This is a genomic window from Paenibacillus praedii, assembly GCF_049725345.1.
Lineage (GTDB): Bacteria > Bacillota > Bacilli > Paenibacillales > Paenibacillaceae > Pristimantibacillus.
The window spans coordinates 173,015-224,552 of record NZ_JBMWAM010000005.1; the positions used below are offsets into that span (position 1 = coordinate 173,015).

The 51,538-nt window shown below is 47.4% G+C and carries 57 protein-coding genes, 1 pseudogene and 1 riboswitch (1 of these 59 only partly in view); of the genes and pseudogenes, 8 read left to right on the forward strand and 50 right to left on the reverse strand.

What is annotated here, in order from left to right:
• The 11 genes from ACO9K6_RS07160 to ACO9K6_RS07210 all read right to left on the reverse strand — a co-directional run.
• Positions 1 to 274, reverse strand: the start of a protein-coding gene (locus ACO9K6_RS07160; protein WP_424766853.1) for an ABC transporter ATP-binding protein. The gene continues 374 nt to the left of window position 1, outside the view; only the first 274 of its 648 coding nucleotides appear in the window; the start codon lies at positions 272 to 274; its stop codon lies off the left edge, out of view.
• Positions 271 to 1,926: an ABC transporter permease gene (locus tag ACO9K6_RS07165; RefSeq protein ID WP_424766854.1), complete on the reverse strand. Its 1,656-nt coding sequence runs from the start codon at positions 1,924 to 1,926 to the stop codon at positions 271 to 273. Before ACO9K6_RS07165 ends, ACO9K6_RS07160 begins: the two co-directional genes overlap by 4 nt.
• 2 nt (positions 1,927 to 1,928) lie before the next feature.
• A complete protein-coding gene (locus ACO9K6_RS07170) occupies positions 1,929 to 3,047 on the reverse strand; it encodes a Fe(3+) ABC transporter substrate-binding protein (protein WP_424766855.1) in 1,119 nt (372 codons plus the stop codon).
• A 135-nt stretch (positions 3,048 to 3,182) separates the two neighbouring features.
• Positions 3,183 to 4,598, reverse strand: a complete 1,416-nt coding sequence (locus ACO9K6_RS07175; protein ID WP_424766856.1) for an ATP-binding protein — start codon at positions 4,596 to 4,598, stop codon at positions 3,183 to 3,185.
• A complete protein-coding gene (locus ACO9K6_RS07180) occupies positions 4,595 to 5,272 on the reverse strand; it encodes a response regulator transcription factor (protein ID WP_424766857.1) in 678 nt (225 codons plus the stop codon). The genes ACO9K6_RS07175 and ACO9K6_RS07180 overlap by 4 nt, the downstream gene beginning before the upstream one ends.
• A gap of 148 nt (positions 5,273 to 5,420) precedes the next feature.
• Positions 5,421 to 6,869 carry a DHA2 family efflux MFS transporter permease subunit gene (locus ACO9K6_RS07185; RefSeq protein WP_424766917.1) on the reverse strand — a complete coding sequence of 483 codons (1,449 nt, stop codon included), beginning with the start codon at positions 6,867 to 6,869 and terminating at the stop codon, positions 5,421 to 5,423.
• A 60-nt stretch (positions 6,870 to 6,929) separates the two neighbouring features.
• Positions 6,930 to 7,514 carry a TetR/AcrR family transcriptional regulator gene (locus ACO9K6_RS07190; RefSeq protein WP_424766858.1) on the reverse strand — a complete coding sequence of 195 codons (585 nt, stop codon included), beginning with the start codon at positions 7,512 to 7,514 and terminating at the stop codon, positions 6,930 to 6,932.
• 150 nt (positions 7,515 to 7,664) lie between these two features.
• Positions 7,665 to 8,291, reverse strand: coding sequence for an FMN-dependent NADH-azoreductase (locus tag ACO9K6_RS07195; RefSeq protein WP_424766859.1), 627 nt, complete (start codon positions 8,289 to 8,291; stop codon positions 7,665 to 7,667).
• Between the two features lie 151 nt (positions 8,292 to 8,442).
• The gene (locus tag ACO9K6_RS07200; RefSeq protein WP_424766860.1) at positions 8,443 to 9,096 is read right to left on the reverse strand and encodes a response regulator; all 654 of its coding nucleotides are present in this window, start codon (positions 9,094 to 9,096) and stop codon (positions 8,443 to 8,445) included.
• 3 nt (positions 9,097 to 9,099) lie between these two features.
• Positions 9,100 to 10,752, reverse strand: a complete 1,653-nt coding sequence (locus tag ACO9K6_RS07205; protein WP_424766861.1) for a GAF domain-containing protein — start codon at positions 10,750 to 10,752, stop codon at positions 9,100 to 9,102.
• Positions 10,753 to 10,756: 4 nt separating this feature from the next.
• Positions 10,757 to 11,977, reverse strand: a complete 1,221-nt coding sequence (locus ACO9K6_RS07210; protein ID WP_424766862.1) for a multidrug effflux MFS transporter — start codon at positions 11,975 to 11,977, stop codon at positions 10,757 to 10,759.
• Positions 11,978 to 12,134: 157 nt separating this feature from the next.
• Between ACO9K6_RS07210 and ACO9K6_RS07215 the strand changes: the two genes are divergently transcribed.
• Positions 12,135 to 13,100: a ribose-phosphate diphosphokinase gene (locus ACO9K6_RS07215; RefSeq protein ID WP_424766863.1), complete on the forward strand. Its 966-nt coding sequence runs from the start codon at positions 12,135 to 12,137 to the stop codon at positions 13,098 to 13,100.
• A gap of 70 nt (positions 13,101 to 13,170) precedes the next feature.
• Here ACO9K6_RS07215 and ACO9K6_RS07220 read toward each other — a convergent pair whose 3' ends face one another.
• The 13 genes from ACO9K6_RS07220 to ACO9K6_RS07280 all read right to left on the reverse strand — a co-directional run bounded on the left by ACO9K6_RS07220 (position 13,171) and on the right by ACO9K6_RS07280 (position 27,882).
• Positions 13,171 to 13,929 carry a DUF3891 family protein gene (locus ACO9K6_RS07220; protein ID WP_424766864.1) on the reverse strand — a complete coding sequence of 253 codons (759 nt, stop codon included), beginning with the start codon at positions 13,927 to 13,929 and terminating at the stop codon, positions 13,171 to 13,173.
• 34 nt (positions 13,930 to 13,963) lie between these two features.
• A complete protein-coding gene (locus ACO9K6_RS07225; protein ID WP_424766865.1) occupies positions 13,964 to 14,284 on the reverse strand; it encodes a chorismate mutase in 321 nt (106 codons plus the stop codon).
• A gap of 80 nt (positions 14,285 to 14,364) precedes the next feature.
• Positions 14,365 to 14,499 carry a LuxR C-terminal-related transcriptional regulator gene (locus ACO9K6_RS07230; protein WP_424766866.1) on the reverse strand — a complete coding sequence of 45 codons (135 nt, stop codon included), beginning with the start codon at positions 14,497 to 14,499 and terminating at the stop codon, positions 14,365 to 14,367.
• 164 nt (positions 14,500 to 14,663) lie between these two features.
• Entirely contained in the window at positions 14,664 to 15,758 is a 1,095-nt protein-coding gene (locus ACO9K6_RS07235) for an LLM class flavin-dependent oxidoreductase (RefSeq protein ID WP_424766867.1), read from the reverse strand.
• A 225-nt stretch (positions 15,759 to 15,983) separates the two neighbouring features.
• Positions 15,984 to 17,984, reverse strand: a complete 2,001-nt coding sequence (locus ACO9K6_RS07240; RefSeq protein WP_424766918.1) for a beta-galactosidase — start codon at positions 17,982 to 17,984, stop codon at positions 15,984 to 15,986.
• A 48-nt stretch (positions 17,985 to 18,032) separates the two neighbouring features.
• Positions 18,033 to 18,860, reverse strand: coding sequence for a carbohydrate ABC transporter permease (locus ACO9K6_RS07245; RefSeq protein ID WP_424766868.1), 828 nt, complete (start codon positions 18,858 to 18,860; stop codon positions 18,033 to 18,035).
• On the reverse strand, positions 18,857 to 19,741 hold the full coding sequence (locus ACO9K6_RS07250) for a carbohydrate ABC transporter permease (RefSeq protein ID WP_424766869.1): 885 nt from the start codon (positions 19,739 to 19,741) through the stop codon (positions 18,857 to 18,859). The genes ACO9K6_RS07245 and ACO9K6_RS07250 overlap by 4 nt, the downstream gene beginning before the upstream one ends.
• 81 nt (positions 19,742 to 19,822) lie before the next feature.
• On the reverse strand, positions 19,823 to 21,115 hold the full coding sequence (locus ACO9K6_RS07255; RefSeq protein ID WP_424766870.1) for an ABC transporter substrate-binding protein: 1,293 nt from the start codon (positions 21,113 to 21,115) through the stop codon (positions 19,823 to 19,825).
• A 102-nt stretch (positions 21,116 to 21,217) separates the two neighbouring features.
• Positions 21,218 to 22,279 carry a response regulator transcription factor gene (locus ACO9K6_RS07260; protein ID WP_424766871.1) on the reverse strand — a complete coding sequence of 354 codons (1,062 nt, stop codon included), beginning with the start codon at positions 22,277 to 22,279 and terminating at the stop codon, positions 21,218 to 21,220.
• Positions 22,272 to 24,053 (reverse strand): sensor histidine kinase, encoded by a 1,782-nt coding sequence (locus ACO9K6_RS07265; RefSeq protein ID WP_424766872.1) that lies wholly within the window; start codon positions 24,051 to 24,053, stop codon positions 22,272 to 22,274. The genes ACO9K6_RS07260 and ACO9K6_RS07265 overlap by 8 nt, the downstream gene beginning before the upstream one ends.
• Positions 24,054 to 24,172: 119 nt before the next feature.
• Positions 24,173 to 25,519, reverse strand: a complete 1,347-nt coding sequence (locus tag ACO9K6_RS07270; RefSeq protein ID WP_424766873.1) for a glycoside hydrolase family 30 protein — start codon at positions 25,517 to 25,519, stop codon at positions 24,173 to 24,175.
• A 400-nt stretch (positions 25,520 to 25,919) separates the two neighbouring features.
• Complete coding sequence (locus ACO9K6_RS07275) at positions 25,920 to 26,858, reverse strand: aldo/keto reductase (protein ID WP_424766874.1); 939 nt, start codon at positions 26,856 to 26,858, stop codon at positions 25,920 to 25,922.
• Positions 26,859 to 26,880: 22 nt separating this feature from the next.
• Complete coding sequence (locus tag ACO9K6_RS07280) at positions 26,881 to 27,882, reverse strand: Gfo/Idh/MocA family protein (protein WP_424766875.1); 1,002 nt, start codon at positions 27,880 to 27,882, stop codon at positions 26,881 to 26,883.
• A gap of 118 nt (positions 27,883 to 28,000) precedes the next feature.
• Here ACO9K6_RS07280 and ACO9K6_RS07285 point away from each other — a divergent pair, with 118 nt between their 5' ends.
• Positions 28,001 to 28,837: a helix-turn-helix transcriptional regulator gene (locus ACO9K6_RS07285; protein WP_424766876.1), complete on the forward strand. Its 837-nt coding sequence runs from the start codon at positions 28,001 to 28,003 to the stop codon at positions 28,835 to 28,837.
• Positions 28,838 to 28,900: 63 nt separating this feature from the next.
• On the opposite strand, the gene ACO9K6_RS07290 is transcribed toward ACO9K6_RS07285, so the two are convergent.
• The 3 genes from ACO9K6_RS07290 to ACO9K6_RS07300 form a co-directional block, all read right to left on the reverse strand.
• A complete protein-coding gene (locus tag ACO9K6_RS07290) occupies positions 28,901 to 29,080 on the reverse strand; it encodes a hypothetical protein (RefSeq protein WP_424766877.1) in 180 nt (59 codons plus the stop codon).
• A 60-nt stretch (positions 29,081 to 29,140) separates the two neighbouring features.
• The gene (locus ACO9K6_RS07295) at positions 29,141 to 29,629 is read right to left on the reverse strand and encodes a hypothetical protein (RefSeq protein WP_424766878.1); all 489 of its coding nucleotides are present in this window, start codon (positions 29,627 to 29,629) and stop codon (positions 29,141 to 29,143) included.
• Between the two features lie 174 nt (positions 29,630 to 29,803).
• Positions 29,804 to 30,220, reverse strand: coding sequence for a MarR family winged helix-turn-helix transcriptional regulator (locus ACO9K6_RS07300; protein WP_424766879.1), 417 nt, complete (start codon positions 30,218 to 30,220; stop codon positions 29,804 to 29,806).
• 108 nt (positions 30,221 to 30,328) lie between these two features.
• Here ACO9K6_RS07300 and ACO9K6_RS07305 point away from each other — a divergent pair, with 108 nt between their 5' ends.
• The gene (locus ACO9K6_RS07305; protein ID WP_424766880.1) at positions 30,329 to 30,790 is read left to right on the forward strand and encodes a MarR family winged helix-turn-helix transcriptional regulator; all 462 of its coding nucleotides are present in this window, start codon (positions 30,329 to 30,331) and stop codon (positions 30,788 to 30,790) included.
• Between the two features lie 76 nt (positions 30,791 to 30,866).
• On the opposite strand, the gene ACO9K6_RS07310 is transcribed toward ACO9K6_RS07305, so the two are convergent.
• Positions 30,867 to 32,492 carry an MDR family MFS transporter gene (locus ACO9K6_RS07310; RefSeq protein ID WP_424766881.1) on the reverse strand — a complete coding sequence of 542 codons (1,626 nt, stop codon included), beginning with the start codon at positions 32,490 to 32,492 and terminating at the stop codon, positions 30,867 to 30,869.
• Positions 32,493 to 32,721: 229 nt separating this feature from the next.
• Positions 32,722 to 33,846, reverse strand: a complete 1,125-nt coding sequence (locus ACO9K6_RS07315) for an NADH-dependent flavin oxidoreductase (RefSeq protein ID WP_424766919.1) — start codon at positions 33,844 to 33,846, stop codon at positions 32,722 to 32,724.
• A gap of 280 nt (positions 33,847 to 34,126) precedes the next feature.
• Here ACO9K6_RS07315 and ACO9K6_RS07320 point away from each other — a divergent pair, with 280 nt between their 5' ends.
• Positions 34,127 to 34,363: a hypothetical protein gene (locus tag ACO9K6_RS07320; protein WP_424766882.1), complete on the forward strand. Its 237-nt coding sequence runs from the start codon at positions 34,127 to 34,129 to the stop codon at positions 34,361 to 34,363.
• Positions 34,364 to 34,411: 48 nt separating this feature from the next.
• Here the strand turns inward: ACO9K6_RS07320 and ACO9K6_RS07325 are convergent, their stop codons facing one another.
• From ACO9K6_RS07325 to ACO9K6_RS07365, 9 genes are all read right to left on the reverse strand, one after another.
• Positions 34,412 to 35,314: a fumarylacetoacetate hydrolase family protein gene (locus ACO9K6_RS07325; RefSeq protein ID WP_424766883.1), complete on the reverse strand. Its 903-nt coding sequence runs from the start codon at positions 35,312 to 35,314 to the stop codon at positions 34,412 to 34,414.
• A 29-nt stretch (positions 35,315 to 35,343) separates the two neighbouring features.
• Entirely contained in the window at positions 35,344 to 36,006 is a 663-nt protein-coding gene (locus tag ACO9K6_RS07330; RefSeq protein WP_424766884.1) for an SGNH/GDSL hydrolase family protein, read from the reverse strand.
• Between the two features lie 184 nt (positions 36,007 to 36,190).
• On the reverse strand, positions 36,191 to 36,655 hold the full coding sequence (locus tag ACO9K6_RS07335; RefSeq protein ID WP_424766885.1) for a ferritin-like domain-containing protein: 465 nt from the start codon (positions 36,653 to 36,655) through the stop codon (positions 36,191 to 36,193).
• A 233-nt stretch (positions 36,656 to 36,888) separates the two neighbouring features.
• Positions 36,889 to 37,122: a hypothetical protein gene (locus ACO9K6_RS07340; protein WP_424766886.1), complete on the reverse strand. Its 234-nt coding sequence runs from the start codon at positions 37,120 to 37,122 to the stop codon at positions 36,889 to 36,891.
• Between the two features lie 121 nt (positions 37,123 to 37,243).
• Positions 37,244 to 37,549 (reverse strand): Dabb family protein, encoded by a 306-nt coding sequence (locus ACO9K6_RS07345; RefSeq protein WP_424766887.1) that lies wholly within the window; start codon positions 37,547 to 37,549, stop codon positions 37,244 to 37,246.
• 141 nt (positions 37,550 to 37,690) lie between these two features.
• Positions 37,691 to 38,449 (reverse strand): phosphate ABC transporter ATP-binding protein PstB, encoded by a 759-nt coding sequence (gene pstB, locus ACO9K6_RS07350; RefSeq protein WP_424766888.1) that lies wholly within the window; start codon positions 38,447 to 38,449, stop codon positions 37,691 to 37,693.
• A gap of 13 nt (positions 38,450 to 38,462) precedes the next feature.
• A complete protein-coding gene (gene pstA / locus ACO9K6_RS07355; protein WP_424766889.1) occupies positions 38,463 to 39,350 on the reverse strand; it encodes a phosphate ABC transporter permease PstA in 888 nt (295 codons plus the stop codon).
• Positions 39,347 to 40,252: a phosphate ABC transporter permease subunit PstC gene (pstC, locus tag ACO9K6_RS07360; protein WP_424766890.1), complete on the reverse strand. Its 906-nt coding sequence runs from the start codon at positions 40,250 to 40,252 to the stop codon at positions 39,347 to 39,349. The genes pstA and pstC overlap by 4 nt, the downstream gene beginning before the upstream one ends.
• Positions 40,253 to 40,325: 73 nt before the next feature.
• Positions 40,326 to 41,261, reverse strand: coding sequence for a phosphate ABC transporter substrate-binding protein (locus ACO9K6_RS07365; protein WP_424766891.1), 936 nt, complete (start codon positions 41,259 to 41,261; stop codon positions 40,326 to 40,328).
• A gap of 186 nt (positions 41,262 to 41,447) precedes the next feature.
• On the opposite strand from ACO9K6_RS07365, the gene ACO9K6_RS07370 reads away from it, so the two are divergent.
• Positions 41,448 to 42,326 carry a LysR family transcriptional regulator gene (locus tag ACO9K6_RS07370; RefSeq protein ID WP_424766892.1) on the forward strand — a complete coding sequence of 293 codons (879 nt, stop codon included), beginning with the start codon at positions 41,448 to 41,450 and terminating at the stop codon, positions 42,324 to 42,326.
• On the opposite strand, the gene ACO9K6_RS07375 is transcribed toward ACO9K6_RS07370, so the two are convergent.
• Positions 42,321 to 43,217: a DMT family transporter gene (locus tag ACO9K6_RS07375; RefSeq protein ID WP_424766893.1), complete on the reverse strand. Its 897-nt coding sequence runs from the start codon at positions 43,215 to 43,217 to the stop codon at positions 42,321 to 42,323. The genes ACO9K6_RS07370 and ACO9K6_RS07375 overlap by 6 nt on opposite strands.
• A 109-nt stretch (positions 43,218 to 43,326) precedes the next feature.
• Positions 43,327 to 43,405, forward strand: a riboswitch (ZMP/ZTP riboswitch).
• Positions 43,406 to 43,576: 171 nt separating this feature from the next.
• Here ACO9K6_RS07375 and ACO9K6_RS07380 point away from each other — a divergent pair.
• Positions 43,577 to 43,669, forward strand: a complete 93-nt coding sequence (locus tag ACO9K6_RS07380) for a hypothetical protein (RefSeq protein ID WP_424766920.1) — start codon at positions 43,577 to 43,579, stop codon at positions 43,667 to 43,669.
• Here the strand turns inward: ACO9K6_RS07380 and ACO9K6_RS07385 are convergent.
• Positions 43,666 to 44,154, reverse strand: a complete 489-nt coding sequence (locus ACO9K6_RS07385) for a hypothetical protein (RefSeq protein ID WP_424766894.1) — start codon at positions 44,152 to 44,154, stop codon at positions 43,666 to 43,668. The two genes, ACO9K6_RS07380 and ACO9K6_RS07385, sit on opposite strands and share 4 nt — an antisense overlap.
• Before the next feature lie 145 nt (positions 44,155 to 44,299).
• Here ACO9K6_RS07385 and ACO9K6_RS07390 point away from each other — a divergent pair.
• Both ACO9K6_RS07390 and ACO9K6_RS07395 read left to right on the forward strand, forming a co-directional pair.
• A pseudogene (locus ACO9K6_RS07390) lies at positions 44,300 to 44,893 on the forward strand (MsnO8 family LLM class oxidoreductase); the annotation flags it as partial.
• 532 nt (positions 44,894 to 45,425) lie between these two features.
• Positions 45,426 to 45,614 carry an opine metallophore biosynthesis dehydrogenase gene (locus ACO9K6_RS07395; RefSeq protein ID WP_424766921.1) on the forward strand — a complete coding sequence of 63 codons (189 nt, stop codon included), beginning with the start codon at positions 45,426 to 45,428 and terminating at the stop codon, positions 45,612 to 45,614.
• A 57-nt stretch (positions 45,615 to 45,671) separates the two neighbouring features.
• Here the strand turns inward: ACO9K6_RS07395 and rpmG are convergent, their stop codons facing one another.
• The 10 genes from rpmG to rpsN all read right to left on the reverse strand — a co-directional run bounded on the left by rpmG (position 45,672) and on the right by rpsN (position 51,167).
• The gene (rpmG, locus tag ACO9K6_RS07400; protein ID WP_424766895.1) at positions 45,672 to 45,821 is read right to left on the reverse strand and encodes a 50S ribosomal protein L33; all 150 of its coding nucleotides are present in this window, start codon (positions 45,819 to 45,821) and stop codon (positions 45,672 to 45,674) included.
• Positions 45,822 to 45,857: 36 nt separating this feature from the next.
• Positions 45,858 to 46,037, reverse strand: a complete 180-nt coding sequence (locus ACO9K6_RS07405) for a hypothetical protein (RefSeq protein WP_424766896.1) — start codon at positions 46,035 to 46,037, stop codon at positions 45,858 to 45,860.
• Between the two features lie 122 nt (positions 46,038 to 46,159).
• Positions 46,160 to 46,876 (reverse strand): class I SAM-dependent methyltransferase, encoded by a 717-nt coding sequence (locus ACO9K6_RS07410; RefSeq protein WP_424766897.1) that lies wholly within the window; start codon positions 46,874 to 46,876, stop codon positions 46,160 to 46,162.
• Between the two features lie 20 nt (positions 46,877 to 46,896).
• Positions 46,897 to 47,358 (reverse strand): hypothetical protein, encoded by a 462-nt coding sequence (locus ACO9K6_RS07415; protein WP_424766898.1) that lies wholly within the window; start codon positions 47,356 to 47,358, stop codon positions 46,897 to 46,899.
• Positions 47,359 to 47,375: 17 nt separating this feature from the next.
• Positions 47,376 to 48,572, reverse strand: a complete 1,197-nt coding sequence (locus tag ACO9K6_RS07420) for a GTP-binding protein (protein ID WP_424766899.1) — start codon at positions 48,570 to 48,572, stop codon at positions 47,376 to 47,378.
• Positions 48,573 to 48,614: 42 nt separating this feature from the next.
• Positions 48,615 to 49,046, reverse strand: a complete 432-nt coding sequence (locus ACO9K6_RS07425) for a Fur family transcriptional regulator (RefSeq protein WP_424766900.1) — start codon at positions 49,044 to 49,046, stop codon at positions 48,615 to 48,617.
• Between the two features lie 92 nt (positions 49,047 to 49,138).
• Positions 49,139 to 49,585 carry a hypothetical protein gene (locus tag ACO9K6_RS07430; protein WP_424766901.1) on the reverse strand — a complete coding sequence of 149 codons (447 nt, stop codon included), beginning with the start codon at positions 49,583 to 49,585 and terminating at the stop codon, positions 49,139 to 49,141.
• 85 nt (positions 49,586 to 49,670) lie between these two features.
• Entirely contained in the window at positions 49,671 to 50,480 is an 810-nt protein-coding gene (locus tag ACO9K6_RS07435) for an AAA family ATPase (protein ID WP_424766902.1), read from the reverse strand.
• 56 nt (positions 50,481 to 50,536) lie between these two features.
• On the reverse strand, positions 50,537 to 50,872 hold the full coding sequence (locus ACO9K6_RS07440) for a DUF3024 domain-containing protein (protein WP_424766903.1): 336 nt from the start codon (positions 50,870 to 50,872) through the stop codon (positions 50,537 to 50,539).
• Positions 50,873 to 50,897: 25 nt separating this feature from the next.
• Entirely contained in the window at positions 50,898 to 51,167 is a 270-nt protein-coding gene (gene rpsN / locus ACO9K6_RS07445; protein ID WP_424766904.1) for a 30S ribosomal protein S14, read from the reverse strand.
• Positions 51,168 to 51,538 lie beyond the last annotated feature (371 nt).

The window sequence follows — 51,538 nt, forward strand, 5'->3', positions numbered from 1 at the left end:
GCGCATAATCCTGAAAGATCATGCCAACGCCTCGCCGTTCAGGAAGCACGAGCTTATGTTGATCGACCAGCGTTCTGCCATTAATGACGATACTCCCGCTTCGCGGGGCTTCAAGACCGGCAATGATGCGCAATAACGTGCTTTTTCCACAGCCGCTTTGTCCTAGTATGCCGACAATCTCACCTTTATTCATTTGCAAGGAAAAGTCCTGCAGTACATTTCTTTTTGCCCTGCTATATCCGAAAGAGACGCTCGACAGCTCAAAAAAAGTCATGTTGATTTCTTCTCTCCTAACCAATGATAGAAAAAGACGGAAATGACGCCGACCGCAATAATAATCAAGGATGGAACGGACGCCTGATGAATTTGTTCATCGCTGGCATATTGATAGGCCTTGGTCGCGAGCGTCTCAAAATTGAACGGACGCAGAAGCAGCGTTAGCGGCAGCTCCTTCACGATTTCCATAAAAGCCAGAATGAATCCTGTCAGCACGGCCCCTTTGATAAGCGGCAGATCGACCTTGAAGAAGGTTCTCGTCATCCCCATTCCGAGCAGTCTGGAGGCCTCGGAGTACCGATTGCCGATCTTATCAAATCCAGCCTCTATCGCATTAAAGCCTACCGATAGAAAACGGATCACATAAGCAAATACGAGCATGACCAGCGACATGCTTAGGACAAGCTTGTTCGCTCCAAAACCAAGCCACACATAAAACCCGCTAAGCTGACCGTCGATTGAAATGAACAGGGCCAATACACCAATGGATAACACGGCGCCTGGGATTGAATAACCCATAGAGATTAGTCTCGTTAGCGCAAGCGCAAACAAGGAACGCTTGGCCGCCCGCGTGGCATTCGCCACAATAACAGCAAGCAGCATCAATAACATAATCGCAATGAAGGCGACCGTCAGCGTATTGCCGATTAACGCAATAAAGTGGGCATTTAATATATCCTCGTACGTCCATGTTGCCCAGACGATCAGCTGCAGGACAGGAATGCCGAATGACAATGCGAAAATAACAAGGCTGACAAATACTGCAATAAATGCTTTGACACCGCGTAATTTCCTTCTCGCCAGCGGTCTCATCTTGCTGGTCGAGGAGTGATACGCCCTGCGTCTGCGAACTAGACGTTCCAGAAGAAACAGTCCAATAACGAAGCTCATCATCAAACCGGACAAACGTATAGCTGAATCGACATCATACATGCCGAACCATGTTTTGAAAATTGCTGTCGTGAATGAAGAGATGCCATAGTGCTTGGTGACCCCATAGTCATTCAGCACCTCAAAGGCCACCAAACTTACGCCGCCCACAATGGCAGCCTGCGAAAGCGGCAGCACGATGCGAAAAAACACATGCAGCGAGCTCTTGCCCAGCAGCCTGGCATTTTCAATGAATACGGCGCTTTGCCTCTCCATAAACGTTTTCGTAATGAGATAGACATACGGAAATAAAAACAGCGTAAAAACAAAAATAGCGCCCTTCATGGACATGATGTCAAAAAAAGCTTGATTAGGCGTTATACCAAGCACATTACGCATAAAAGCCTGCACGCTACCGGTATAGCTTAACATATTACCGTACGTATAGGCAGCTATATATGGAGGTATGGCCAGCGGAAGCACAAAAACAAAATGAAAGAAGCGACGCAGCGGAAATTCATAAGCGGCAACGAGCCAAGCAAGTGACACGCCAATGATAACCGTAAAGCTGCCTGTTCCCAGCACCAGCCACATAGATTGCAAAGCAGCATCCACTACTACGTATTCTTTAATATGCTGCCAGTTTTCGTTCGGCGCTTGAAATAGTCCGAACAAAAGATAAAGAGACGGAACAAGGGCCGCTAGGGCCCCTATTACGCTTATGATCATCCAGCCGTTCAGCTTTCGCTTGAAGTTTCGCCATGCTGCAGAAGCATTCATTCTTATTTCCAGCCTACCTTATTTAAAATCTCAACCGCTTTTTTGTTATTCTCTCCAAGCTTGGCGAAATCAAGCTGCTGCGCTTTGAACTCTCCCCAGCCCTTCAGCAATTCCGGCATATCAGCCGCTGCATTCACTGGAAATTCATAGCTTCCTTGAGTCAGCAGAGTTTGTCCTTCCTTGCCGGTAATGTACTCGATGAGCTTAATGGCATTATCTTTGTTCTTAGCATGCTTGGTAAGACCTACACCGCTAATGTTCAGATGAGCGCCTGTCGTGTCCTGATTTGGGAAAAACACGCCGACTTGCTCTGCAACCTTTACTTCCTCCGCATCCTTGGAGTTCAGCATTTGACCTACATAATAAGTGTTCATAATCGCCACATCGCCTTGACCCGCGACAATCGCTTTCGCTTGATCGCGATCTCCGCCTTCCGGATCACGAGCAAAATTGTTGACAATTCCCTTAGCCCACTCTTCTGTTTGCTGCTCGCCATTCAGTTCAATAAAGGAAGCCAGCAGTGATTGATTGTACAAGTTGGAAGAGGAGCGCACAAGCACCTTTCCTTTCCATTTTTCACTCGCCAAGTCCTCATATGTGGACAATTGATCCGGTGTAACACGATCCATTGCGTAAACGATAACGCGGGCACGGGTTGCCATGCCTACCCATTGATTATCCGTATCACGCAGCTGTGCCGGCACATTGCTCTCCACCGCTTGGGATTCGATTGGCTGCAATACATCGTTTTGTTTGGCGTAGTTCAATACACCGCCATCTACTGTAATGAACAAATCTGCTTCTGAGCTTTCTCCTTCACGCTTCAAGCGCTCAACCAGCTCTTCTGCTGTTCCCTTGATTTCATTGACTTTAATGCCGGTTTCCTGCGTAAAAGCTGCAAATAGCTGGCTATCTACATCATAGTGACGAGCCGTAAATACATTAACAACCTGATCTTTACCGCTATTGTCAACTGCTTCTGTTGGTGCAGCGCTAGCTTCAGGGGATGGGGATGCCGCATTTGTTGGAGCATTTTCTGTGTTGTTGGCACCGCAGCCTGCTAATACGAGTACTGTCATCATCGTGAGCATCAAAATGCCGACTATGTATTTCTTTGTCATCTTCTTCGTTCCCCTTGTTTGTTTATTTGTCTCTCCTGATAATGAATATCATTACCAACGACTCAACAGTTCTTATTGTAACGAATTAAAATGAGAAAATGCTGTGAAAATATAAAAAAGATAGCTTTCCGAATATTATTTTCGAGATGCTATCTTGAAGGCCAGTGAAACTGACGTACCTTCATGCTCTTTACTCTCGATGATCATCTTTCCTCCATATCTATCCATGAGACGTTTTGCAATAGCTAGACCAAGACCATATCCTCCACTCTCGCCGCTTCTTGCCTTATCCGCCCGGTAAAGCCGATGCGTGACAAACGGCAAATGCTGCTCTGAAATACCAATCCCAAAATCAGTAACGCCGATGACAGCGTACTGCTCGTCAATTTCGGTTGTAACCAGGATCGATTTGCTCTGACCCGAGTATTTAATAGCATTGTCCAATATAATAAGCATAATCTGCTCTAAATGCTGCTCCGAAATGACAAGGTTGGTCCGGGATAAAGCATGAAGCTCCGCTTTAATGTTGAAGTCAGAATAGAGTAAGGCAAAATTTTTGACAACCTGATTAACAGTTCGTTCCGCTTGAGGCCATTCCGAATGCGGATTCTCGTACTCCTTCTCGGCTCTCGATAAAGTGAGCAGCTCCTCGACAAGTCCTTTCAGTCTAGCCAGCTCCTGTGCTGAAGCGTTCAAAGACTCTGTAAGGACAGCAGGATCATCCTTTCCCCACCTCTGGAGCATCGCCAAATGCCCTTCGATGATGGCAACAGGCGTTCTCAGCTCATGAGAAGCATCCTCTACGAATTGCTTCTGCTGCTCGAACGAACGCTCCACCTTCTCCATCATATCGTTAAACAACTTCATCAGCGTTGTTATTTCATCATGGTTATTCTCATTTAGCGACACACGCTGGTGAAAGCCTTTTTCCTTAATGTTCAGCATCGTTTCATTCATCGCTTGAAGCGGTCGAAGCAGCTGCCTGGCAAGCAGTCCTCCGCCAATGCCGCTAATCACAACAGCACCAAGACAGCATATCAGCATCACTTGAAAAAAAGCTGAGCTTAGCTTGTCGAATTCCTCAATACTTTTGACAATTTCAATGGTCCCGTTAAACTCAAACACGGTGAGAGGGCTGCGCATGAGCAATAGATGCTCGTCCAAATACCATGTACCGGCAGCAGTCAGGCTGGACGCAGGATAAGACTGCTGCCATTTCACCGGTATGTTCTCAGATACGATAATGAGCGGCTGTCCTTGCTCATCCAATACGCGTATCAGCTGATTATTCTCATTCACCTTCTCAAGAAAATGTCGAATCTGCCCCAGCTCCGAACCTTGGAAGGTAAGCTCCTTCTCCAATAAGTAGTTCAATATTTCCCTCAAATCCTGCCGCGTATTTGACTCTTCCTGATTCGCCATCCAACGCTCAACAAAAATGTATTGCACGGCATTATATGCAGCAAACAGTAGAAAGAGCAGAAGTGACGACCAAATCGTCAGCTTCCACTTCATAGGTATTTGTGAAAAAGCTAATGTTAGCTTGCTCATTTTTTCATCACATAACCGATGCCCCGCTGTGTTTGTATAAAGCTAGCCTCACCGGGACTATCAATTTTATTGCGCAAATAGCGTACATAAACATCCACTACATTCGTATCTACGGCAGCTTCAAAGCCCCACACTTTATCCAGCAGCGTCTCCCTGGAGAGAACACGATTCGTATTTTGCATAAAAGCGACCAGCAAGCCGAACTCGCGCTTCGTCAGCACAATCTGCTCATCCCCCTTGCATACCATCCTTTCATTCAAATCTACGGTCAGCTCGTGGAAGGTAAGCATCGAACGCTCCTCTTCAATCTGCTTTTCCTGCCGTCTAAAAACAACTCGGATGCGCGCCAGCAGCTCTTCAATCGCAAAGGGCTTCGGCAAATAATCATCCGCTCCGCTATCCAAACCTAAGACGCGGTCTGTTATACTGTCTCTGGCCGTAAGCATAATAATAGACGTTGCTTTGGCAGCTCGAATCCGCTTGCACACTTCAAGTCCATCCATGCCCGGCAGCATTAAATCCAGCAATATAATGTCCCACTCATCTCGTAAAGCAAGCTCGAGTCCGCTATTTCCGTCATACGCGACGACAACGCTATACGCTTCATGCCGCAGCTCCAGCTCAATAAACCGCGCTAAATTTCTCTCATCCTCAATGAGCAAAATTTTCTTCATCTAGTGATCCGCCTTTTCTTTAAGCTTGCTCATTTAAATCCTTATCTTATACATTTTATTTGATAATCGTTCTCAACGTCAATTGTAAATAAAAGGCTCCCCTCGAATAGGGAAAATGACGTCCCTATTCGAGGAGAGCAATGATTTGTTAATGACTGGAGTTCTTAGCGACCTGCACTCTTTTGATGAAGAATGCTAAAACTAAGCCGATCATGGCGACGATCATGGCGAATAGGAAGGAATTCTGAATACCAGCTGTTAGCGCGAGCGGCGCATTGGCCGGATCCGTCGGATCCGCAGCGCTCCTCATAAAGCCGTTCATTCCTGCGGTCATAACACTGACAGCAACCGCCGTACCAATGGCACCCGCAACCTGCTGCAGTGTATTCATGATTGCCGTTCCATCCGGATAAAGCTCGCGCGGAAGCTGATTCAAGCCATTCGTCTGCGCTGGCATCCACACCATTGATATCCCGATCATCAAGCTGGAATGCAATACGACGATTAGAGTAAGTGTCGATGCCGTCGTAATGCCGGAGAAAAACCACAGAGCAGCGACAACGATGGCGAGACCAGGGATAACGAGCCATTTCGGACCGAATCTATCGAACAAGCCGCCCATGACAGGAGACAAAATACCGTTAATGAGGCCCCCCGGCAATAACACTAGCCCCGCTGTCAATGCGGGCAAGCCCAAGCCACTAATCAAATACATAGGCAATACGAGCATTGCAGCCAGAATCATCATCATACAAATGAACACCATCGAAGTCCCGACGACAAACATCGGATATTTGAAAGCGCGAAGGTTCATCATCGGCTGCTTCATAGTCAATTGACGAAAGGCAAAAATGATAAGCGCTACCGCGCCAATGATCATAGCTGCAATAACCTTCAGGCTGCTCCACCCATGCTCACCCTCGCCTGCGCTGCTAAATGCGAACACAATGCCGCCGAAACCGACGGACGAGAAAATAATCGAGAAGAAATCAATTTTGGGCTTCGTAATCGTAGATACATTTTGCATAAAAAAAGCGCCGAATACTAATGCAATGACGAGAAACGGCAATGACAGCCAGAAAATCCAATGCCAGCTAAGCTTATCGATCAGCAGTCCTGCAATGGTAGGACCTATAGCTGGCGCGACCATAATAACTAAGCCGATGACACCCATTGCCGCTCCGCGCTTCTCCGCTGGGAAAATAATAAGGATCGTGTTAAACATCAGCGGCAGCAATAACGCTGTCCCTACAGCTTGGATGACACGTGCTGTCATAAGCACCTCAAAGCTTGGCGCGAGCGCAGCAACGAGCGTCCCTATTGCAGAAAAGGTTACAGCGGCAATAAACAGCTGCCTTGTCGTTAACCATTGCAGCAGTAAGCCGGATATGGGAACCAAAATTCCCAAGGTAAGCAGATAACCCGTCGTTAACCATTGAACGGTCGCCGGGGAAATTTCAAATATTTGAATCAAATCACTTAACGCCACATTGAGTGCCGTTTCGCTGAACATACCGATAAAACCGCTTAATAATAAAGAAATCATAATCGGGAGCACCTTATATTTCTGCTCCGTTCGCTCGGCGGCGGCTGACATTGTTGCTTGCAGTTTCTCCACTCTCCTACTGTCTAATTATCTTTTTCTAATCATGATTTCTCATAGAGAAGGACATGTGTGAATGAGATAAGGGATACATTTCGATGCAGTCAAAAGCGGCTGCTTATCCTTATTGGTCAGCGCCAGAATAAGCGCTCCCTCAAGCAAGGAAACGACAACGACCGCTACCTCCTTCGATCTCGCCTGCTCCATACCGGTCTTCTGCAAATATTCGCCAATGACCGACTGCCAAGCCGCAAATACATCCTGACAGACGTTTCTTAGCTTTTCATTGATTGAAGAGGTCTCCACAGCCATCCAGAAACTGAACGGCATATAACCTTCAAAATCATATTTCTCCGCATCATCCGCCATATCCAGAATGAAGGCCTGCACCGCATCCGCAGCATCGGAGTGCTTCGCAAAGACGGAAGCCCACTTCTCGATGACCATATGCTTCGTACAGACAATACATTCAAGCGCCAGCTCCTCTTTTCCGTTAGGAAAATAATAATACAGGGAGCCTTTTGGGCTGTTGCTCTCCTTAATAATTTGGCTTAAGCCTGTCGCGTGATACCCTTGCGTAAAAAAAAGTCTCGCTGCCGTTCCCAAAATCGCTTGTCTGGCGTTTGGTTTATCTGTCATGCTTCACCTCAAAATTATAACGATCGGTCTATATAATGAAACCATTTTACAGCTGTGAAAGTCAACTATTATTTTAGTTGTAAAATAATGCACAATAAAAAAGAAGACAACTGGACAGCAGCCCAATTGTCTCCTTATTACGTCTGTTAATTAGAAGCCTACAGCCGCTTTCTCCGCTTGCGCGATACCATTTGCGATAATTGTCTCGGCTTGATCAGGAAGCTGAGCGTGGCCTTCAACAATTACGTTCTCGAAGTTCGTTACTCCGAAGAAGCTCATAATGTTGCGAACATAGTTGAAGGACATTTCCGCAGCAGCGGCAGGACCCTCAGAGTAAATGCCGCCGCGAGCGTTAATCAAGGCAACCTTTTTGTCAGGGATAAGACCAACCGGACCTTCAGCGGTGTAAGAGAAGGTTTTGCCTGCCTGATAAATGTAGTCAATATACGTATGAAGCACGGCCGGAATCGTCAGGTTCCAAAGCGGGAAGCCGAAAACGACCTTATCCGCCGCCAGGAATTGATCGATGTATTTGCCTGAAACCTCAACAGCCGCCTGCTCTTCAGAGGTAAGCTCCATGCCGCGAGCCGCTTTGAAGTTACCATTGATCATGTCGGCGTTCATATAAGGAAGCTCTTCCTTGAACAGGTCAAGCTCGATAATTGTATCCTCAGGATGGCTTTTTTTATAGCTGTCCAAGAAAGCATGATACAGCTTTACACTGATTGCTTGCTCAATGGCGCGATCATTTGCTTTGACGAATAATACAGTACTCATTTTGTGTACCCTCCACATGATGTTTATTTACTTTTTGTAAGTATCTTTATTGTATATAGTTTTGGAGAGGACAACATCGGCAATAAGACTGAAAAATGAATAGAAAAAAAATTTTAAGGCGTAGGCCTAGTCTTACGACAATAGTCTTAGACTATAGGACATGTACGGCGAATAAGGCAGCCTGTGTCCGATCGGACAGGTTTAATTTGCCCAAAATACTGCTAACATGCGTCTTCACTGTCTTTTCTGCTACCATTAATGTACTGGCAATTTCCTTATTGCTCATCCCTTTGGTCAACAACTGCAGCACCTCAAGCTCTCTTGGCGTCAATGTTTCAATTAATTCACGTTCTGGAAGCTTGTCAGCAGAATCTGCTTGAGGCGCTATTTGGGATAAAAGAGAGTTTGAAATGTCCGGATGAAGCTGTATGTTTCCTTTGTAGGCGCTGCGTATTGCTTCCGCAAGCTGCTCCGGCTCTACGTCCTTAAGCATATAGCCGATCGCTCCCGTTTGCAGCGCAGGCACGATGTGGCTTCGGTCGGAGAAGCTCGTAAGAACAAGCACCTTAATCGCAGGGTTTTGCTGCGCAATGAGGCTGCTCGCCTCAATACCGTCCATAATCGGCATATTCAAGTCCATTAAAATAATGTCCGGCTTTAATTCTGCTGCTTTCTCTACTGCCTCTTTCCCATTACCCGCTTCCCCGACAAGCTCGAAATCGGGCTGCATGCTGAGAAAAAACGAAATCCCCTTTAACACAATCTGATGATCATCCACCAGCATAATTTTAATTTTGAAAGCCATTTATTAATCCTCATCCCACTTTCGCTCATCCAATGGATAAGGGATCGTCGCTTTTACGCTCGTTGACGCTCCCTTACCGCTCGTAATAGACAGCTCTCCACCGAGTGTCTCGGCCCTCTCCCTCATCGATAGCATACCCATCGTTAAGCGCCCGTTAAGCATCTCTGAGGAAAAGCCTTTTCCGCTATCGGTTATTTCCAAGCTTGCCTCATGTTCGGTCTTCATAAGCTTAATATGAACCTTATTCGTTCCCGCATGTTTCTTCACATTATTTAACGCCTCTTGTCCAATTCGCCATAAAGCCTCTTCCAGCTGCCGCGGCAGCTCACGCACACCATCCGCCTGCTCGGAGACGATCAAATCCATGCTTTGTCCATAATGCTTGAGCGCAGTAAGCAGCCCATGCTCCAGACCTGCGGGGCGCAGCTGCCAGATCAGCGTTCGCATTTCCTTTAACGCCTCTTGTGAAAGCTGTCTGATCTCCTGAAGCGATCGTTCGACGATCGGCTCCTTGCCTGCGATCATGGTTTCCGCCCCTTTCGCCAAAAAGGACAAGGAAAACACCTTTTGAATGACGGAGTCATGCAAATCCCGCGCCATACGATGCCGTTCTTCTATTCGCGCAATCTCTCGCTGCTGCTCGTAAACGCGCAAATTTTCAATGCATAGCGTAAAATGATCCCCCAGGGAATACATGAAATCGCTCTGGTAGTCATCGAACTCTCTGCTTAGCGGACTGCTCATGAACAGCACGCCAAACGGTCGATTTCTTACCCGAAGCGGTATTGCGGCTGCAGATAAGAAGGGAGGTATGCCAATGGTCGATAAAGATACGCATGGCTCCTTCTGACTATCAGAAATAACAAGAAGGCGGTTCTCACGAAAGGCCGTGCTTACCGGGCCAGCTTGATCGGTTGCAAGCGACTTCCATTCCTTCAACAGTTGATTGTCTGTATAGTGAGCGCGCAGAGACAGCTGCTGCTGATCATAAATGAACAAAGACACATGCTTCCAATTAAACATTTCACCGATTCGTTTCACAGCCAGCAAAGGAAGCTGATGGATATCCTGAATCGCGTTGATCTGTTGAATGACGTCGCCCAGCTTCGCATAATGAATAGCATTTTGCTCCTGAACCTGGTAGAGGCGAATCCTTTTGACCGCTGTTCCGATCTGATACGCGACAGCCTGAAGCAGCGCCAGCTCCTCTTCGGAAAAGCTCACCTTGCCCGCTTCCGCCACGTTCAGCAGGCCGAAGCGGTCTTTTCCTGCTTTTAGAGGAACGGTCGCATGATGGGTTACCCCCTCGATATCACCAAACTGATGAGTTACTGCATACGTAATTCTGGAGCATTCTATAATATTCACAGCACGATTCAGTTTACTTTGCTTAAAGCTTTTCACGCACCAGCATTCTTCGCCGCACATGACGGCCTGATTATTCGCATTTAAAGCTTGCGGTAATTGATTTGTTGCCACACACAGCTTATCGCTTCGCTCATCTGTCATGAAGATCCAGCCGGTCGTAAAGCCGGTGACCTGCAGCAGCTTCTCAAGTACAGCATTCAGCATTTGCTCCATATCATTCATGCTGTTGAGCATTTCGGCGATTTCCTTGAGCGCCAACAGCTCATTCGCGCGAATCTCCCGGGACATGCAATCACTTCCCTTTGATTAATAATAAATAACAAGCTACTGCGCCAAGCTCAGCAACAGCGATCGATATGCCCATAGGCAGCGCGTTGGCGTCTCCACTCAGACCAACAAGCGGGGCCATCATACCGCCTAATGTAAATGAAAGCAGACCAAGCAAAGCGGATGCGCTGCCCGCTGCATGAGCATTTTTCCTCATGGCCAGCGAGAAGCCTGTTGTACTAATGATACCTACGCTGGAAACGACAAAAAACAACGGGATTAGAATAGCTGTTAATGGCGCTTCTATAATAATCATCAGCAATAAAATAACGCCTGCTGCAGCTGCAATCCCCAAACCAACCGTAAACAATCTCTGCTCCCTAAGCTTAGCAGCAAGTCTTCCCGTAATTTGACCAAATATGATGATGCCTAGACCGTTCATCGCAAATAACAGACTGAACCCTTGAGGCGTAACGCCATATAGGTTTTGCAGCACAAATGGAGAGCCTGCGATATAGGCGAACATCGCAGCCATGACAAGACCCTGCGCGAGGGCATAGCCCATAAAGTAGCGATCCCCAAGCAGTATGCCGAAGGTAGACATCGTCTGTCGCAGCCCGCCGGCCAAACGCTTCTCAGGACCGAGCGTTTCCGGCATTCCGAAGAAAACAGCAGCCAGCATAAGTACACCCCAGACAGCAAGCACGATAAATACGCCTTCCCAGGATGTAATCTTAAGCAGCTGTCCCCCCGCAATCGGAGCGAAGATAGGCGCCGCCCCGTTCACTAGCATCAGCATGGCAAAAAACTTTGTCAGTTCAGGCCCTGAATACAAATCTCTCACAATAGCACGAGATATGACGATTCCCGCGGCACCGGCAAAGCCCTGAATAAAGCGTAAAGCTACCAGCACACCGATCGATGGAGCAAAAGCGCAAAGCACAGAGGAAATCCCATAAATGGCGAGGAAGATGAGCAACGGCCGCCTTCTTCCCTGTATGTCACTCAAAGCTCCGGCCAGCAATTGTCCGACTGACAAGCCGATCATACAGGCTGTCAGACTTAGCTGAACAAGCGAGGTGCTTGTATGTAATTCCCTGCTGATGGTCGGAAATGCGGGCAAATACATGTCTAGCGAAAGCGGTCCGAACGCGGAAAGCGACCCAAGTAATATAATGAGCCACAATCGGTTGGCACTCGTTGAAGAGTCGGCATTTCTCGAATGGATTTTACTCTGATCACGCAAGCAGCACATCTCCTTCATCTCTCTGTTTCTATCGTCCTACTTTATCACCTTTCCTTTTTTTGTTCCAATACCTCTTGCATACTATAGTTTTCATTTGTCCTCCCATGCTTTGTTTGTTATGATTGTGTAAAGATTATCCGGCTACGAGGTGAATGACATGCAGAAGATTAAAGTTTTTTCGGGCACATCCAATATCCAACTCGCAAAGCAGATTTGCAAACAGCTAGAAGTACCGCTCGGGGACGTTGCGATATCCAGACAACAAAGTGGAGAAATCCATGTATCCTACCAGGAACCGATCCGAACCTGCGATGTGTTTATCGTGCAGTCGCTTTCACATCCCGTCAATGAGCATCTCATTGAGCTGCTTGTCATGATCGACGCTGCCAAACGCGCATCAGCCAAGACGATTAATATCGTCATGCCCTATTACGGCTACGCGCGACAAGAGCGGAAATCTTCGCCGCGGGAGCCAATCTCGGCGAAGATGGTAGCAGATGTCCTGACGACCGTCGGTGCCAGCCGGATCATTACCGTTGATTTGCATGCCGATCCTATCCAAGGGTTCTTCGATATTCCGGTCGATCATTTGACGGCGTTAAATTTGATTATCAAATATTTAAGAAGCAAAAACATTAAAAATCCGGTTGTCGTGTCTCCAGATGCCGGAAGAGCCTCAACAGCCGAGAAGTTAGCCGGCTTGCTCGATTGTCCGTTTGCCATCATGATCAAAAACCGTCCCGCTCACAATCAATCGGAAATTACACATATCATTGGCGAAGTTGAAGACATGACGCCGATTATTATTGAGGATTTAATCGATACGGGCAGTACAATCGTGAATGTCGTGGAGGCTCTTAAGAAAAAAGGAGCTATGGATGCCTATATTTGCGCTACACATGGGTTGTTCTCGGCCAATGCGCTGGACAAGCTGAATCATCCGAATATTCGCGAGGTCGTCATTACAGACACGATCACGATCGACGAAGCGCCTTCGGATAAGTTTGTCGTTCTCCCCATGGCACCGCTGCTTGGCACAGCGATAAAGATCATTAGCGAGGGCGGCTCACTTGACATGCTGTTTGTGCCGGAACGCAGAATGCCAGTGAAGGCGCTCGACTAGCACATATCAAAATACAAAACACCGCTTTTGCTGCTCATGCAGCTTTGGCGGTGTTTCTGTTTTTGTCAGCTTATCGCTTGGCTCGAAATAGAAGCTTATGCTCTTGAAGTGACTCCCGCTGATAGGCAACCGAAATCCCATACCTCGTAATGTCATCCTTCTTCACGCGTTTAAAGGCAAGCAAGGTTTCCACCTCTCGGCTGAATGGGAAAGGCTCCAGCTCTATCGTCTTCTCGTCCGTCCAATCGGCCAGCAGTCTCGTCTGTCCAGAGCGATCGAACCAGTATTGAAAGCCATCCGCAAACCATTCGTACTGTCCGCTGGGCGTACCAGGCTGCTCCATACATACGAACAAGGATAACTCATCGCATAAAAACAGCGCTTTCGCATGATTTTGCAGCAGCTTTAAATTCACTTTAAGCTTCTCTATAATCGAGCTTTGTCTCGCAAACTCCCTCTCAACAAACGTTACCGTATCATCGTTTCTAAACTTCTCCGCGAGCGCTGTATACAATATGCTGCCAAGCAGTGCCGCATATTCGCTTTTTTCCTGCAGTTTATCAAGTGCCATGGAATAAAAGAAAAATCGGATGTTGCCCGGATAATCGCGGAAAGAAAACGGGAGGCTCCCAGCATCGTTCCATATCGGAATTCGATCCAAGTCGATCCAGCTGCTATCATGCTCGTAGGCCGCTAGCGTTAATTCTTCTCTTCGCTCTGGGTCGGCAAACAGCTCATCGCGCCAAGCCGATATAAGATCACCCGATATTCTGGCATGATCCTGCTGGGCAATCAAAATGAATGCGTCATCATTTTCGTATACAATCATCGATACCACCCCTCCTTCATGAAAAAGTCGATGATTAGCGAGCTTCTATTTGTCCAATCAGGTTCTGCCCATCGTACGACTGCTTGATCTCCTCGTGTCGTGAGATGACAACGTCCATCAAGCATCTGTAAATTGTTGTGGCATAATCCGGTTTCAATCCATGGGTATCTGATAGCTGAATAATTTTATGAAATTGCGTGGATTCCCGCTTCGGGTCCTGCGCCTCCAGCTTATTTATCGCTTTGTACAAGCCAACCTCCTCCGTTAAAGCAAATCGCTTCGCCAGCAAGGAAATGATTTCATCATCCAATTGATCGATGCCTGCTCTTAATTCGTTCAGTCTAAATGCCTTCATACGCCTCTCCTTATCTCCGTTAGGTTTCTTATCATTGTACCATTTTCTGCACCGGAAAGGCTACGAAGATAAGCATACCGCTAGATCCAGCCTTTAGCCTGTGCGTGCTGAATGATATCAGTCTTATCTCTCCCGTCGAGCTTTGATATCATTTCCGACATGTAATTCCGAATCGTTCCGTGGCTCAAAAAAAACTGCTGACCGATCTCCTTCATTGTCGGCTCCTTGGCTGCGAGTCACAATATATCTACCTCTCGAGGGCATTTCAATATCAAGCACACATACCTTTGGTAACTTAATAGTAAAAAAAATATGTCATGCGTTAGGGAGCAGTCTCAGTCCCTTTGCATGACATTTGTCATAACCTTTTAAAATGGCATTATTGGATTTGTAAGATCCGTTTCTTACTAAGCTCACGCTTCACAACCGGTGCAACCTTCGTTGCTAAGAGCTCAATCGAAGCAGCAACCTTAGAATAAGGTACGGCGCCAATATCGAACTGGGCCATAAAACGGTTATGTCCAAAGAGCTCGTGCTGAGCTAAAATTTTCTCAACAATTTCCTCCGGACTGCCTATAGCGAGCGCGTTCACAGGACTGGTTAGCTGCTCGAACTGCTCCCTCGACAGCTGCTCTCCGCGCGCGCTTCCGCCCATGAACTGAGCAACATAGCTTGCATAATAAGGATAGAACTCATCCCTTGCTTGCTTGGATGAATTCGCGATATAACCGTGGCTCGTGATCGCAACCTTGAGCGCTTCAGGCTTGTGTCCTGCGGCTATGCCAGCGGCTTTATACACGTCAACCAAGGACTTGAACTTAGCAGGATCGCCGCCTAAAATAGCAAGCGTCATTTCTGTCCCAAGCTGTCCTGCAAGCTCAGCGCTCGATGGCGTGCCGCCTACCCCAATCGATACGGGAAGCCGTTTCTGAAGCGGCCGCGGTGCGATTTCCGCATTCTTAAGCGATGAACGCAGCTTGCCTTCCCACGTCACTCTCTTGTGCATGTTCAGCTCCAGAAGCAAATTGATTTTCTCCGAAAATAAATCTTTATAGTTGTCCAGCTCATAGCCGAATAAAGGAAAAGACTCTACATACGCGCCCCGTCCGACGATGATCTCCGCCCGACCGTCTGAGAGAAGGTCAAGCGTTGCAAAATCCTCAAACACGCGAACGGGATCCGAGGTGCCAAGCACGGTTGTCGCACTCGTTAAGCGAATACGGCTCGTTGCTTGCGCAATCGCAGCAAGCACCACCGGAGGCGAAGACACGACGAAATCAAGGCGATGATGCTCGCCGACCCCGAACACATCAAGGCCAGCTTCATCGGCAAGCTTCGCTGCCGCCACAATTTCTTTCATTCTCGCGCTAGGGCTGATCGTATGGCCCGTGACAGGATCAATACTAATATCCCCTAATGTATATATGCCAAATTCAAAAACGTTGCCTTCGTTCATTTCCGTAATAGCGCTCATAGCATGTCCTCCTTGATGTCGGCCATCATTTCATACTTCATTTATATAAGAAGACTCGTGAAATCTTCTGTGTAAATGTTAGTTACTTAACGTAAGTAATGATACATAAGTTATTTAAATGGGTCAAGCACATTTTCGAGGTGTATGCCATTCGTCCCCAATCATCCGTCAGCTTTAGCATACGTAAAAAGGCTGAAGCCTATCATACTCGCTTCAGCCTTTTTCTTATTCACTTATGATGAGTACGCCCCAAGCCTCCAACTCGAGCTTCTGGCCGAAAGCAATCAAAGCTCCCGTCAGCAGCTCCTGACCGGAAGGATGTGGATAATCGAAAATAGTCTTATCATTCGAATAGTTAAAATAATAGCGAAGCCGTTTACCCTCCGCATTCGTTCCGGATTTCACGATAAGCGGAAAGGAATGAACCTGATCTGCTCCCCATAGTCCCGCTTCCTGGACCGCACTTGCCAGCACCTTTCTAATGACAGCCCCGCTTGGCAAAGTGCCGATATAGGTAGCTGTCCCTTCGCCAAAGCGATTGCGGGTAATCGCGGCATATTCACCCCAATGCGAATGGTCGTAATAAGCCAGCACATCCGCTGTTACCGGAGTTATCAGTTCCATCCAGGTCTCTACCTTGCCGCTATCCTCACCGGTTGCGATTAGCTCGCCCTTTAAACCGACTTCATTTGGACTGACAAACATGTTGTATGTAATACCGCAGGCCTCGTGAATAATGCCTGGCTGCTGCGTGCTCCGCACCTTGACGACCTCATTCGTGAAGCCGCTCTTGAACGTGTAGACGACATGACCGCCGCCCTTGACGTATTCGTTAAGCCGCACGAGACACTCGTCAGGGACCGCATATAAGGCGGGAACAATGATCAGCTTATAGTCGTTCAGCCTTGTACTCGATGGTTGAATGAAATCGCACTCGACATTCAGCTTGTACAATTCGTCATACATGGCGCGGACAACATCATTATACGTCTTGCCGTCCGGCAGTTTAAACCATTCCAGCGCGGAGAGCGCCTCATTGCTGACCATAACCGCGACATGATTTTTCTTCGTCATATTGACTAGCTTATTGCTTAGCCGATCGAAATCAGCGCCGATCGTTTTCGCTTCGTTATAAACCGGATTCGGCAGGAAATCATGGCTTAACAGCCCTTTCCAATACGTCTCGAACGAATTATGAATGGAATGCCAATGCCAGTATGCGACCATATTTGCGCCCGATGCGAGATGACTGAACGCTTGCAGCCGCAATTGCCCGGGATATGGCGTCCAGTGCGGGAAAGCCTGCGCCTGCGTTTCCAATACCAGATAGTTGCGACCGTCCTTCAGCGAGCGGGTCATGTCGCCTCCGAACGAGATTTCAATACCGGTTAAATCATCCTGAGAAGGATGATAGATGTCAACGCCCGCGATATCGAAAGGCTTCGAGGCTGCAAAATGATCCACCGACGGTTGAACGCCGAACGAGTAACCGCGCCATTCAAAATCAAAGTTTTGCGTGACGAATTGCTCCGGCCGCTTGTACTCGTAAACAAGCGATACCTGCCATGCCAGAAACTCGTTTACAAGTCCCCGTTGAAATTTGGCAAACTCCGCACCCAAGCTGCCGTTGATCGTCCCGATTACGGACGGGAAGTCTTCCCAGCTGTTAATGCGGTTGCTCCAATAATCGAGCCCGAACAGCTTATTTACACGGTCCAGCGTCTCGTAAGTATCCCTCATGTATTTGATGAAATTCAGTTGAACATTCGGTCCAGCTGTGTCATAGTGCTTCGTCTCATTATCCGTCTGATAGCCGATGACCGCCGGATGCCCGCTTACTCGGGAAATCAGCTTGCGGATAATCCGCTCAGCATAGAAGAGATACGTGGGATTGGTGATATCCATAATTTGACGCGCTCCGTATTTGCCCGGGCCATTGGCCGTTACGGCCAGTACGTCCGGATGCTCCTTCACCATCCAAGATGGCACCGCATAGGTAGGCGTCCCCACAATGACTTGAATGCCTGCCTCCTGCATCGCGTCCAGCACTCTGTCCACGGAACTGAAATCAAATACGCCGTTTTGCGGCTCATGCGTACTCCAAGTGGATTCGGCAATCCGGACCACATTAATGCCCGCTTCCTTCATCATTCGGATGTCCTCATGCAGACGATCATAAGGCATGTATTCATCGTAATAGGCAACGCCATACAGCAATTTCTTCATCATGACCGCTCCTCTTATATGTTAGACATAAGACACGCTATCCGCAGCTTATCCTTTTACCGCGCCTTCGGCAATACCGTGCATAATGAATTTTTGGAAAAATGCATATATAATGATAACCGGAATCGCCGTCAGCACAAGCGCAGCCAAAATAAGCGACCAATCCTTGTTGTATTCGCCAAACAGCGTGTTCGTCGATAATATAAGCGTAAATTTGCTCGAGTCCGTCAGCATGAGCAGCGGCAGCAGGAAGTCATTCCAAATCCATAGGAAATCCAGAATCGCAATTGTTACCGTAATCGGTACAAGCAGCGGGAAAATAATGCGGAAGAACGTCTGGAATTCGTTGCAGCCATCGATTTGCGCCGCTTCCTCCAGCTCCCTTGGAATCGACTTCACGAAGCCATGATAAAGGAATATCGCCATATTTACGCCAAGTCCGATATATATAATTGCCAACCCATAGGTACTTCCTTGAACAGACAGGGAGTTGGCCATTCTTGTCAACGGAATCATAATCGAATGAAACGGAACAAGCATCGATGCGATGAACAGGAAAAAGATGATATTGCTTAATTTCCCGCTTGTCCGGGACAGCTTATAGCCCGCCAGCGACGCGCAAAACACGATGCCTCCGATGCCCAGCACCGAGATAATAACCGAATTGAGCGTGCTTCCCAGCAAGTTAATTTTTTCAAATGCATCGATGTAATTATTAAATTGAAGGCTTGTCGGCAACGATACGAATGAGCGGAACATTTCTCCTTGCGTCTTAAAGGAATTAATGATCGCCAAATAAATTGGGAAGAAGGAAATGGCCGCACCTACCGACAAGATGACCGTAATAAGCAGGGAGGTTGATTTTTTCTGTCTCATGCTTCCACCTCTCTTTTCTTCATGACGCGAATTTGAATAAACGTGAATATAAGAATAATAAGGAATAGGATAACTGATTTGGCGCTCGCATAGCCATAACGGAAGTTATTTGAGAACGCTTCTTCGAAAATATTCATCGTAATAACCTGTGTGCTGCGGCCGGGGCCGCCTCCGGTTAAGCCATAAACGACCTCGAATACCTTAAAAGCGCCATTGAGCGTCAAGAAGAAGCAAATCGTAATCGCATGTGTGATCATCGGCAGCGTGACGTTGCGGAACGTCTGGAAAGGCGTAGCACCGTCAATAACCGCCGCTTCCTTTAAGCTTTGCGGCACGCCCTGCAGGCCGGCCAAATATATAATCATCATGTAGCCGACGCCATTCCAAAGCGATACGATAAGAATCGAAAAGAAGGAAACGTTCGGATCGCCGATCCATGCTTGATCAAGAAACGTAATCGCCGTCTTCTCCGCAAGCTGCGGCAGCACCTGAGCAAAAACAAACGTCCACATAAACGCGCTGATGATCGTGCTGATCATATTCGGCATGAAGAAGATCGTCCGGAAGAAGCCTTTGCTTCTTGTACGGGATTCGATAAGAACGGCGAGTCCTAAGGCGAATACATTTTGCAAAACGATCATGAACAGCACATATTTCAAGGTGAACCATAAGGAATGGATAAAATCAGGATCTTCCGTCAGCGCTTCCACAAAATTGCCGAAGCCGATAAATTCATAGCTGCGATTCAAGCCGTTCCAATCGGTAAAGCTGTAAAACATGCCGCCCAGCGTCGGAATTAATAGAAATATAGCATAAAGAATGAATGCGGGCGCAACGAACGCAAATAATGAAACGAATTTTTTGTAGCTTTTAGCCGGCACGGTTTTCGCCCCTCTCCTGTTTTGTCTATATAAAATCGGGAGGAAGAAGATTTAGCCTTCCTTCCTCCCATCTTACCGCTGTTACTTGTTCACTTTGTTATAAGATTTCCAAGCCTTGTCAAGCGCTTTCAGCACGTCGTCCTGCGACAGTTGACCAGCATAATAAGCTTGAAGCCCTTTACCAACCTCGTCCTTAACGGATTGCGGGATGGCCGGATCCTGATACGATTTGCCCTCTTTCACATAGGCGGTCGCATCATTTACCCATGGGTAACTCTCATACGTATGAACCGTTGCGATCGGATTGAATTTCAACGCCTGGAAGAAGTCGTTTGAAGCCTGGTCATCAAGCACATAGTTAATAAAGTCAAGCGCTACCTCTTTATTTTTGCTCGATTTCGATACTGCTAAGGAAGTAGATGCGCTCAGGTTGATAAGGGTAGCTTCCGGATTATCGTTAATTGGCAGTGGTGCTACGCCGAACTCCATGTCAGGATTCGATTTCAAAATCGTCTCCGCATACCATGGTCCCTGCAGCCACATTGCGCCCTTGCCGGCCGCGAATGCCGCAGCGCCATCGTCACCGCCGACTTCTGTCGCTTTATCTGTCCCGTTAGCGTTAATCAAGTCGAAAACATCAAACATGGCTTTCATTTCAGTAAAGGAACCCTCATCCTTATTCATCCGTTCAATGAAATCAGAGTTTTCGGTATTGATCAGTGCGCCAGCCGCAAGCGGAAGAACAAGCTGAGGTATCCAAGATTCCTTGTAAGACAGGACGAATGGCGTAATATTATTCTCCTTCAGCTTCTCGATAACCGCTTTCATTTCTGTTATCGTAGTTGGCGGAGTAAGTCCAAGCTCCGTGAAAATTTGTTTATTGTACAGATAGCCCCACGACAACGTTTCCAGAGGCACAGCTACTACTTTGCCATCCGTAGTCGTAACCGATGGTTTCACACTGTCCAGCAGTTTGCCTACGAAAGGCTGATCAGACAAATCCTCCAAATAACCTGCTTTATAGTAGGAAGGAATTTCGTTGATGGCATGAAGCGCGAAAATGTCAGGAGCATCATTGGATGCAAGACGCGTCTTCAAAATTTGCGCCGCATTGTCCGCTGTCGGCATCTCAAGCTGAACGGATAAGTCGATATTTTTCTCTGCCTTCTCCTTGGCTACGAAATCCGCTATATATTTGTCGTAATGCTCCTTTAAACGCGGTTGAGCGATGAACATTTTCAGCTTGACGCTTTTCGCTCCGCCACTATCGGACGCGCCCTCAGTATTCCCAGCATTGTTCGTATTACTACCGCAGCCTGCAAGCATGGTCGCTGCCAATGCCGTAATCAGTAATCCTTTAAATATTTTTTTCATTTGTTGTAGACCTCCCAATGACTTGTTTTGTTTACGCTTTCATTATATCTGTATTATGAAAGCGTTTAATTGGACGGATTTAGACTGATTGGTTGGATTATTTTAAACCTCGCCGCTTTTCCTCATTTCTCCCGGCGCTACGCCAAAATGCTTCTTAAACACACGATAAAAGTAGGATACGTCTTCATAACCGGCCATTTCCGCGATCGACTTGATCGGAATACTCTCATCCGCAAGCCACTCCCTCGCCTTGTCCATACGCAAATAAAGCATATAGTCAGTTACGTTACGTCCATATTCCTGCTTGAACATTTTGCTCAAATATTCCTTGCTCACAAAAAATACACTAGCCAGCTGTTCTAGGCTGACCGACTCGGAGTAATGCATCTCCATGAACTGTCTGACCTCTTCTAAATTTAATTTATTTTTAAACTTCCGGTGTTGAATAAGCTGCTCTATGATTTCTGTATATTGATTGGTGAGAAAATGAATCGTATTCTCGGCTGAATCGAATGTTTCCTGTTCATATATGAACTGCAACCCTTCGACTTCCATGGAATTGGAAACCATTAGCTCCTTCAGAAGCAGAAGCAACTCCTGCGTTACCTGCTCCAACATGCCCGCCTTCGTCACGTTGCATCGCTGCAGCTCTTCCTTTAGCTGATGAAACGTTGCGTTTGTACCTTCCCTATGAAGCTCGTTGAAGTGAGAGCGTAATAATCGCTTATAAGAACCTAATAAATAAGAAATATCGAGGTCCAGCGACAACGAGGTCCGCTCTCTTTGAACCGCTTCGATCGCGTCTTTACAGTTTTGCAGCGCAGCATTCAGCTCCTTCGGGTCGACCGGTTTAAGCAAATAATCAACAGCTTTGTTCTGAAGCGCGTGCTTTGCATATTGAAAATCATCATAACCGCTCACGACAATCGTTCTTATGTCCGGATGTTGTTCATTAAGCATTTGAAGCAGCTGAACACCGTCCGCGCCGGGCATGCGCATATCCGTAATAACCATGTGCGGCGCTAATGACGCAATCAGCCTCAGTGCCTCTAGCCCGTCATCCGCCTCTCCCACGATTTCCAGACCAAGCCTCTCCCACTCTCCGAACGCTTTAATAATATTTCTCGTCCAGCTCTCATCATCAACCAGTAGTACTTTAAGCATGCCGCTCACCTCCATTTTCCGTAGGTATTCTCACCGTTACGGCCGTTCCTTCCCCTAGTTCGCTGTCAATCTCAATGCCAAACCCGGGTCCAAAATGCATATGAATGCGGGACGCGACGTTCTGAATCCCAATTCTGTTGCCGTGCGTCCATACTTGTCCGCTCTGATTATTCAATCTCCTTCGAAGGCTTGCCAGCTTCTCCTCGCGAATGCCAACGCCATTGTCGCTGATACGAATGTTTACCGCCCCTCCGGAGAGGCAGATCGACAAATCAACCTTCCAACTGCCCGATTTCGTATCCAAGCCATGGAAAAAAGCATTTTCGACAATCGGCTGCAGCGTCAGCTTAGGGATGGGGCACTGCAAAGTATACTCATCGATATCGGTCGTATAGCTTAGACGCTCCCCGAATCGCTGCTGCTGAATCCGCATGTAATGGTTAAGATGATCAATCTCCGATTTCAGCGTAGCCAGATCATCCGGCTCCCGGATGACGTAACGAAACATTTCGCTAAGTGAGCGAATAATTTCATAGCTTTCTGCCGGTTTTTTCGTAAACAGCATGCTGCCGATCATTTGAAGCGTATTTTGCAAAAAATGCGGGTTAATTTGCGCTTGAAGCGCTTTGAGCTCAGCCGTTTTTTTCTCCAGACTGATGCTGTATTCCGTCTTAATATGTTCCTTTATGCGGTAAGACATGTTATAGAGCTTAGTCTCCAGCAGACCGATCTCGTCCACCCTGTTGCTAAGCGGAAATTCCGTCTCCTTGATCAAGCCGAGTCCCTGTATCGATCTGGCCAAATTTACGATCGGCGTTGCTGTCCGCCAAGCCAGCAGAAATGCAATCAAGATCGATACCGCCACGGACACCGCGCCTACGACAAGCCCGAAATGCATCGTTGCCCGTGCGCTCTTATTAATAAAGGTATTGGGAACGATCGTAACTAGCTTCAAGCCGACAGGATCAATCGTATTGTAGAAGACATATTGTTTTGCCATTTGAAAATAACCCTGCTCGTCTGCCGTTTGCGCGATGCGCTCCATTGTCTCTTTGGACGGAGCTTCGCCGTTAGGCTGGTAGAGAATGCTGCCGTCAGAACCGGCGATCAGTACGGTATGATCTTCTCCTCGTCTTAACAAATCAAGTGTCTGATCCAGCATCGACCACCGGATCGTTAACGAAATTCCGCCGATCTTCTCCTGATTTTCAAAACGGTTGATGCTGCGTATCAGCTGAAATTCACCGCTCTCCCCGCCGTCTGAGCGTATGATAAAGTCTATATTTTGCTCGAACAGCTCCTTATAAGGCTCAGGAATGCCAGCCGCCTCTTCGATATCGCTTTGCGACGCGTTGATCGTAAATAATTTATTCGGCTCCTTCAAATAGAGCTGGGCCCCAATGACATGATTACCCCCCGAATAAAAAAGACTGGTCAGCGTATCGATAATATTCCTCTGTGCGGCAAATTGACTGGGCAATCCGTCCTCCTCGATGTTGGCTAAATAATCCCTTAAATGCGGGCTAATAAGAACGGTATAGATTAAATTGTTCAATTGTGCGAACTGCTCGCCCAAGTAAATTCCGGTCCACTTCATATTGGACTGGCTTGTGCCGATTACTTCAGCCTCCATCGATTTGCGGTTATTTTCCGCCGCAAGCCCGGTGACCGCGATAATCGGAATGACAGACAAAATAATCATCGTAAAAATAAGCTTGTTGCGGATACTTCTCCGGAAAGGCTCCGACAGCTTTCGCATAAACCTAGTTAACATAGCGGTTAGACCCCCCTTGCTAATATCTCGCTATAGGTTACCCGAATGCTGTTAGATTGATATGAGCAAAAGACTAACGCCCCGCTTTGCAAGCAGGCGTTAGTCTTGGCTGTTCGTCATTAGCAGCTGGCAATGACGATCGTATGGAAAGATTCCGGCTCGAGCTCGAAGACGCGGAGCGTAGAGTCGATCGTTAATTTTAGCTCCCTCGAATCCTTGAACGGATTCGTAATAACTAGCACCTGAGTACCGTCAGGCTTCTCAAAGCCAATTGCGTTGCCGGCCCACGGGCCCTTGAGCCCGATTCTCCGGTCATCCGGTCCCGTGAAGTGCGAAAAATGCTTCATCACGTAAAATTCGGGGTTGCGCGTCACTTTCTTGTTAGAAGGATCGACTGTAAGCATCGCGTTTTGCTCCCAGCCCCAGGTGCTTCTGCCCTTCGGCTCAAGCACCATATTCCAATAAATATAGGCGTTCACGCCGTTCGAGAAATAGTGCTGATACAGATTGAATACATATCTAGCATAAAACCATGTGTTCTCTCCGTCACCGCACTCATTCTCCGTCTGCATGTATCTGAGCTCCGGGTAGCTTTGAACGGTTCGCTGAATCGCATGCTTGCCGGCCCACTGATAGCCGACGCCCTTAATATATTTATAGGCTTCCGGATCACTGAGCACCGTATTCGCATAGGTGTCGAAATCGGTCGCTTTTTTCTTCAGCCATTCGTCCCAAGGCTCAGGCGCATTAATCGTGCCCAGCCAAATTTCGGTATCAAGGCCATACCGCTCGAACGCCGGACCCAAATAATCGCGAATAAATTCGCGAAGCTGCTCGCCTGTCCATACGCAGGATGGAAACTTCTGATCGGCAACAACCTCATTTTGCACATGCACCTGATGGATCGTAATGCCTTCCTCCGCATACGCCTTCACAAACTTAACAAAGTATAACGCATACGCCTCCAAAATGTCATTCTCCCAGCGCAGCGTGCCGTAATTATAAGCTTTCGGAAATTTCATCCAGGTCGGCGGACTCCAAGGCGAAGCGAACAGCTTCAAATTCGGATTAAGCTTCAGCGCTTCCTTAATATAGGGGATTAAGTATTGACGGTCGCGTTCAATGGAAAAATGTTCCATGGCTACATCGCCGTCCGTTTCATTCAAGCTATACCATTCGAGAGCATAATCGCTTGCGCCCATCGGAAGACGGCAAATGCTGAATTTGTGTTCGCCATCCGGGTGAAATAGCGCATGCAGCTGGCTGGCTTTATCCGCTTCAGACAAATGCGCGAGCGCTGTGTAGCCGAGCTCGTTAAAGCAGCCGCCAAAGCCCTCCAACCGTTGATGCCGTTCGTTAGTGAAGGCCAGATTTGCATGATTTTCTGCGGCTGCCGCAGGCATTTGCTTTTCTACCCATCTTGACTGCTCTGTACTCGATACCCATTGTATTCTCTTTTCGGTCATAACTGCAATTCATCTCCTTACAGAATTTATATATGTTGATTATCAGCACAGTTGTCATTCCAGCTTCAACCTTCCGTTATGATTACGCTTTCATTATAGCTTGAATATGAAAGCGTTTAATTGGACGAAATTAGACTGATCTATTGGACAATATTAAACCTCCGTGAAAAAATTGTGCTTGAACTAATTTCATAGCTGGCAAGAAACGATGCCCGGTGGGCAATATCGGCATCCTGCGATCCGAAGTGGCTCTGAGTATGGGACGGTTCCCGGCAAGCTGTGCTTGAGCATTACTTCGCCGATTTATTTCGGAGCATGTACGGGCTTAGTCCGAGAGCCTACAAAAAAGAAAAAGCCGCCCGCTAGGAGCAGCATTTCTAATAAACATATAAACAGTGGATCATACCTTCTGTGCAGCAAGATCCAGCCAATCCATCTCTTCTTTTGAAAGCTTAATTAGCGAGCCTGTGTCGCAGGACTGAAGCTCTTCGGCGGTTTGCGCTCCGATAAGCGCGCAGGTTGGAAATGGCTGATTCAGCACGTACGCAAGCGCAATTTGAATCGCGCTAACACCCTTGTCAGCCGCAAGCCGCTTCGCCCGCTCTAAGCGCTCCCAGTTATCGTCGCTGTAGAATACGCGCACAATGTCGGCATTATCGCGAATTTCCGGCGAGAATCGTCCGGTAAAAAAGCCCCGGGCCTGCGAGGACCAGGACAGCAGCGGAAATTGCTGCTCCTCATGCCAATCACAGGTCTCGGTGTCTGCGGATACGCAGCCCGACCAGAACGGCTCTTTCGCCTTCGCCAAGCTGAGGTTCGGGCTGCTAAAGGCAAAGCCGGTTAAGCCGTTAACCTTTGCATAGTCATTCGCTTCCTGAATTCGCTGCCACGTCCAGTTTGATACGCCGATCGCCTTCACGACACCGCTCTTGACATACTCGTTCAGAATTTCGATCACTTCGCCTGCCGGAACGGCAGGATCATCGCGATGCAGCGCATACATATCAATATAATCAGTCTGCAGCTTCCTGAGACTTTCCGTAATATCCGCTCGGATGGCCTCTTTATTCACACGAGGGCCGTTTTGATCATGATGAGCTCCCTTCGTAAGGATAACCATTTGCTCACGGTTGCCCCGCTCCTTCATGTAACGGCCGATAACCTCCTCGCTCTGACCGCCGCAATAAACATGCGCCGTATCGACCGAGTTGCCGCCAATCGCGAGAAATGCGTCCAAATTCGCCGCCGCTTTCTCATAGGAATCATGGAAGAAATAATCCGTCCCCTTCATCAGTCTTGATACCGGCTTATTGCAGCCTTCAATACGAATATATTCCATTTTCATACCTCCAAGATTGGTTTTATAATTTCACTCTAACCCGTTCCTCAGCAGACAACAAACAAGCATCTATGACCTTCATATTTCTGATCGCATCGGAAGCATCGAATTGGAGCGGTATGCCATTAATAATGGCGCGTGCCAAATGATCAGCCTGCTCTGTATAGGCATTCACATGCGGTACATCGACTTCTCGTCTTTCCCCTCTTGCGCTTACGAAGAAATTGCCGCTGCCCGGCTCACCGGTCACATAAGCGGATGGAACCTCGATGATTCCGTCTGTACCGAGCACCTCCAGCGGGTTGCGGAACGCAGCCCACATGCCGCAATCGAACGAAAGAGATACAGCGCCTTCAAACTCAAGCAGACCAGAAGCCATCATATCCACATCGCCGTGCTCCGGCGAGAATAAGGCTTGCACCGTTACCGCTTCAGGCTCCTTGCCGAGCAGCAGGCGGGCGGCATTGATCGGATAACAGCCGACATCATAGATCGAGCCGCCGCCCCATGCCTTACGAAATCTGACATTCCCTTTGTCCGCCGCACTGTTAAAGGTGAAAGCGCTGCGAATCCCGCGGATCTCGCCGATTTCGCCCGCAGCAATCACTTCCTTGATCATTTCGTAACGAGGATGGAATCTATACATGAAGGCTTCCGACAGCAGAACGCCAGCCTTCGCGCTTGCTTCCGCCATCTCTTCCGCCTCCTTCGCTGTCAAGGCAAGCGGTTTCTCGCACAAAATATGTTTACCTGCCTCAGCAGCGCGAATCGCCCATTCTTTATGTAAGTGATTTGGCAGTGGAATGTAAACAACATCAATGGAATCATCCTCAAGCAGTGCTTCATAGCTGCTGTACGCAACGGGAATCTTCATTTCATCCGCTGTTTGCTCTGCCTTATCCCCATCTCGGCTGGCGATGGCAGCCACCTCGTTCAGCTCGGACAGATGGAGCCCAGGAATAACCGCTCTCTTCGCGATGCCCGCGCAGCCCAGAATGCCCCATTTCAACTTTTTTACCGTCATAATGTGATCACCTCATATTTATTTACGACTATATTGCGATTATAAGACGATCAATTTAAAATTAAAATAATATTATTTTGTTATCTATTAAAACAATATTGTTATAAAGGAGTCAGCCATGCAGCGACAAAGCCATTTGCTCACGCTACCGCATAACCCATTCTTCTGCTTTCCTGAGTCGGTCGGAAATTACTGGGACCATCCCGAGCATTATTCGTTACGAAATGCAGGAGCGTTGAACAACTTCAATATTCATTATGTCGTTTCCGGCAGAGGCTACGTCGAATGGGACGGCAAGGAATACACGCTTGAGGCAGGAGAGGCCGTACTGTATTTCCCGCTGCAGCGGCAGCACTACTATAGCAGCAAGGATGATCCTTGGGATATCCGGTGGGTTCATTTCTATGGAAACGGTCTTCAGGACTATATGATTGAAAGAGGCTTTCATAAAAGCCAGCTTTGGACGATTCGCAATCGGTCCGCGTGGGAGCAAGCGCATGAGGTGCTTCTTGCCGAAGCCGAAACGCATCGCATGCTGCATCCGACCCGCTTATCAGCCTTAACCTATGCGATACTCGCCGTCTTCGTTGAGCAAGCGGTACCAATATCCGGAAGCAGAGCGCATTCGTCGGCCAACCGCATCCTTGAGCTGCTGCCCCGTATGCAGCAGAAAGCAGCCGAGCCGTTCAACCTCGAGCATTGGTCCGAACAGGCTGGCGTCAGCTCCTATTATTTCTGTAAGCTGTTCCGAAGCGTAATGGAAATGACACCAATGGATTTTATTACACGTTCACGGCTCCAAATGGCCAAGCAATGGCTGCTGGAGCGCAAGGACACGAACATCGGACAAATTGCTATGGATGCCGGTTACCCTAGCGTCAGCTATTTCAACAAGCGATTCATGGAGCATGAAGGCATGACGCCGACGATGTACCGGCTATTGTACGGTGTGTAACATAGAAGAGAAAAAAAGACCTCCCTTCAAATGGGAGATCCAAAGCTTCACATAAACCAGTCATTATAATGCAGAGGAAATGATGCCGCGATTGCAGTTTTTCGCATAATTAATGATGGCCTCATACTGTGTTTTTGCGATTCTGCGGTCCGACATCGGAAGGTGGGGGTTCTTTATAATCTCGGCTAACAGCTTTAATTGCTGCATTTCCTCAGAAGTAACCTTAACCGTTACTTTACCCATGCTGTCCCTCCTCCTTTACTTGTTTGAATATTATACGCATCATACAAGTAAGATTGCGTATTAATTGGGCGGTTTAGGGGGATTTTGTTCCACCCACTCCTCCGGAAACAAATCTGAGAGTTCTTTATTCTGCTTGCCCTTCATATAAGCGAGGCCTGCATAACCGGCAAGCAGGGCGCTGCTTACAACCGCAAAATTATCGGTCGTATTCGCCATCGCCAGCGCAGTTTTCGCAAGAATCCCTGTTCCTATCGCAATCAAGAGATCGCCGAGAAAGCCAAGATCGAAAAAAATCTTCTTCTTTGCATTATGATGATCCCGAAAGCCAATCACGAAAATAAGAAAATAATACAAGCGCTGAACCCATCTTATCAGCCAATTCGTAGACAGCTTCAGCCCTTCCTCATCGTATTCAATAACCAGCTTTGGCATTTCGACGATACCATTTTTGGCAAAATGACCGATCAGCCCTCCAATTAGGCTCATGGAGATCGCCAAGCCGAATACGTCTAAAAACTCATGAACGGTTGAAATGACCATCGCCCTCATGACCACCCTTCAAGATACATACCGATAAGCTGTGTTTATCACACTACTTCAAATGTATGCCTTGCAGACGCGGTTCAACACTGTTTTTTTTCAGAACCTTGCCATACTATTTCTGCTCGTCAAGCAAGCCCATCAGCATGTTCGGAATCGAAAATGGTTGCACTTTACGTTCAATTATTCATTCAGAAGAGTGAAAATGCGTTTTAAGTGCTCTAAGTCCTCTTCGGATATCCGTTCTCCTATGTAGCGAATAATCGCCTCGTCATTATGTTTAAATGTATCCTCGTATTGCTTCCCATGCTCTGTAATTTCAACATAAACGACGCGTTTGTCCTCCGCTCCCCGCTTTCTGTGAATAAGCCCTCTCTCGCAAAGCTTGTCGCCCATTAACGTTACAGCCCCCGGTGTAATCTGCAGCATTTCCGCAAGGTCAGTTGATTTTACAGGATTTTGCCGGCCCAATATGGAGAGCATTCTCGTCTGATTGATGGAGAAGCTGTCATCGATTCCCTTGTACCATTCCGTCCTCAGCTTCTTATACGCCCCTTTGAGCAGCGGAAAAAGCTCCTTCCACTTTTCATAATCGTTCATGATACGCACCTCATTTATGTGAGCTTTATTGACTAAGCAGCCACCACAACTCTATAATTACGTTGGTAACCTAAGTATTTGACAAATAAATTCACCGAGGTGAATCGAGTGAGTACAGATAAATATGAAAATGTCGCAGATCTAATGAATATCTTTCAGCGATTCGCTAGGGCGGATTGGCGAAAAAAGACGATGTGGGGCTTAAAGGCCAGTGAAATTCGTGTATTAGTCTGTTTAAAAAAAGGCGGCGAAAAAGACAATTCGAGTATGACCGTGTCGGAAATCAGTAAAATGCTTCAGGTCACCTCTCCGACCGTTACGCAAATGATTAACAGCTTAATTGCATCCGGCTACGTGGAGCGCTCTTCCGATCCGAATGATCGCAGAATTACGGACGTCATCCTAACGGAAAAAGGGGAGCAGCTTGCGCAAAAAGCTTCCGAAAGATATCACGCTTTATTTAGAGGCATGGTCGATCAGCTCGGCAAAGAGCAAAGCGATCAGCTTGTCATGCTGCTGGATCAAGTTTTTCAGTACCTCGAACAAGCCCGCGATAAAGACAACTTTTAAAATAAAAAAGGGATTTCGTCCACAGCCGCTGCTGTTGCCGCACGAAATCCCACCTGCAGGAGTCCGTTCTTAATGGTTAATTAAGAGCAGGCTCTTTTTTTAAGCCATCTGACGACGACTCCTCGCTCGCTTTCACTTTCAAATCATTAGAGGAGCGGAGCGGAATCTCCTTCAAGAACCAGACTAATATAAACGCAACGATCAGTAGCGCCATACCGAATAAGAACACGACAGTTAACGAATCGCTTAGCACTGCGCGCATTATTTCGATGATATGAGCAAACAGTGGCTGCAAGTCCTCAGGCAGTGAGGCATGCAGTTCCTTCAGCTTTGGCTGATCCAGCAGCATTTGAGGATTGAGAAAGCTTGACAGCTGTTTTGCCGTTTCTGGATCCAGATGCGATAAATCCGGACCCTCGCCCGCTTTCACAACAGCCTCGAGCTTGTTAGCCAGCGTTGAGTTCATAACCGTACCCATTACTGCGATACCAATCGTACCGCCAAGGTTACGGAACAAAGTAGCGGTTGCCGTAGCAACGCCTAGCTCAGACGGCGCTACCGCATTTTGTACAGTTAACGTAAACACCGGCATTGAAATGCCTAAGCCGACACCGAACACGATCATGGCAGCGACCGCAACCCACACATTGGTCATGAACGCCATCATTAGCATACCAACCACCATGAAGGGCATCCCGGCAATCGCAAAGCGCTTATATTTGCCGGACTTCGAAATCCAGCGTCCCGATAACGTGCTCAGTATAATCATGGCAATTGACATAGGCATGTTTACAAAGCCCGAATTGGTCGGTGAAATTCCCAGCACCCCTTGCACGAAAAACGGCAGATACATCATCGCACCCATCATGCCTGCATTCATTAGAAAACCGATGGAATTCGATATCGTGACGATACTGTTTTTGAACATGGATAAAGGCAATACCGGGCTTTTAGCCTTACGTTCGACGAGGAGCAAAATAACGAGCAAAACGACCGCTGCTGCCAGCAGTCCGATAATTTGCGGCGAGTCCCAAGCATACTTCGTGCCTGCCCAAGAGAAACCGAGCAGCAGCGCAATGAGCAGCAAAGTGAGCAGAATTGAGCCAAGGTAATCAATCGATTCCGATGCTCTCCGCCCTGTTTTCGGAAACATGAACCAAATCATGCCGAATGCGACTATACCAAGCGGCAGAAAAATCCAGAAGATCCACTTCCATGCGATATGGTCCACCAAAAAGCCGCCCAGCGTAGGCCCGATAACGCTTGAAAAGCCGAATATAGCCATCATGATGCCAGTCCACTTCGCTCTTTCTCTCGGCGCGAACAAGTCACCTACCGCTGTAATGGTTGCCGACATCAATATACCGCCGCCAAGCCCTTGTATGCCTCGATAAGTAATCATTTGGAAGATAGTAGTCGAAGTTCCGCAGAGAAAAGCACCGATAATAAAAAACACGATCCCCGCTAATAGGAACGGTTTGCGCCCATAAATATCGGACAGCTTGCCGACAAGAACGGTTGCAATCGTTGAGGTCAGCATATAGATGGTAATGACCCAGGTGTAATACTCAATGCCTCCCAGCATGGCGATAATGCGCGGCATCGCCGTACTGACGATCGTCTGATTAATGGCTGCGAAGAACATCGCCGACATCAATGCGATCATAATTGTTAATTTCTTTCTGTCTGTTAACTGCTCCATATGCCCTGCACTCCCAAATGTTTTAAATTATAATTTCCAATCTTAGGCCAACCCACTCATTATATTTATTTAGGTTGCCTACCTATTAATTGATCATACAATAACTTTAGTACTAAAACAACTCCCCAAATCGATAACCGCATACGAACATCGTGCCATCACTTGAACGCAAAAAAAGAAGCAGGTCAGAGTGCACTCTGATCTGCTTCTTTGTCAAACCTGATCTATATTAATCACCCACCGGGAACCAGCCTGGGGTGTGAATGATTGCCTGCCATAACGGCGTTGGCACAACCAAACGTTCTTGGTCATTTTTGCTTAACGTTGTTTTGATCTCCGATTCACGGCCTTCAGCAACCTTCTCCACCCAGTCCGGCTCCACGATGATTTCACGGCCAATGGCAACAAGCGGAATGCCCGTACCGAGTGCCTTCAATGCATCCTCAGGCGTATGAATCGAGCCAACGCCAATGATCGGAACCAAATGGCCGACCCGTTCCTGAATCCACTCGATACGAGCTTTGCTCTCATCAGCGCCGCGTCTTGGAGCAGACCAGAAATCTTGCAAGGAGACATGAAGGTAATCTAGGTCCTTGCCTGCAAGCTCATCAATCAAGCGGAACGTATCTTCCATCGTGATACCAGGTGTCGTTGGTTCCTCAGGGGAGAAACGATAGCCGACGAGGAATGATCCCTTTGCATGCTTTGCTGCGACGCGCTTCACTTCATCTACAATGGCAAGCGGGAATTTCAGGCGGTTTTCGATTGAACCTCCCCACTTATCTTCCCTTGTATTCGAGTGCGGAGAGAAAAATTGCTGTATGAGGTAGCCGTTAGCTCCGTGAATTTCAACGCCGTCAAAGCCTGCTTCTATCGCGCGTCTAGTTGTTTCTCCAAAATCACGGATGATGTCTTCAATTTCGTCATTCGTCAGTGCTCTTGGCACAACATTCGGATTTTGTTCGGAAGCCACTGCACTAGCACTGACCACATCGCCATTTGGCACAAGGGCTGGCGCACTCTCTCTGCCGCCGTGGAAAATTTGAAGCACAGCTTTCGCGCCTTTTCCTTTAATTGTCGATGCCAGGCGCTTAAGTCCAGGAATCATCTCATCGCTGTGGCTTCCGAATTCTCCCGGAAAACCTTTACCGCTTGGCGTCACATAAATGCAGGCCGTTACGACCATGCCGACGCCGCCCGAACGGCGAGCATAATACTCCAGCTCTGAATCGGAAACTGTTCCGTCTTCATTCGATGAGAAATTAGTCATTGGTGCCATAACGACACGATTTTTCAGTTCAACGCCGCTTTTAAAAGAAAATGCTTCAAAGAGGGGCTTATAAGCTTGCTTCATCATTTTTTTCTCTCCTGTTATTCATTATTTTTTCTCTTTGCTTGTAACTGTAACTTTTTTTGATACTGTAATACTAATTTATACAGTTAGCTTTGTCAAGCATAAATAAACCTCCGAGTGGTTAGCATCGGAGGTTTCGCGAAATAATATTCAAAATATCTATTTAGATTGTCAATCGAATGTTGAGTGGTGTTTCAATTCCATAAATTAAGTTTAAAATTCTATCATATGAAAACCTATTCTCTCATAAAATGGAGATAACTATAAGGAGGTTGCTGAAATGGAATACGTTCTAAACAAAGCTTTTAACAATGAGGTCGTTTACTTGGACAATAAACATTTTATTGGATGCTCATTCACAGATTGCACCATTCACATTACTTCCCTGCAATTCAACTACGATCGCTGTACATTCAAGGGCTCCAAATTCAAGCTAGCCCGCAAGGTTTTCATGCTGCAAAATGTATATTCATTACTGCCATCGTCCATGAAGAGTCACATCGTCATGCAGGGCTAATGAATTTAATAGAAGGGCTATCCAGCGGATAGCCCTTTTTTAATGTCCTTATTCTGCAGCCATCGTATTCGTCAAGCTGCCAAGCTTCTCGATTTCGACCGTTACTTGATCTCCAGGCTTAAGATAGATTCGCTTCTCGGGCGGATATCCAAGCACGACCCCTTCAGGCGTCCCTGTCATAATAATATCTCCCGGCACCAGCGTCATATGCTGTGAAATATAGCTTACGATCTCATCGCATTTGAAAATCATATCACTTGTATTCGAATGCTGACGAACGTCTCCATTCACGATACACTTTATCGTAAGCTTGTTCGGATCGCCAACCTCCTCCGCTGTCGTTAAATAAGGTCCTATCGGAGAGAATTTGTCACAGGATTTGCCCAGCATCCATTGCTGCGTTCTCTGCTGCAGATCACGCGCGGACAAATCATTTGCGGCACAGTAACCGAAGACATAGTCCAGCGCCTGCTCCTTCGTTACATACTTCGCCGTTTTGCCGATAACGATGGCAAGCTCCGCTTCATAATCAACCATGTCCGTCACGATCGGCAGCGGAATGCTATCCTCGTGCCCGGCAAGCGTATTGTTAAACTTATTAAACAAAATAGGATAATCCGGAATTTTCGCTTTTGTTTCCTCTGCATGCTTGCGGTAATTCAATCCGACACAAATCATTTTGTTCGGATGCGTCACGCAGGGTCCGAACACGAGTCGCTGCTCTTCACGCCAATAAATCTCCTGACCGTTTGAACGGCTCAATATCCCTTCAACAAAAAGCCGGAGGGCTGCAAGTGCTTCATCCCCGCCATCGATGGCTTGATGGATCGTAATCGGAACTCCGCCGCCATTGGGATAAACGGATAAAGCGGCCGAAATATCCAGCACTCCTTTTTCCGTTTTAACACCCAGCCTATGCTCTCCACTCTCAATAAACGTCAATAATTTCATTTGTCAGCTCCCTCACACAGTTTAGACGACTATTCAATAAAGCTCTTCAAAGGACTGCCGCCCACCGCCGCCAGCCATTGTTCAGCAATTAAGTCATGTCCGGCCGCCGTTGGATGAACGCCATCCCAAAGCCAGTAGCTGGTGTCCGTTCTTTCTGAAGCGTGACTAAATGCATCCTGCAGCGGCACGAATACCGCATCATACTCCTTGCAGAGCTCTTGAACGATAGGACGATAACGTTTAAGAAGCTTGTCCCATTCACTCCAATGCTCCAGTCTAGTCCCGACAGGCAAAATAAACGGTTCGCACAATACCAGCTTTGTCTCCGGCATGACCTCCTTGGTTTCATCGAGCAAATGCCGGTAGGCTCGCTCGAACCGATCCGTCGCCCCGCCCGGGAGTTTGGCTACCATTCGGCCAGCATCATTTACACCTGCTAAGATGCTCAACAAATTAGGCTTTAAACTAATTGCATCCTCATTCCATCTTGCATACAGATCCGAAACTCGGTCACCGCTAATTCCTCTATTTATAAATACGGGTCTGCTTTCCGCACGACGATTCCCCAGCTTGCTGGCAATTAAAAACGGATAGCTGTGACCAAGACTATGATTTGGGTCGTCATTCCGACTGCGACCGCCATCCGTAATAGAATCTCCTTGAAATAAAATCGTTTTTTGTGCTGTACTCATCTAAAAAGCTCCACCTCTCTACATGTACTTGAAAGCGCCATCACTTTTATTTTGCAGCATGAATACAAAAGATGGAAGTTAATTTTTAATGAAAAGGAGTAATTTCTTACTTTTCAAGGTCATCTGCTATTTTGCTCACGTAAAAAAAGATGCTCAGACATAGTCTGAGCATCTGTCACTCCTATTATTTATTTTTGGCATAAAGCCAATTATAATAGCTTGCATGCTTAATTTCGTCTGTCATAATTTCAAATATTCGATCTCTAAGCTCAGGACGTATATTCAGATAGATAGAGCGGTACTTCTCAAATGCTTTCAGTTCTCCTAATAGCGCCTTTTGGATCCCCTCTGTATAGCTGTCTGGTGGTTGGAACATAACATCGGTTGAAGGCGCCGCAGGCATCGTCCCTGTCAAATAATAATAAATTTCACGAAACATTCGCCCGTGTTTGCGTTCATCGTCTCTTATGCTTGTGATAACTTGCTTCTCCTGCTGCGTCGGTGCAGCTTGAATCAAATAGTTATAAAATAATTCATCCTCACGTTCACCGCCTACGGACTCTGAAATTAAGGCCAAAACATTCACATCTCTCGAAGCCATCATCGGGTAGGCCGAAAGATCAACTCGATAAATAGCATAATACGTCATTTTGTTCCATGCACCACCTATTATTAAAAATGTAATGATAACAGCCTATGCATAGGCTTCTGTATTCGAGTAGGCGAATGCCGCTGGTCCTGAAAATATAAATTCTTATTCATCCCCCGTTTATATGACTAAATAAAAAAAGCCCCGCAGCATCAATCGAATAACGAAGGTTATTCGATGAATACTGCGGGGCTTGTTCTTCCTACTTGCCTATGCTGCTGTACAGGCAACGATTATTCCGTAGTCGTCGTATCATCGGTGGCTGCAGAATCATTAACTGCAGGATCATTCAATCCTGCATCGCTATTAACGCCATCGGACGCGGGATTATTTGCGTTTGTGTTGATGTCCACGTTAGTTGTTCCATCATTGTTATTGCAGGCAGAAGCAGTGAGAATAAGAGCGGCGCTCATTGTTGCGATAAAAATCATTTTGAATGAACTGTGTTTTTTCATTTTTTTATTCATGGTTATTCCCCTCTCGGCTAGTTGAAATGTAATTCATACTCCTATTTAACCAGCAGAGGGGAATTGAAACGGCTCTAACCATGAGAAAATATTAAGATTACTTTCATCAATGATGGGTATATTACCCGATTGGATAATCGATTACGATCACATTTTGAATAATGCCATCGAGCATTTGCACGAATTTCTGATGTGCAGGATGTGGTCCATAAGCTAACAAGGCCTGTTTATCCTCAAAGGTGACGCGAAGCCCTAAGGTGTAGTTCTGGATCTGATCCGTTTCATGGGTTTCATTTATGCCTGCCGTCAAATCGACAATACCTGGAATGTCATCGCGGAATGACCGCAGCACCTCCAGTAATTCTCTTTCTTTTGCCTCATTCAGCCTATCATTGAATTGAAATGAAACCAGATGCTCAAACCTCATTTTTCATTCTCCCTTCAGATGTGAATCTTCATTCATAATAGCACGCCCTTCAAAAAGACAGCACAAAAATAGACGAATTCTCTCCGATTTTCCGTCGAAAAGATTTCGTCTTTCTGAATAAATGGATGAGCTGGTCCTTCATTAACCGAAGCGACCGGAAATATAATCGCTCGTTTCTTTTTTTTGCGGATTGGTGAACATCTTCTCTGTCGAATCGAACTCTACCAGCTCGCCGGATAAGAAAAAGGCGGTTTTGGCAGAAACCCGGGCAGCCTGATGCATATTGTGAGTGACGATTACGATGCAGTAATCTTGCTTGAGCTCCGTAATGAGCTCTTCGATTTTCGATGTCGAAACAGGGTCTAGAGCAGACGCCGGCTCATCCATCAGAATAATGTCGGGTTTAACGGCAATCGAACGAGCGATGCATAACCGCTGCTGCTGACCGCCGGACAGCTTAAGCGCCGAGGTATGAAGACGATCCTTCGTTTCCTCCCAAAGCGCCGCTTTCCGGAGTGATTCCTCTACAAGCTCGTCAAGCTGACTTTTGCTCTTGGTTCCATGATATCTCGGTCCGAAAGCTATATTCTCATAAATGGATTTATGGAAGGGATTAGGACGCTGCCATACCATGCCTATACGACGACGCAGGAGGACGACATCGGTTTTGGGATCATTAATGTTCTCATCCCCGATCCAAATTTCCCCTGTTATTTTCGTATTCGGTATTAAATCATTCATTCGGTTCAGCGTACGCAGGAATGTAGATTTTCCGCAGCCGGAAGGTCCGATTAAAGCGGTAACCTCTTTATTTTCAAATTCGAGCGACACGTTTTTTACAGCCTTGTTGCTGCCGTAATAAACGCTTAAATCCCGCACGGATATTCCTTTTTCAGTCATGAGCTATGTCCTCCTATTTCATTGCGGTAAACTTGCGATACATGAACCGGCCTAGCCAGCGTGCAAGCAAGTTGAAGAGAAGCACCGTGATCACCAATACGGCGGAAGCGGCCGCAGCAATTTCCATAGCATCGGGAGCCAAGCCTTCAGAATTGATTTTCCAAATATGAACCGCTAAAGTCTCAGCAGGACGGAACGGATTCAGCGGAGACACTGGACTGAACGGATTCCAATCCGTGAAATCCAATCTTGGCGAACTCATTCCGGCGGTAAATAGCAGCGCTGCCGCTTCGCCGAATACACGACCGGCCGCTAGAATTGTACCGGATATAATTACAGGCAGCGCAATAGGAAGCATTGTGGATGTAATCGTCTTCCATTTGGTAAGCCCGAGCGCAAGACTCGCTTCCTTCTGCTCTCTTGGCACGCTCTTCAAACCTTGCTCCGTAATCCTTACCATTAACGGGAGGTTGAACACCGTTAGTGCGAGCGCTCCCGCAAAAAGAGAAAATCCTAAACCGAAATAATTAACGAGCAGCAATAGTCCAAACAAGCCGACAACGATCGACGGGAACGAAGAAAGGACTTCGACAACAAGCCGAATGAAATCGGTGAGCTTACTAGGCTTTGCATACTCACTCATATAAATCCCCGCTCCGATGCCGAGCGGAACCGTAATCAACATCGTTAGAACAAGCAAAAACAGGGAGTTGAACAGCTGCGGTCCTATGCCTCCGCCTTCACTAATCGATTCTGGCGGCGAGGTGAGAAAGTCAAAGCTGATATGCCCGAATCCGCGTATGAGTATAAACCCAAGCAGAGCAGCCAGAAGGACTACAATAAAACCGGCTACGCCAATGATGACTGCTGTTGCTATTTTGTCTACTGTTTTTGGTTTCATAGTTTCGACCTTCTTTCCAGCCAGCGTACGATAAATACAAATACGAAAGTCATTAACATAAGAATTAATGCCAAGGACCATAGGGCATTGTTATGTGGAGAGCCAGTTACCGTATTTCCCATGCTTAGCGTAATTGCGCTTGTAAGCGTCGAGGTGGATTCAAATAAGGAATGCGGAATGAATGGCGCATTACCAATGACCATTTGTACCGCTAAGGCTTCGCCGAATGCTCTGGCGATGCCAAGCACGACGCCCGTCATGAGCGCAGGCAGTGTAGTTGGAAGCACCACTCGGTATATCGTTTGCCAACGGGTAGCGCCAAGCGCGTAAGAGCCTTCCTTCAGCCCAGACGGCAATGATGCGAGAGCATCGGTAGCAACTGTAGTCATCGTAGGAAGAATCATAATCGAAAGCACTAAAGCACCTGCCGCGATACCGACACCTTGTCCAGGGAATAGATCTCTAAACAACGGAACGATAACCGTAAGGCCAATAAAACCGTATACGACAGACGGAATTCCCGCCAACAATTCAATAACAGGCTGCAAATATTTACGTCCGAACTTCGGCGTAATCTCAATCATGAATACGGCAGCACAAAAGCTAAGAGGCGCCGCAATCGCAGCAGCCAATATCGAGGTGCTGAAGGAGCCGAAAATAAATGGAAGGGCCCCGAACAAAGGGATTTCACCCTCTGGGCTCCACTTAAGTCCGGTTAGTAATTCAAGTGGGTTTACCTTATTCACAAAAAATGTACTAAGCCCTCTAGAAGCGACAAAATAGACCATCGCCACGATGGTTGTAACTAAAAATATAATACACAGCGTCGTGTATATTTTTCCTACCCATTCTTCAATAAAATGGTGATTATTCGTATTTTTCCGAGCTGCTGACTGCGCCATATATCTCTCCCTCTATACAGCTTCAAAGAGGCAGATGCAATCCGCCTCTTTCTGGCTTATGAATAGAAACTTATTATTTCTGTGTAATGTTGCCTTCCATGTCACGCGTCACTTGCATTTTGCTAGCTGGGATGTAACCAAGCTCTACTACAGGACCGTTTTGTACTTCATCGCTAGTCATGTAGTCAAGGAATGCTTTTACAACTTCATTAGGCTCGCCCTTTGTGTACATATGCTCATAAGCCCATACAGGATACGTTCCATTAGCCACATTTTCTTCCGTCGCTTCTACACCGTCATATTTTACGGTTTTAACGGTTTCATTCAAGTAAGACAAGGCAAGGTATCCAATTGCACCAGGTGTGTCACCGATGATTTTACGAACATTACCTGAGGAATCCTCTTGAATGGAGCCTTGAAGATCTTCAGCCTTTGTGCCAAGAGCATATTTTTCAAAGGTAGCGCGGGTACCGGAGCTTGCCGGACGGTTAACAATTACGATTTTTACATCCTCGCCGCCAAGATCTTTCCAGTTGGTTACTTTACCCGAGAAAATATCAACCAGCTGCTGCTTTGTCAAGTTGTCAACCGTTACAGCAGGATTTACTACTGTTGCCATTGCGACTACCGCAACTTGGTGGTTAACAAGCTGGCCAGCTTTGTCAGCATCCAATTTTTCTTCAGCATATACGTCAGAGTTACCAATGTCCGCTTGTCCTTCGGAAACCTGTGTAAGGCCTGTACCGCTTCCGCCGCCTTGAACCTGTATGGTTACACCGCTGTTTTTGTCCATGAATGATTTTGATGCTTGGTCAACTAATGGTTGAAGAGCAGAAGAACCTGTTGCCAGGATGGAGCCTTTCAGTTCAGTTGCTGTTGTGTTGCCGGATGCTCCGCCTGTATTGTCAGTGGCCGGAGTATTTGTTGCTCCTCCGTTATTGTTTTGTCCACATGCTGCCAAGGTGAACGTCAGTACCATTGCCATAATCAACATTACAGTCTTCTTCATTTTGTCTTTCCCCTCTCGCTATCCTGTGTGTTTTTGTTTACAAGACCTATTGTAGGCCTGAGTCATTAACCGAGTGTTTTCTATTTGTTAATTTATCAATTAATTATCATAGAATTTTTCTATAAAAAGTCGTAAAATATAGATAAAAAGTATGATGGATCGAGGTATATGATGAGTTTGTTAAAAATGAGGCTAATTGTTCTGATCGATCGTTACAAACAAATCACAGCAGTTGCAAACGCCATGCAGCTAAAGCAGCCCACAGTCAGCTTTCATATGAAGAAAATGGAGGAGGAATGGGGCGTTAAGCTGTTTGAAGCTAGAACCGGTAAAGTTCTGCTTACGAATAATGGTAAAGTGCTGCTCCATTATGCTTCCCAAATTGATGCCCTTTATGCCGAAGCCGTGTTTAAGCTCTCTACAATGAGTGATACCGAAAAAAATCGATTAGTAATCGGCTGTACGAATAGTACGGCAGCCTTCCTTATACAAATCAATGCCTTGGCTAAGTTCAATACGATGAAAGAAACAAGCATCTCCATTATGGTTGCAGACGAGGATGAGCTATTCAAGAAGCTGCAATTAGGCACCATCGATCTTGTCCTTTGCGGAGATCTATCTCATGAATTCGACAGTGCCGCTCTTTATCAGCAGCATGTGATCACGTCTGAATTGAAGCTGATCGTACCGGATGATCATCCTCTTGTGAAGGATGGCGTATCCAACTCACAGGTTCTCAAGGAGTATATGTTTGCAGAATTAATGGAGAGATCGATCGCGAAGAGTGTAAATAGGTGGAATCAGCGGCAAAACCAATCCATGAAGGTGTCCCAGTCTTTCGGTTCGGTAGAGCTGCTTCTGAAGGCCGTTAAAGCTGGGACAAGCTTGGCTATGCTTCCGGATTGTATCCTACCTTCTAATGAAGGTGTTGCAAGCATCAGCCTGCCGGGTGAGGTTCCCGAGTGGCGAATGATCGCCAGCTGGAGACATAACTATTGGAGCCATGCGCTCATGTATCGTGTAATGGATATATTAAAAATCGATGAAGAAGGAAGCGACTTATAACTTAGCATGTGATTGCATGGTTTTCCGGTTTACAAAATAAATGCTTGCTATGATGAATACAAGGCCGATCAAAAGAGTGAGCGTAAATGGTTCATTCAGGAACAAGGTGCCGGTCAAGATGGCGACTAATGGAATCAGAAACGTATAGGAAGAAATCTTGCTTGCCTCTCCCGAATCGATCAGCTTATAAAATACAAGCCAGCCGATCGCAATGACAAAAACTGAAATAAAAATAAGACTCAAAACAAACACGGGCTTCCAAGAAACGTCTGACCAGCTTTCCACGGAGGAGCCTACAGCCGTCATAAACAGGCCTCCTACAATTAATTGAAGCGTGACGAGCCAAATTGGATCCACGCGTGAGCTTGTTTTTTTGACATAAATCGTCCCTAATGCCCAGCTTAGCGCCGACCCCAAGGCAAGTAAAATGCCCACAACGGAAATATGACCGGACAATCCGCCTGCACCGCTGCTAATAATGCCCACGCCAGAAAAACCGAGAAAAAGTCCAGTAATTTTCAAGCCATTCATCGACTCCCCGAGCCACATCCATGAGAAAATACCGACCAGCACCGGTTGAAGGAACACGATTGCCGAGAATAGTCCCGCTGGCAGATGATGCAGTCCAATCGTCTGTAATCCGTAATACAAGACAACATTAAACAAAGCGGAAATGAGATAGATTGCCCAAGTCCTACTGAAATGCAGTTGTCTAAATCTTGGAATGGCGATGCATAGCAAAAGAAGGCCACCTAGCAATGTTCTCGTTCCAGAGAACAGCACAGGCGGCATATAAGACAATGCGAATTTGGATAAAGGCCAATTTACACCCCATACGAAAACGAGAAAAAGGATTAGTAGTACCGTTTGCAGTTTTGACAAGTTTTGCATGATTGAATATATCCCCTTGTAGTATTAGCATTTACTCCTGGACGGAATCTAATAACTTATCATACGCTCCTTTGTTTCAGTTATCAAATTATTAAAACGAGATTACAATTTGACTATGTGTGGCTGGCGGAGCATGGCATAACCATGGGGAGTATATAGATAATTAGCCGTAAGCCTGGGCAGAGGCAAAGGGAATTCCCCCTTGTCTCTGCCCAGGCTTATTGGAGCAGAAAGGACTGATTGGATGAAAACTGAAACTTTGATTGTTGATGGGAACCGTGTTGCTGCTGAGATGAAAGAGTCCTTAGTATAGAGTTAAACAACTGGCTGACAAAGGTATTGTCCCCTGCTTAGCTACGATTTTAGTCGGCGACGATCCCTCATCTGCTAACTATGTGCGTATGAAAGGTAATGCTTGTAAGAGACTCGGCATTAGATCCAACCGGATCTAATGAATCACGTCAACGGCTCCAGCCTGACGCAGCACCGAATCCGCCTCAGACTCAGGATCGGCTTCCATAATAAGCAAAAAACGTCCTTCCTCTACAGCCTCGCCGCACTCCTTCGCACAATTTTTTGGTATGCCGATCTCGCGCAGCACATCCTTTATACGCTGTCCGTCATTACGTGAAAAAACATTAGCGACTATTCCAACAGGTTCACCTCTTACACCGTTATTGATCGTCGAATAGCCGCCGGCAGCAAGGGGAGCTGCTTCTAGCGGAGGTCTGCCGCTTAGATCATTACTTTCCTGAGCGTCTAAAATCCCATACACTTCCTCGACAGGAATATCCGTTTGAGCTGCCAACATCGGCGCCGCGTCCTTATTGTTCAAAACAATTCGAAGCCCTTTATTGTCAGTTTCTGAAGCTTGAAAACGCTTGATTGCTTCCAAAACTCCCTCTTCCTTCTCAAAAATCCCGATTGTCACCGTCATAGCCAGCACTCCTCTCTCATCAAAAGGTTTATGAACTTACTCAAATATACCCGCGATGCGATAATTTGAAACGAATCGATCAGGTTGAGATCAAGCGCGATGAAGGCGGTCGCAATTCCTCTGACTAAATCCCCTTTCTGTACTCGATCCTTCTCCTATTATTGTGGGAGGTTCAGCTGAATTATCGCTTCGAAACACCCTTGATTTGGCAAAAAAAGCTGAGGAGTGGGGATACAAACGATTTTGGCTGGCAGAGCATCACAATTGGGTGGGAATGGCCAGTTCCGCTTCTCCAATTGTGATTAGCAGAGTGGCCTCCGTTACGGAGAAAATACGTGTTGGTTCAGGCGCTATGCTCCTTTCGCATTACTCTCCACTTTCCGTGGCCGAGCAATTTGGTACGTTAGAAACTTACTTTCCGGGCCGGATTGATCTTGGTTTAGGCCGCGCGCCAGGAACGGATTGGTATACAGCTAACGTATTGCGTCGACGGACAGCCGGTGAACCTGAATTTGCGGAGCAGCTTCAGGAGCTAACCGCTTACTTGCATGGTAGTGGAACCGCAACAAGCAATGGTGAACATACTTTCCATGCTATTCCTGGTGAAAATACACAGATTCCGATCTGGCTGCTTGGTTCAGCATTTTACAGCGCCCAACTCGCTGGTAAACTTGGTCTGCCATTTTCTTTTGCCGGTCATTTTGCTCCAGGCAATATGATGGAGGCACTCGCGGTTTAACGGTACAAAGCTGCATATTAGCTCCAGTAGCGCGCTGCCATGCGTGCGAATAGCTGTGGAACGAGAGTGCTACATTATAGTTTTTGGCAATACAGGCTTCACGTGGATGTAGTCCGAGGAATACCCCGTTGTGCTTATCACGGATAGTGTAGTAGTACATCGAATTATCTCTCTTGTTATTGTACTGCTTGATTACACGGTCGAAGAATGTACTGTAGCTCAGTTAGCTTTACCTTGAGCCGTTTAGTGTCGGTTAGAATATCCATTGGTTACTGTCCTCTGCTTATAAAATAGGGAGTGCGTGTCAAGAAACTGGCACATACTTATCTCCCTTCAAACAGAAGCGAAAACATTTCAGAAAAAACAATCAACTGGAATGTATGTTCGGTTCTCAGCTACAGAAAAGGCACTCCACAAAGGAGAGTGCCCTGTCCAATCATCTCTGTCTTAACCCTCTTCCTCCCAAATCTCCCAACCGACAATTTTGCGACTAGCTTGCTTCCCTAGGTAACGTCCTTAAGATCATTCAAGAATAGCCCGATACGCTGGCGTACAGTGTCCGACGATAGACCGATTCGTATCCCGCTACGATCAGGCTGTACAAGAAGCGTCGGCAAGACTGTCTGGAAGTGCCCTGTCAGATGCCTTCAGGACGCAAAGCTTCGAACTCAATATTGTGCAAATATGCGCGGAGCTGCTACCTCTCCGCACTGCCGAATAAAGATGCCCCAACAAAAAGCATGGCTGCTCGCGATGAGCAGCCATGCTTCTGTCCCTATTAACGGGTTTCCCGGTGAACGGTAACCTTCTTGAGGCGCGGCGAATATTTTTTCACTTCCAACCTTTCTGGATGGTTGCGCTTGTTCTTCGATGTCGTGTAATTGCGGTCACCGCTTTCGGTGCATGCCAGCGTAATCGTGACTCTCATGTTCTTCCCTCCTTTCCGGATTGAGAGATGTCTTAGTTATTGCAATCTTTCTTCCATTTGAACATCGGTGTGATCCGGGAACTCGTCCGGAAACTCGCTCCAGTTCATCTCCATCTCCATCTCTTCGTCCGTCAACAAGCATCGGTCCAACTCTCGCGAAATCGCAGAGCGATCCAAATCCAGGCCGATGAACACGTCGGTCACCGTGCATCTCATCCCAGCTCTCCGCCATTTGCGGTTGTTCCTTCAGCAATTCCTGCCGTTCCGTCTGAGGCAGCGATCCCGCCCATTTCTCTGCGGGCCCAAACTGAATAGAGGGACCACCAAATGCGCTTTCGCTATGGCTTACGAGCGGAGATCACGATCTTCTCGCATGCCAGCGTTACCGCTCTTCCAAGACCGGATATCGCCGCCTCCTCCAGCTCGCAGGACTGGATATCACAGAAGCCCGCAGCGATCAAATCCTCCGTTACTCCGTGGCGAAGCGAATTTGACGATCCAAATCTCCGAATTTGTCCTTGCCGCTTCACAATACCTTGGCGCCTGGGGCTTCCAGTCAAGCCATTCCGCTTTTTCAAGGCATACGGAACGATGTTTCTAGCGATCCAATCCCCGTCCCATATTACAAGGCGGCCGTCAGGCTTCAGAACCCGAAGCCATTCTTCCAGGACATAAGGGCGATCGGACAAATATGGAAGCAGATGACGGCTGACGATTGCATCGAAGGCTTCATCGGCAAACGGAAGCTCGTCAGCTCTTCCATGAACGAAATTGCAGTCCAGCCCCATGATACTCGACCTCTTTGCAGCAATTCTGAGCATATCCTCGGAGAAATCAAGTCCTGTAACCTGGTGGCCTAACCGGGATAACGGGATGGCAAGAAACCCGGAGCCAGTCCCGATGTCAAGCACATGAAGGGCTCCTGCCTCTCCCAGCAACGAATGGAGACGATGGCTCCATAGCTGCTGCTCCGAGTCATCCAGCCATCTCTCCATTCGATTCGTATAAGACTCCGAGCGTTGATTCCAGGTGTCCGCCTCCATCCATTCATTCATTACGGCAGTTCTCCTTCCTCTCACTTCATCATAGCCTTGGCACAGCTCTCCATAAGTAGACAGAATGAACGATTATGTCCGATATAAAAGGATGACAGATCGTACCGATTCCGCCCAGGCTCGAACGTTACTAGAAGACGGTGCCTCATTCGTTTCATTGCAAGCTGGATAAACGTTTCGGTCCGCGCCGATGCCGGGAAGGTGATATAAGCGTATAACGAATGCTCCTCCGGTTCGTCCAGCAGGCTGACTCCCGCGCAAGAGAACTCCGTCGCGATTCCCATTCTCTTAAACAGCGACAACGCCGGCAGCAGCTCCGCATCGATCTCTGTATTTCCGAGCCATACGACTTGCTTGGGGCGCTTCTTCGGCTTCGAAATGGCAATCCACCGGACAAGCTCCATTTCTCTGCGACTCCAGTGATGCTCGCCATGCCCACTGACAATCCGCTCCGATTCTTCACTTTTACCGATGTAGGCCATTTCTCGCACTCCCTAAGCTAGAATTCCGGCAGCGGATCAGGGAGCGCGCGCCAACTCCCGCTCATCTCCTCCGCCGTCAGCAATGCTCCATCCAGTGATCGAACGATAGCGTCCTTGTCGAGATCCATGCCAATGAATACAAGCTTGGTAACTCGATCTCCCCATTTGTCGTCCCAGTCCGGGGACTTTGGATAATTGTCGCCGAAGTACGCTCGTCTCTCATCCTCCGACAGCGACGCTACCCACAGCCCTGCAGGAGCAAGCTGCCGCGAAACGCCTGCCTGACTGAACGATATCGCCGTATTGTTTCTCGTCGCAAGCCACATAATGCCCTTGGAGCGCACCACCGACTTCGGCCACTTGGCCAGCCACTTGAGCAGGCGCTCCGAATGAAATGGAACCTTGCGCGTATAGACGAAAGAAGAAATGCCGTACTCCTCCGTCTCTGGAGTGTGATGCTCCCTTTGCAACTCCTGTATCCAGCCGGCGGACTGGCTTGCCGCATCGAAGTCGAATAGCCCAGTATTCAGAATTTCCTTCGGATCGACTTTTCCGTGGCTGGATCGAATGATCCGGGCACGAGGCTGCAAGCCTCTGAGCGCAGTTTCAAGCTTCTCTAGCTCTTCTTCGCTGACCATGTCGCATTTGTTGATAATAAGCACGTCGCAGAATTCTACCTGATCGGTAAGCAAATGCACGACATTTCTTGTGTCCTCTTCTCCCGCCTCCTGATTGCGCTGCTTGAGCGATTCAGTCGAGTTAAAGTCCTGCCAGAAATGGTACGCGTCGACGACCGTCACCATACAGTCCAGACGAGTCAGCTTGGATAAGTCGATATTCTGATCTTCATCCACGTAGGTAAAGGTCTGAGCAACCGGGAGCGGTTCGCCGATTCCCGTCGATTCGATGAGAATGTAGTCGAAACTCCCCTCCTTCGCAAGCCGCTCCACTTCTTGCAGCAGATCGTCGCGCAGCGTGCAGCAGATGCAGCCGTTCGACATTTCCACCAGCTTCTCTTCCGTACGACTGAGCCCCCCGCCGTCGCGCACAAGCTGGGCGTCGATATTGATTTCGCTGAGATCATTGACGATGACGGCTACCTTGAGTCCAACGCGATTATTTAAGACATGGTTTAGAATCGTTGTTTTACCCGCGCCCAAATATCCGCTCAGTACCGTTACTGGTATCTTGTTTTTGTCTTGTGTTATATTCATTTATCTCAGCCTCCTATCACTCGCAACTGGAGCGTATCAAGTCTATCCTTCGGTGTGGCTGCAATCCGGACAATACCCGAACACATCCAGCTTGTAATCAACAGTCGTGAAGCGCCGGTCCGGGAGCATCTCAAGCTGGGCGGGATGAATATCGACAAGAATCGTATCGTTGCATTCCATGCATATCAAATGCAGCTTTGGCTGACGGCGCTCCACCAGCCGGTACCGAACCTCATTGTTGACGGCGAAGGTCTCCACAATACGCATCTTGATAAACATTTTCAAATTTAGATAGACGGTGCCGTAACTTAGTCCTCGGAAATGCTTCTCCATCTCATGATACAGCTCGATGGCGGCGAAAGAATGCGAATATTGAAGCACCAGTTGCAGCATAGCCTTCCTTTGCGCCGTCACCCTGAAGCCGTTCTTCAGCATGTCGCGAAGCAGCTCGTCCATATTCATCCCAGTTGACATCTTGTTTACCACCTACCCGCAATAAGCATGATCATGCTCGCGGAAACAATCGACATCATCATTTGTTTGCCCGCAAGCGAAGAAGCGAACCGCTATCCCAGCTCCTTGCGTACCGTCCACAACGTAACCAGGCAAGCTGTTAGCATCGAAGCCAGATAGACAAGCACAAGCAACTGCCCGGCAGACATGGCAAGAATCATGGCCCCTTCGTTCTGGTTCAACAGCAGCATCCCGTCCTTGCGCAGCACGGAGAATAGTATTCCTCCTGCGGCATCGGCCGGAAGCTGCATCAGTGCCAGAAGCGGTTTTACCAGATGTGACAAGCCGTTCAACAGCCCTGATAGCTGCAGAAGCCCGGCAGCCAAACATATCAAGATAAAGATCGGCTTGGCTTGAAGCATAAACTGATTAACGACTGCTCGTACCCGCCAACCAACTGCCCGTGCCCTCGGCACTTGCAGAAAGGTCTTGGATTCATATAGTCCTGCAGAACGCAGCCTAAACCAATGCCTGCCGCGCCGGCCCCCACTATAATACAATCCAGACGATTCATAGATGCACCTCTTATGAGCGTAATTATTATGATCATGGCTCGTGATTTAACGCAATTGCTTATACCAGCCCTCAACTGCTCGTCTTGGGCTGATACTCCTCAATCGCTTCTTCTATATAGGACATGCGCAGCAGACAATCTTCAATGATCGCTTTTCTCTTGGCCTTTAGGATGATTTGCTCCATATCTGCATAGCTGCAGCCGGATAACCGTTCAACCGTGTCTAGACGAGTCTTCTCCTCATGCTCAAAGTCGCCGAATAATAAAGAAACGTATTCGGTTCTCTCCGTTTCGTCCGGCATACTATACGTCATCTTCGTATCGAAACGGCGCCATATCGCGTTATCCAGCTCCGTCTCTAAATTGGTGGCTGCCATGAAGATGCTGGCCCCACCGAATTCGTCCATGCACTGAAGCAACGTATTGACCACTCTCGCCATTTCCTTAACCTCGTCGTTGTTCTCCCGGGTTCTCGCCACAGCGTCGAATTCATCCAGGAAGAGTACGCATGGCGTGGCTTTGGCATATTCGAATATTTTGCGCACATTGCTTGCCGTCTCGCCAAGATGACTATGAATAATGGCGTCCAGCCGCACCAGAATGAGCGGGATTTCCAGCCTGGCCGCCATGTAGAAAGCCGTTAGCGTCTTGCCCGTGCCCGGCGGGCCGAACATCACCACTTTATTGGGGATCGGAACATCGTATCGTTCAAACTTTTCCTTCATGCCAAGTATCGTAATAAACTCCTCGACGATTTGCCGATTTCTCGGGGGCAATACGATTCGTTTCACCTTCCTGGCACATTCTTTCGGCGCGTAATACGAAGCCATGTCGGTTCCCTTCGCCCTTGGCAGACGCGCGTTCGCGTTTGTTTTGCTCATCTCGTCATTCTCCTTCTATGTTGATCCTCGCGCTAATGCCAGTCTACCGTCCAAGGCTACGAAGAGATCCAGAACAATCCTTCCTGGTCTGTCTCCACCTGCTCAAGCTGCTGCTCGAAGTCCGGATGGGGCTCAATGGAGGAGACGGGGCTCCACTGATCGTCCGCGCTCCTTGTGTACACGCTCCAGCTGCCGGATTCCAAGCGAAATTGGGCGATGGGGGTTATGCTCCATTCCCGTTCCGGATAGAGGAGTCTCTTCTCATACAAGGTCAAGACGTTATCCTCCCACAGATAAACCAGTCTGACGGAAGAACGTACATCGCGGGGCACCTTCAGCTCGATGTAGCCGTCCAATATTTTCTCCAGTCTTCGAACCGTGAATGGATCCATTGCTCCTCACCTCGCGCGTTTCATATTACCAGCTGGACTTCTTAATGCCCGGAATTTGGCCTTTATGCGCGAGCTCGCGGAATACGATACGCGAAACCTTGAATTTGCTCAAATAACCATGCGGTCTTCCCGTCACCTGGCAACGGCTGTGCAGGCGAGTCGGCGAAGCGTCGCGCGGCAGCTTGCTCAGCCCTTCGTAATCCTTGTTTTCCTTCATCCGCTTTCTGATTTCCGAATATCGTGCTACTATCGCTTGCCGTTTTTGCTCCTTGACAACCTTCGATTTTTTAGCCAAACCGTTCATCTCCTTCTACTCGACTTTCGAATACTTACTGAATTCTATGGTCACGATCGTTTAAACAGATCCCTTCGCAAATCGTAATCATTACTTTTATTAATAGTAATTAATACGATTAAAATTGTCAACCTCTCCTACGGACCCGTCACTGCGCAAAAAAGGGGCTGTCCAGAAAGTGATATGCTCCCCATACGGTAGACAGGTGAAATAATAAAACCTGGTACTATAAGGGGAGCTTTTTCATGCCTAAAGAAAAATATAGTCCGTCAGATAAACTTGCTATAATCGGTAAAATATCGAGTGGCGAGATTAGCTTGAAGGATGCGACTAAGAAATATGGTATCTCTAAAACAACTCTGGTGAAATGG

Bases quoted from the DNA above. Each gene is read 5' to 3' on its own strand.
- ACO9K6_RS07235 (WP_424766867.1), bottom strand. From the start codon at position 15,758: ATGAGCGCTATTACGGAAATGAACGAAGGCAACGTTTTTGAATTTGGC.
- ACO9K6_RS07260 (WP_424766871.1), bottom strand. From the start codon at position 22,279: ATGCTTAAAGTACTACTGGTTGATGATGAGAGCTGGACGAGAAATATT.
- ACO9K6_RS07245 (WP_424766868.1), bottom strand. From the start codon at position 18,860: ATGAGACAGAAAAAATCAACCTCCCTGCTTATTACGGTCATCTTGTCG.
- ACO9K6_RS07230 (WP_424766866.1), bottom strand. From the start codon at position 14,499: ATGAAGGAGATCGGTCAGCAGTTTTTTTTGAGCCACGGAACGATTCGG.
- ACO9K6_RS07205 (WP_424766861.1), bottom strand. From the start codon at position 10,752: ATGTCCCGGGAGATTCGCGCGAATGAGCTGTTGGCGCTCAAGGAAATC.
- ACO9K6_RS07170 (WP_424766855.1), bottom strand. From the start codon at position 3,047: ATGACAAAGAAATACATAGTCGGCATTTTGATGCTCACGATGATGACA.
- ACO9K6_RS07330 (WP_424766884.1), bottom strand. From the start codon at position 36,006: ATGAGTACAGCACAAAAAACGATTTTATTTCAAGGAGATTCTATTACG.
- pstA (WP_424766889.1), bottom strand. From the start codon at position 39,350: ATGAAACCAAAAACAGTAGACAAAATAGCAACAGCAGTCATCATTGGC.
- ACO9K6_RS07265 (WP_424766872.1), bottom strand. From the start codon at position 24,053: ATGTTAACTAGGTTTATGCGAAAGCTGTCGGAGCCTTTCCGGAGAAGT.
- ACO9K6_RS07175 (WP_424766856.1), bottom strand. From the start codon at position 4,598: ATGAGCAAGCTAACATTAGCTTTTTCACAAATACCTATGAAGTGGAAG.
- pstB (WP_424766888.1), bottom strand. From the start codon at position 38,449: ATGACTGAAAAAGGAATATCCGTGCGGGATTTAAGCGTTTATTACGGC.
- ACO9K6_RS07300 (WP_424766879.1), bottom strand. From the start codon at position 30,220: ATGAACGATTATGAAAAGTGGAAGGAGCTTTTTCCGCTGCTCAAAGGG.
- ACO9K6_RS07225 (WP_424766865.1), bottom strand. From the start codon at position 14,284: ATGAAGGCATTTAGACTGAACGAATTAAGAGCAGGCATCGATCAATTG.
- ACO9K6_RS07275 (WP_424766874.1), bottom strand. From the start codon at position 26,858: ATGGAATATATTCGTATTGAAGGCTGCAATAAGCCGGTATCAAGACTG.
- rpmG (WP_424766895.1), bottom strand. From the start codon at position 45,821: ATGAGAGTCACGATTACGCTGGCATGCACCGAAAGCGGTGACCGCAAT.
- ACO9K6_RS07195 (WP_424766859.1), bottom strand. From the start codon at position 8,291: ATGAGTACTGTATTATTCGTCAAAGCAAATGATCGCGCCATTGAGCAA.
- ACO9K6_RS07165 (WP_424766854.1), bottom strand. From the start codon at position 1,926: ATGAATGCTTCTGCAGCATGGCGAAACTTCAAGCGAAAGCTGAACGGC.
- ACO9K6_RS07405 (WP_424766896.1), bottom strand. From the start codon at position 46,037: ATGAGATGCACGGTGACCGACGTGTTCATCGGCCTGGATTTGGATCGC.
- ACO9K6_RS07425 (WP_424766900.1), bottom strand. From the start codon at position 49,046: ATGTCAACTGGGATGAATATGGACGAGCTGCTTCGCGACATGCTGAAG.
- ACO9K6_RS07215 (WP_424766863.1), top strand. From the start codon at position 12,135: ATGCAGAAGATTAAAGTTTTTTCGGGCACATCCAATATCCAACTCGCA.
- ACO9K6_RS07375 (WP_424766893.1), bottom strand. From the start codon at position 43,217: ATGCAAAACTTGTCAAAACTGCAAACGGTACTACTAATCCTTTTTCTC.
- ACO9K6_RS07420 (WP_424766899.1), bottom strand. From the start codon at position 48,572: ATGAATATAACACAAGACAAAAACAAGATACCAGTAACGGTACTGAGC.
- ACO9K6_RS07415 (WP_424766898.1), bottom strand. From the start codon at position 47,358: ATGGCCTACATCGGTAAAAGTGAAGAATCGGAGCGGATTGTCAGTGGG.
- ACO9K6_RS07320 (WP_424766882.1), top strand. From the start codon at position 34,127: ATGGAATACGTTCTAAACAAAGCTTTTAACAATGAGGTCGTTTACTTG.
- ACO9K6_RS07440 (WP_424766903.1), bottom strand. From the start codon at position 50,872: ATGGATCCATTCACGGTTCGAAGACTGGAGAAAATATTGGACGGCTAC.
- ACO9K6_RS07335 (WP_424766885.1), bottom strand. From the start codon at position 36,655: ATGACGTATTATGCTATTTATCGAGTTGATCTTTCGGCCTACCCGATG.
- ACO9K6_RS07385 (WP_424766894.1), bottom strand. From the start codon at position 44,154: ATGACGGTGACAATCGGGATTTTTGAGAAGGAAGAGGGAGTTTTGGAA.
- ACO9K6_RS07285 (WP_424766876.1), top strand. From the start codon at position 28,001: ATGCAGCGACAAAGCCATTTGCTCACGCTACCGCATAACCCATTCTTC.
- ACO9K6_RS07315 (WP_424766919.1), bottom strand. From the start codon at position 33,846: ATGAAGCAAGCTTATAAGCCCCTCTTTGAAGCATTTTCTTTTAAAAGC.
- ACO9K6_RS07190 (WP_424766858.1), bottom strand. From the start codon at position 7,514: ATGACAGATAAACCAAACGCCAGACAAGCGATTTTGGGAACGGCAGCG.
- ACO9K6_RS07310 (WP_424766881.1), bottom strand. From the start codon at position 32,492: ATGGAGCAGTTAACAGACAGAAAGAAATTAACAATTATGATCGCATTG.
- pstC (WP_424766890.1), bottom strand. From the start codon at position 40,252: ATGGCGCAGTCAGCAGCTCGGAAAAATACGAATAATCACCATTTTATT.
- ACO9K6_RS07240 (WP_424766918.1), bottom strand. From the start codon at position 17,984: ATGAAGAAATTGCTGTATGGCGTTGCCTATTACGATGAATACATGCCT.
- ACO9K6_RS07270 (WP_424766873.1), bottom strand. From the start codon at position 25,519: ATGACCGAAAAGAGAATACAATGGGTATCGAGTACAGAGCAGTCAAGA.
- ACO9K6_RS07200 (WP_424766860.1), bottom strand. From the start codon at position 9,096: ATGGCTTTCAAAATTAAAATTATGCTGGTGGATGATCATCAGATTGTG.
- ACO9K6_RS07185 (WP_424766917.1), bottom strand. From the start codon at position 6,869: ATGTCAGCCGCCGCCGAGCGAACGGAGCAGAAATATAAGGTGCTCCCG.
- ACO9K6_RS07345 (WP_424766887.1), bottom strand. From the start codon at position 37,549: ATGAGGTTTGAGCATCTGGTTTCATTTCAATTCAATGATAGGCTGAAT.
- ACO9K6_RS07290 (WP_424766877.1), bottom strand. From the start codon at position 29,080: ATGGGTAAAGTAACGGTTAAGGTTACTTCTGAGGAAATGCAGCAATTA.
- ACO9K6_RS07280 (WP_424766875.1), bottom strand. From the start codon at position 27,882: ATGACGGTAAAAAAGTTGAAATGGGGCATTCTGGGCTGCGCGGGCATC.
- ACO9K6_RS07180 (WP_424766857.1), bottom strand. From the start codon at position 5,272: ATGAAGAAAATTTTGCTCATTGAGGATGAGAGAAATTTAGCGCGGTTT.
- ACO9K6_RS07410 (WP_424766897.1), bottom strand. From the start codon at position 46,876: ATGAATGAATGGATGGAGGCGGACACCTGGAATCAACGCTCGGAGTCT.
- ACO9K6_RS07340 (WP_424766886.1), bottom strand. From the start codon at position 37,122: ATGAATAAAAAAATGAAAAAACACAGTTCATTCAAAATGATTTTTATC.
- ACO9K6_RS07435 (WP_424766902.1), bottom strand. From the start codon at position 50,480: ATGAGCAAAACAAACGCGAACGCGCGTCTGCCAAGGGCGAAGGGAACC.
- ACO9K6_RS07365 (WP_424766891.1), bottom strand. From the start codon at position 41,261: ATGAAGAAGACTGTAATGTTGATTATGGCAATGGTACTGACGTTCACC.
- ACO9K6_RS07325 (WP_424766883.1), bottom strand. From the start codon at position 35,314: ATGAAATTATTGACGTTTATTGAGAGTGGAGAGCATAGGCTGGGTGTT.
- ACO9K6_RS07220 (WP_424766864.1), bottom strand. From the start codon at position 13,929: ATGATTGTATACGAAAATGATGACGCATTCATTTTGATTGCCCAGCAG.
- ACO9K6_RS07295 (WP_424766878.1), bottom strand. From the start codon at position 29,629: ATGAGGGCGATGGTCATTTCAACCGTTCATGAGTTTTTAGACGTATTC.
- ACO9K6_RS07255 (WP_424766870.1), bottom strand. From the start codon at position 21,115: ATGAAAAAAATATTTAAAGGATTACTGATTACGGCATTGGCAGCGACC.
- ACO9K6_RS07370 (WP_424766892.1), top strand. From the start codon at position 41,448: ATGAGGCTAATTGTTCTGATCGATCGTTACAAACAAATCACAGCAGTT.